At 69.0% G+C, this 56,381-nt stretch carries 49 protein-coding genes, 1 pseudogene and 1 riboswitch (2 of these 51 cut by a window edge); of the genes and pseudogenes, 29 read left to right on the plus strand and 21 right to left on the minus strand.

Annotated elements, in window-relative coordinates:
• A protein-coding gene (locus ACYVJH_RS10150) for a TonB-dependent receptor plug domain-containing protein (protein ID WP_460454530.1) crosses the window boundary here: on the minus strand, window positions 1-1,828 show its 5' portion. Its footprint begins 725 nt before the window's first position; the window shows 1,828 of its 2,553 coding nt (coding positions 1-1,828); its start codon is at window positions 1,826-1,828; its stop codon lies off the left edge, out of view.
• A gap of 206 nt (window positions 1,829-2,034) precedes the next feature.
• On the opposite strand from ACYVJH_RS10150, the gene ACYVJH_RS10155 reads away from it, so the two are divergent.
• Window positions 2,035-2,508 carry an OsmC family protein gene (locus ACYVJH_RS10155; RefSeq protein ID WP_460454531.1) on the plus strand — a complete coding sequence of 158 codons (474 nt, stop codon included), beginning with the start codon at window positions 2,035-2,037 and terminating at the stop codon, window positions 2,506-2,508.
• A 35-nt stretch (window positions 2,509-2,543) separates the two neighbouring features.
• Here the strand turns inward: ACYVJH_RS10155 and ACYVJH_RS10160 are convergent, their stop codons facing one another.
• The 3 genes from ACYVJH_RS10160 to ACYVJH_RS10170 form a co-directional block, all read right to left on the minus strand.
• A complete protein-coding gene (locus ACYVJH_RS10160) occupies window positions 2,544-3,305 on the minus strand; it encodes a hypothetical protein (RefSeq protein ID WP_460454532.1) in 762 nt (253 codons plus the stop codon).
• A gap of 36 nt (window positions 3,306-3,341) precedes the next feature.
• Window positions 3,342-4,712 (minus strand): esterase/lipase family protein, encoded by a 1,371-nt coding sequence (locus ACYVJH_RS10165; protein ID WP_460454533.1) that lies wholly within the window; start codon window positions 4,710-4,712, stop codon window positions 3,342-3,344.
• Window positions 4,713-4,774: 62 nt separating this feature from the next.
• Complete coding sequence (locus ACYVJH_RS10170; protein WP_460454534.1) at window positions 4,775-5,860, minus strand: alkene reductase; 1,086 nt, start codon at window positions 5,858-5,860, stop codon at window positions 4,775-4,777.
• Window positions 5,861-6,034: 174 nt separating this feature from the next.
• Here ACYVJH_RS10170 and ACYVJH_RS10175 point away from each other — a divergent pair, with 174 nt between their 5' ends.
• Window positions 6,035-6,406 (plus strand): I78 family peptidase inhibitor, encoded by a 372-nt coding sequence (locus ACYVJH_RS10175; protein WP_460454535.1) that lies wholly within the window; start codon window positions 6,035-6,037, stop codon window positions 6,404-6,406.
• A 4-nt stretch (window positions 6,407-6,410) separates the two neighbouring features.
• On the plus strand, window positions 6,411-8,279 hold the full coding sequence (locus ACYVJH_RS10180) for a sensor domain-containing diguanylate cyclase (RefSeq protein WP_460454536.1): 1,869 nt from the start codon (window positions 6,411-6,413) through the stop codon (window positions 8,277-8,279).
• Window positions 8,280-8,288: 9 nt separating this feature from the next.
• On the opposite strand, the gene ACYVJH_RS10185 is transcribed toward ACYVJH_RS10180, so the two are convergent.
• Window positions 8,289-9,128: a universal stress protein gene (locus tag ACYVJH_RS10185; protein ID WP_460454537.1), complete on the minus strand. Its 840-nt coding sequence runs from the start codon at window positions 9,126-9,128 to the stop codon at window positions 8,289-8,291.
• A gap of 155 nt (window positions 9,129-9,283) precedes the next feature.
• Here ACYVJH_RS10185 and ACYVJH_RS10190 point away from each other — a divergent pair, with 155 nt between their 5' ends.
• The 3 genes from ACYVJH_RS10190 to ACYVJH_RS10200 are packed head-to-tail and all read left to right on the plus strand — an operon-like array spanning window position 9,284 to window position 13,745.
• A complete protein-coding gene (locus tag ACYVJH_RS10190) occupies window positions 9,284-11,734 on the plus strand; it encodes a DEAD/DEAH box helicase (RefSeq protein WP_460454538.1) in 2,451 nt (816 codons plus the stop codon).
• Window positions 11,731-12,642 (plus strand): ribonuclease H-like domain-containing protein, encoded by a 912-nt coding sequence (locus ACYVJH_RS10195; RefSeq protein WP_460454539.1) that lies wholly within the window; start codon window positions 11,731-11,733, stop codon window positions 12,640-12,642. The genes ACYVJH_RS10190 and ACYVJH_RS10195 overlap by 4 nt, the downstream gene beginning before the upstream one ends.
• Window positions 12,618-13,745 carry a hypothetical protein gene (locus ACYVJH_RS10200; protein WP_460454540.1) on the plus strand — a complete coding sequence of 376 codons (1,128 nt, stop codon included), beginning with the start codon at window positions 12,618-12,620 and terminating at the stop codon, window positions 13,743-13,745. The genes ACYVJH_RS10195 and ACYVJH_RS10200 overlap by 25 nt, the downstream gene beginning before the upstream one ends.
• 68 nt (window positions 13,746-13,813) lie before the next feature.
• Here ACYVJH_RS10200 and ACYVJH_RS10205 read toward each other — a convergent pair whose 3' ends face one another.
• Window positions 13,814-15,481 (minus strand): endonuclease, encoded by a 1,668-nt coding sequence (locus tag ACYVJH_RS10205; RefSeq protein ID WP_460454541.1) that lies wholly within the window; start codon window positions 15,479-15,481, stop codon window positions 13,814-13,816.
• A 154-nt stretch (window positions 15,482-15,635) separates the two neighbouring features.
• Between ACYVJH_RS10205 and ACYVJH_RS10210 the strand changes: the two genes are divergently transcribed.
• A complete protein-coding gene (locus tag ACYVJH_RS10210; protein ID WP_460454542.1) occupies window positions 15,636-16,559 on the plus strand; it encodes an oxygenase MpaB family protein in 924 nt (307 codons plus the stop codon).
• Between the two features lie 31 nt (window positions 16,560-16,590).
• Window positions 16,591-17,142, plus strand: coding sequence for a phosphoribosyltransferase family protein (locus ACYVJH_RS10215; RefSeq protein ID WP_460454543.1), 552 nt, complete (start codon window positions 16,591-16,593; stop codon window positions 17,140-17,142).
• A 34-nt stretch (window positions 17,143-17,176) separates the two neighbouring features.
• Here ACYVJH_RS10215 and ACYVJH_RS10220 read toward each other — a convergent pair whose 3' ends face one another.
• The 4 genes from ACYVJH_RS10220 to ACYVJH_RS10235 form a co-directional block, all read right to left on the minus strand.
• Entirely contained in the window at window positions 17,177-17,983 is an 807-nt protein-coding gene (locus ACYVJH_RS10220) for an NYN domain-containing protein (protein ID WP_460454544.1), read from the minus strand.
• Between the two features lie 37 nt (window positions 17,984-18,020).
• On the minus strand, window positions 18,021-19,418 hold the full coding sequence (locus ACYVJH_RS10225) for an IgA Peptidase M64 (protein WP_460454545.1): 1,398 nt from the start codon (window positions 19,416-19,418) through the stop codon (window positions 18,021-18,023).
• Between the two features lie 53 nt (window positions 19,419-19,471).
• On the minus strand, window positions 19,472-19,936 hold the full coding sequence (locus ACYVJH_RS10230) for a hypothetical protein (RefSeq protein WP_460454546.1): 465 nt from the start codon (window positions 19,934-19,936) through the stop codon (window positions 19,472-19,474).
• Between the two features lie 87 nt (window positions 19,937-20,023).
• Complete coding sequence (locus ACYVJH_RS10235) at window positions 20,024-20,728, minus strand: BON domain-containing protein (RefSeq protein WP_460454547.1); 705 nt, start codon at window positions 20,726-20,728, stop codon at window positions 20,024-20,026.
• Window positions 20,729-21,035: 307 nt separating this feature from the next.
• On the opposite strand from ACYVJH_RS10235, the gene ACYVJH_RS10240 reads away from it, so the two are divergent.
• Both ACYVJH_RS10240 and ACYVJH_RS10245 read left to right on the plus strand, forming a co-directional pair.
• The gene (locus tag ACYVJH_RS10240) at window positions 21,036-21,440 is read left to right on the plus strand and encodes an MbcA/ParS/Xre antitoxin family protein (RefSeq protein ID WP_460454548.1); all 405 of its coding nucleotides are present in this window, start codon (window positions 21,036-21,038) and stop codon (window positions 21,438-21,440) included.
• Window positions 21,431-22,123 (plus strand): RES family NAD+ phosphorylase, encoded by a 693-nt coding sequence (locus tag ACYVJH_RS10245; RefSeq protein WP_460454864.1) that lies wholly within the window; start codon window positions 21,431-21,433, stop codon window positions 22,121-22,123. Before ACYVJH_RS10240 ends, ACYVJH_RS10245 begins: the two co-directional genes overlap by 10 nt.
• Window positions 22,124-22,162: 39 nt before the next feature.
• On the opposite strand, the gene ACYVJH_RS10250 is transcribed toward ACYVJH_RS10245, so the two are convergent.
• Together ACYVJH_RS10250 and ACYVJH_RS10255 are read right to left on the minus strand one after the other, a co-directional pair.
• A complete protein-coding gene (locus tag ACYVJH_RS10250) occupies window positions 22,163-22,681 on the minus strand; it encodes a hypothetical protein (protein ID WP_460454549.1) in 519 nt (172 codons plus the stop codon).
• A 49-nt stretch (window positions 22,682-22,730) separates the two neighbouring features.
• Window positions 22,731-24,329: an MASE1 domain-containing protein gene (locus ACYVJH_RS10255; protein WP_460454550.1), complete on the minus strand. Its 1,599-nt coding sequence runs from the start codon at window positions 24,327-24,329 to the stop codon at window positions 22,731-22,733.
• Between the two features lie 163 nt (window positions 24,330-24,492).
• Between ACYVJH_RS10255 and ACYVJH_RS10260 the strand changes: the two genes are divergently transcribed.
• The 12 genes and pseudogenes from ACYVJH_RS10260 (at window position 24,493) to ACYVJH_RS10315 (ending at window position 39,366) form a co-directional block, all read left to right on the plus strand.
• Complete coding sequence (locus tag ACYVJH_RS10260; RefSeq protein ID WP_460454551.1) at window positions 24,493-25,008, plus strand: c-type cytochrome; 516 nt, start codon at window positions 24,493-24,495, stop codon at window positions 25,006-25,008.
• 68 nt (window positions 25,009-25,076) lie between these two features.
• Window positions 25,077-26,858, plus strand: coding sequence for an ExeM/NucH family extracellular endonuclease (locus tag ACYVJH_RS10265; protein ID WP_460454552.1), 1,782 nt, complete (start codon window positions 25,077-25,079; stop codon window positions 26,856-26,858).
• Between the two features lie 16 nt (window positions 26,859-26,874).
• Window positions 26,875-27,546, plus strand: a complete 672-nt coding sequence (locus ACYVJH_RS10270) for an alpha/beta hydrolase (protein ID WP_460454553.1) — start codon at window positions 26,875-26,877, stop codon at window positions 27,544-27,546.
• On the plus strand, window positions 27,539-28,642 hold the full coding sequence (gene zapE / locus ACYVJH_RS10275) for a cell division protein ZapE (RefSeq protein WP_460454554.1): 1,104 nt from the start codon (window positions 27,539-27,541) through the stop codon (window positions 28,640-28,642). Before ACYVJH_RS10270 ends, zapE begins: the two co-directional genes overlap by 8 nt.
• The gene (locus ACYVJH_RS10280; RefSeq protein ID WP_460454555.1) at window positions 28,639-29,940 is read left to right on the plus strand and encodes a hypothetical protein; all 1,302 of its coding nucleotides are present in this window, start codon (window positions 28,639-28,641) and stop codon (window positions 29,938-29,940) included. Before zapE ends, ACYVJH_RS10280 begins: the two co-directional genes overlap by 4 nt.
• Window positions 29,941-30,017: 77 nt before the next feature.
• Window positions 30,018-31,319, plus strand: a complete 1,302-nt coding sequence (locus ACYVJH_RS10285) for an amidohydrolase (protein WP_460454556.1) — start codon at window positions 30,018-30,020, stop codon at window positions 31,317-31,319.
• Window positions 31,320-31,339: 20 nt separating this feature from the next.
• Window positions 31,340-31,549: riboswitch (cobalamin riboswitch) on the plus strand.
• A gap of 168 nt (window positions 31,550-31,717) precedes the next feature.
• Window positions 31,718-34,105 carry a ribonucleoside-diphosphate reductase subunit alpha gene (locus tag ACYVJH_RS10290; protein ID WP_460454557.1) on the plus strand — a complete coding sequence of 796 codons (2,388 nt, stop codon included), beginning with the start codon at window positions 31,718-31,720 and terminating at the stop codon, window positions 34,103-34,105.
• 44 nt (window positions 34,106-34,149) lie between these two features.
• Window positions 34,150-35,109, plus strand: a complete 960-nt coding sequence (locus ACYVJH_RS10295) for a ribonucleotide-diphosphate reductase subunit beta (protein WP_460454865.1) — start codon at window positions 34,150-34,152, stop codon at window positions 35,107-35,109.
• Window positions 35,110-35,201: 92 nt separating this feature from the next.
• Complete coding sequence (gene queF / locus ACYVJH_RS10300; protein ID WP_460454558.1) at window positions 35,202-36,029, plus strand: NADPH-dependent 7-cyano-7-deazaguanine reductase QueF; 828 nt, start codon at window positions 35,202-35,204, stop codon at window positions 36,027-36,029.
• A gap of 25 nt (window positions 36,030-36,054) precedes the next feature.
• On the plus strand, window positions 36,055-36,549 hold the full coding sequence (locus ACYVJH_RS10305; RefSeq protein ID WP_460454559.1) for a hypothetical protein: 495 nt from the start codon (window positions 36,055-36,057) through the stop codon (window positions 36,547-36,549).
• Between the two features lie 21 nt (window positions 36,550-36,570).
• Window positions 36,571-36,909: pseudogene (locus ACYVJH_RS10310) on the plus strand (YkgJ family cysteine cluster protein); the annotation flags it as partial.
• Window positions 36,910-37,140: 231 nt separating this feature from the next.
• Window positions 37,141-39,366 (plus strand): NADP-dependent isocitrate dehydrogenase, encoded by a 2,226-nt coding sequence (locus ACYVJH_RS10315; RefSeq protein WP_460454560.1) that lies wholly within the window; start codon window positions 37,141-37,143, stop codon window positions 39,364-39,366.
• On the opposite strand, the gene ACYVJH_RS10320 is transcribed toward ACYVJH_RS10315, so the two are convergent.
• Together ACYVJH_RS10320 and ACYVJH_RS10325 are read right to left on the minus strand one after the other, a co-directional pair.
• Window positions 39,341-39,760 (minus strand): hypothetical protein, encoded by a 420-nt coding sequence (locus tag ACYVJH_RS10320; protein WP_460454561.1) that lies wholly within the window; start codon window positions 39,758-39,760, stop codon window positions 39,341-39,343. The genes ACYVJH_RS10315 and ACYVJH_RS10320 overlap by 26 nt on opposite strands.
• On the minus strand, window positions 39,750-40,316 hold the full coding sequence (locus ACYVJH_RS10325) for an RNA polymerase sigma factor (protein WP_460454562.1): 567 nt from the start codon (window positions 40,314-40,316) through the stop codon (window positions 39,750-39,752). The genes ACYVJH_RS10320 and ACYVJH_RS10325 overlap by 11 nt, the downstream gene beginning before the upstream one ends.
• A 128-nt stretch (window positions 40,317-40,444) precedes the next feature.
• Here ACYVJH_RS10325 and ACYVJH_RS10330 point away from each other — a divergent pair, with 128 nt between their 5' ends.
• Both ACYVJH_RS10330 and ACYVJH_RS10335 read left to right on the plus strand, forming a co-directional pair.
• On the plus strand, window positions 40,445-40,783 hold the full coding sequence (locus tag ACYVJH_RS10330; protein ID WP_460454563.1) for a DUF6249 domain-containing protein: 339 nt from the start codon (window positions 40,445-40,447) through the stop codon (window positions 40,781-40,783).
• Window positions 40,784-40,895: 112 nt separating this feature from the next.
• Window positions 40,896-42,269, plus strand: coding sequence for a serine hydrolase domain-containing protein (locus ACYVJH_RS10335; RefSeq protein ID WP_460454564.1), 1,374 nt, complete (start codon window positions 40,896-40,898; stop codon window positions 42,267-42,269).
• Between the two features lie 101 nt (window positions 42,270-42,370).
• Here the strand turns inward: ACYVJH_RS10335 and katG are convergent, their stop codons facing one another.
• Window positions 42,371-44,584 (minus strand): catalase/peroxidase HPI, encoded by a 2,214-nt coding sequence (gene katG / locus ACYVJH_RS10340; RefSeq protein ID WP_460454565.1) that lies wholly within the window; start codon window positions 44,582-44,584, stop codon window positions 42,371-42,373.
• A 186-nt stretch (window positions 44,585-44,770) separates the two neighbouring features.
• On the opposite strand from katG, the gene ACYVJH_RS10345 reads away from it, so the two are divergent.
• On the plus strand, window positions 44,771-45,700 hold the full coding sequence (locus ACYVJH_RS10345) for a class I SAM-dependent methyltransferase (protein WP_460454566.1): 930 nt from the start codon (window positions 44,771-44,773) through the stop codon (window positions 45,698-45,700).
• Window positions 45,701-45,751: 51 nt separating this feature from the next.
• Here the strand turns inward: ACYVJH_RS10345 and ACYVJH_RS10350 are convergent, their stop codons facing one another.
• On the minus strand, window positions 45,752-47,518 hold the full coding sequence (locus ACYVJH_RS10350) for an ABC transporter ATP-binding protein (protein WP_460454567.1): 1,767 nt from the start codon (window positions 47,516-47,518) through the stop codon (window positions 45,752-45,754).
• 67 nt (window positions 47,519-47,585) lie between these two features.
• Between ACYVJH_RS10350 and ACYVJH_RS10355 the strand changes: the two genes are divergently transcribed.
• Window positions 47,586-48,131, plus strand: a complete 546-nt coding sequence (locus ACYVJH_RS10355; RefSeq protein ID WP_460454568.1) for a pseudouridine synthase — start codon at window positions 47,586-47,588, stop codon at window positions 48,129-48,131.
• 55 nt (window positions 48,132-48,186) lie between these two features.
• On the plus strand, window positions 48,187-48,945 hold the full coding sequence (locus ACYVJH_RS10360) for a class I SAM-dependent methyltransferase (RefSeq protein ID WP_460454569.1): 759 nt from the start codon (window positions 48,187-48,189) through the stop codon (window positions 48,943-48,945).
• A 46-nt stretch (window positions 48,946-48,991) separates the two neighbouring features.
• Here the strand turns inward: ACYVJH_RS10360 and ACYVJH_RS10365 are convergent, their stop codons facing one another.
• On the minus strand, window positions 48,992-49,483 hold the full coding sequence (locus tag ACYVJH_RS10365; RefSeq protein ID WP_460454570.1) for a hypothetical protein: 492 nt from the start codon (window positions 49,481-49,483) through the stop codon (window positions 48,992-48,994).
• A 95-nt stretch (window positions 49,484-49,578) separates the two neighbouring features.
• Complete coding sequence (gene hrpB, locus ACYVJH_RS10370) at window positions 49,579-52,071, minus strand: ATP-dependent helicase HrpB (protein ID WP_460454571.1); 2,493 nt, start codon at window positions 52,069-52,071, stop codon at window positions 49,579-49,581.
• 94 nt (window positions 52,072-52,165) lie between these two features.
• Between hrpB and ACYVJH_RS10375 the strand changes: the two genes are divergently transcribed.
• Complete coding sequence (locus ACYVJH_RS10375) at window positions 52,166-52,963, plus strand: TatD family hydrolase (protein ID WP_460454572.1); 798 nt, start codon at window positions 52,166-52,168, stop codon at window positions 52,961-52,963.
• A 20-nt stretch (window positions 52,964-52,983) separates the two neighbouring features.
• Here ACYVJH_RS10375 and ACYVJH_RS10380 read toward each other — a convergent pair whose 3' ends face one another.
• The 3 genes from ACYVJH_RS10380 to ACYVJH_RS10390 all read right to left on the minus strand — a co-directional run bounded on the left by ACYVJH_RS10380 (window position 52,984) and on the right by ACYVJH_RS10390 (window position 55,839).
• Window positions 52,984-54,012 (minus strand): hypothetical protein, encoded by a 1,029-nt coding sequence (locus ACYVJH_RS10380; protein ID WP_460454573.1) that lies wholly within the window; start codon window positions 54,010-54,012, stop codon window positions 52,984-52,986.
• A 76-nt stretch (window positions 54,013-54,088) separates the two neighbouring features.
• Window positions 54,089-54,859 (minus strand): ABC transporter permease, encoded by a 771-nt coding sequence (locus ACYVJH_RS10385; RefSeq protein WP_460454574.1) that lies wholly within the window; start codon window positions 54,857-54,859, stop codon window positions 54,089-54,091.
• A complete protein-coding gene (locus tag ACYVJH_RS10390) occupies window positions 54,856-55,839 on the minus strand; it encodes an ABC transporter ATP-binding protein (RefSeq protein WP_460454575.1) in 984 nt (327 codons plus the stop codon). The genes ACYVJH_RS10385 and ACYVJH_RS10390 overlap by 4 nt, the downstream gene beginning before the upstream one ends.
• A gap of 118 nt (window positions 55,840-55,957) precedes the next feature.
• Between ACYVJH_RS10390 and ACYVJH_RS10395 the strand changes: the two genes are divergently transcribed.
• Window positions 55,958-56,381, plus strand: the 5' portion of a protein-coding gene (locus tag ACYVJH_RS10395; RefSeq protein ID WP_460454576.1) for an FAD-binding oxidoreductase. Its footprint extends 329 nt past the window's final position; only the first 424 of its 753 coding nucleotides appear in the window; the start codon lies at window positions 55,958-55,960; the stop codon falls past the right edge of the window.

Below are 56,381 nucleotides of genomic sequence, written 5' to 3' on the forward strand. Positions count from 1 at the left end.
GGCAGTTGGCCGGCTGGCCGAGGGCGGCGCAGGACTGGGGGTCGTTGACCGGTTCGGCCGAGAAGGTGGTCTTCTGGGTCAGGATGTCCAGGCCCGGGGCACGGAAGCCCTGGCCGTAGGAACCACGAAGGGTCAGGTTTTCCAGCGGCTGCCAGCGCAGCGCGAGCTTCGGGGAGAAGTCGTTGCCGTAGTCGCTGTAGCTGTCCCAGCGGCCGGCCAGGGTCATGTCGAAGGTGCTCGAGAACGGCAGCAGCCACTCGAAGTACACGGCCTTGGCGTCGCGCGAACCAGCCGACGAGTTGCCCGACGAGCCCAGCACCAGGCCGGCTTCGGACAGCGAGTCGTACAGGTCGACCAGGGTGTCTTCGCGGTACTCGACGCCGAACACGCCGTTGGAGGTACCGCCGCCCATTTCGAACAGGTCGAAGCTGAGCAGCGCGTAGATCTCGTCGGTGGTCCAGCGCGAATCACGGCTGATGGTGGCCTGCATGCCCGACAGCACGTCCGGATCGGCACCGTAGGGGTCGCTCAGGTCGTAGTCGCCGTTGTTGGCGGCTTCGTTGGCCAGGGTGGCGACGATGTAGCCGCGGCCCAGTTCCGCGTACTTGTAGTCGGTGCGGCGCAGGCCGAAGTCCAGGCCGATGGTGTCGGTCAGCTGGCCCTGGAAACCGACCAGGTAGTCGGCATTGGTGGTGTCGGTCCAGTTGTCGCGGTTGCCCGCGGCGGCGAAGCGATGGAAGTAGTACGTCGGCAGGCCGTCGGTGGTGCCGGGTGCGCAGCCGCCCGGGCCGCAGGCAACGCCGCCGTTGATGTCGCTCTGGGTGCCGTCGTCGACAACCACCACGCCCGGCACGGGCGCGTAGCGGCCGAAGGTTTCGACCTTGGTCATCGTGGCGGCGCCGTAGACCGTCCAGTTGTCATTGATCTGGTGGTCGGCACGGATGAACACCGAGGTGTTGTCGACCTTGGCGTCGTTGGCGGCCACTTCCCGGAAGTTGAACGAGCACAGACCGTTGCTCAGCACGTAGAACGCACCCTGGGTGCAGTCGAAGCCGGGCACGGCCTCGATGGCCTGGGTGTCCCAGTTGTAATAGTTGTTGCCGTAGGTCGTGACGCCCGGGATCTGGCCACCGATCTGGTCGCGGGTGAAGACCATGCCGCGCTTGGACGAGGAGGCGCCGCCGATCACGCGGGTGCGGTCGGACGAGGAGCCGAAGACCACGGACATATCCTGCAGGTCGCCGCCGGTGACTTCGGTGGAGCCGACGCCATAGCGGATCTCGGCGCCGTTGAAGTCCTTGCGCAGGATGACGTTGACCACGCCGCCGATCGCGTCGGAGCCGTACACGGCGGACGCACCGTCGGACAGGATCTCGATGCGCTCGACCGCGGCCAGCGGGATGGCATTGAGGTCGGAGCCCGAAGACGCCGACATCGGGTTGGTCGGGGCGCGACGGCCGTCGATCAGCACCAGGGTACGGCCGGAGCCGACGCCGCGCAGGTCGATGGTGGCCAGCGACTGGGCCGAAGAGCCCGACTGCGGCTTGAAGTTGCCGAAGGAGGCGAAGGTCGAGTCGCGCAGCACATCGGCCACGGAAACGTCGCCGGAGGCGTCGATCTCGGCACGGTCGATGACGACCACCGGGACGGCGCCTTCGATGTCGGCGCGCTTGAGGCGCGAACCGGTGACCTCGATGGTGTCGAGGGTGGCGGCGGCGTCTTCCGACTCCTGCGCGATGGCGCTGGTCGTGGCCAGGGCGCCGGCCGAAACCGCCGCCATCGCCAGCAGCGCGCGCTGGATGGACGCGGAAAGCGTACGGGATTGCATCTTGTCTTACTCCACTGCTCAAGGCCGGAAGGCCGGAACGGTGATGTTTACAAGTGCTTAACAAGATGGCAGTAACGGTCCTGACCACGAACCGTGTGCGGAATTCGCAATTCGATGTGCCGGCATTGGGATTTGCGTTCAGCCCACCGCCGGCCGGGCGCCCGCGCGCGGCCGTATGCTTGGCTCACCGCCCACCGGAGATCGCCATGGAAACCAAGACCGTACAGGTGTTCCTGCGCCAGCAGTCCGGGTACGCCTTCACCATCGAGTTCGGCGAGGGCATCGCCGACCTGGCCACCGACGAACCGGCGCCCCTCGGCGAAGGCAAGGGGCCCAATCCCTCGCGGCTGCTGATGGCCGCCATCGCCAACTGCCTGGCCGCCAGCCTTACCTTCGCGCTGAGCAAGTTCGGCAACCAGCCGGGACCGATCACGGCCACCATCACCGGCGAGATGGCCCGCAACGACGGCGGCCGCTGGCGCATACCCAAGGCCGTGGCCGAATTGACACTTTCCGAGGGCCCGGGCGAACTCAAGCACCTCGAACGCATCCTGGCCCAGTTCGAGGAGTTCTGCGTGGTCACCCAGAGCGTGCGCCAGGGCATCGAAGTCGAACTGGTGATCCGCGACCACGATGGCCGGGTGCTGGTGGGCGACAAGTCCTTCGAAGCAGGCGCCTGACGCCCGCCGCGATCGGGGTTCTGCGCGGGGGCGGCTCAGCCGCCCTTGCGGGCATCGAGGATCAGGCGGGCCATGGCCGCGTCCCCTTTTTCGATCAGTTCGACCGGTGTGAACTGGAAGCCGGTGACCACCATGGCCTCGCCCACGCACCACTCGCGCTGCTCCTTGTTGAAGCTGGCGGCGCCGGCGGCCGCGGCCTTCAGCAGGTCGGTCGTGGGCACGGTGTCCTGGGGTTCGGGCGCGCGCTTGCCCGGCGCCGGGCCGCTGGCGGTCTTGCCGGCCTCGGTCTTGAGCCAGGCGACCCGGGCCAGGGCGACGGCGAGCCGGTCGCCACCGTCCTTGAGCCCCGGCGCGGCGTCGGCGAGCGCGCCAAGCAGGGCGTCCCGTTCGACTTCCATCGTGTCTTGGGCTTTTTCGAGCTGGGCGATGCGTGCCTCGGCGGCCCTGACCATGCCTTCGAGCTGGATGATTTCGGTGGCCGGGTCGGCCAGGGTCTTGGCGCCCAGCAGGCGCATCACCTTTTCGCCCATGCGGGCGTGGATGGCCGGGTCGGAGAACTTCAGGTCGCGGGCGGCGGTCTGCCAGGCCAGCGCGACCTGGCTGACGGTCTGGGTCTTTTCCGTCTGCGGGGCGTCGGTGGCCTGCGTGGAGACCTGGGATTTTGGCGCCAGGCTGGCGTTTGCGACCTGCTGGATGGCCAGGTCAAGGCGTTCGCAAAGCTCGGTTTTCTGGAAGTCGCGCGCGAGCTTTCGCAGCTCGATGCGGCAGTCGATCAGCAGGGCGCGCAGGTCTTTCATGCCGCCATTCTATGCCGGCCCGGGGCCGGGCGGGCATCAGCGCGACAGCAGGAAGTGCAGCAGGTTGTTCTGGAAGTAGGGGTTGACCGACAGCTGGTCGTGGCGTTCACACAGGAAGAAGGTCTGGGCGAAGGGGAAACTGTCGTAGGCCGCGCCCACGCCCGCCACGCGGCCGCGGCCCAGCTGCGAGTCGCGGGTGACCAGGCCGTCGCCGGGCTGCATCAGCAGGCGTTCGTAGTCCACGCCGTCGACCCGGGCCTGAACGTCCTCGGGCCGGACGACCAGGCTCCTCACCCCGTCCTTTTCGTCCAGCACGGCCCGGCCCGGGGTCAGGGTGCAATCACCGCCGAAGAGCGCCACTTCCACGCCGTTGCTCTGGATCGGTTCACCCAGGGCCAGGTGCAGCTTGCGGGCCCGTTCCAGGTGGCGCGCGAAGGTGGCATGCAGCGCGGCGAGTTGCAGCGCGCCGGTTTCCGGGCCGTGGGCCGAGGCCAGCACGCGGGCCTCGACGTCGGGCGAAAAAACGCCCCAGCGATGGCGGCGCCAGGTGTCCACGCTGTAGATGTCCAGGTCCACCAGCTGGCCGTCCGGCCCGTGGATGACCCTGGCGTCGGGATGCGGCAGCGTCTCGAAGGGCGTGGCGAAGGTGGCCAGCACTTCCACCGGCACGGTGCGGAAGGCGATCTTCACGCCCTTCTGCAGGCGCTCGAGGCTGATGACCGAGCCCAGGTTGGGCGTGCCCAGCAGCACCATGCGGCGGATGCGGTGCGCGCCCTCGTCCCAGGGCGTGAATTCGTTGCGGTCGAGGATGTCCTGAGGGCCATAGCGCAGGTAATAGCTGGCGATCAGGCCGCCGTTGCTGTGCGCCAGCACGTCCACCGGCAGGTCGGGGTCACCGTAGTCGCGGCGGATCTGTTCGACCATCTCGTGCAGCTGGCGCACGGCGTGGATGTTTTCCTTGCGCCAGTCGTACAGCAGCACGTAATAGCGCCGGCGGTCGTTCTGGCCGCGCACCGGCTCCCCGGGTTCGGCGCGGCGGAAACGGCCCACGTCCTCGAGTGCGGCGATCAGTGCTTCGTAGTAGTCGGTACGGGCGACGCCGTAGAACAGGTCGCCCGGCACCAGACCGCCGCCGCGCTGTTCGACGTCGCGCACGCGCGCCAGCTCGCGGTACTCACTGAAGGCCAGCGTGCCCAGGCCGCCCGGCCAGTACTCCTTGCCGGTGTCGCGCTCGACCAGGGTCGAACCCATCAGGCCATGGATGAGGATGACCGGCGGCTGGGCCTGGTTGCGGGTGTCTTCTTCGTAAAGGCGCGCCAGGTCCGGGCGCGTGGCCGCGCCGCTGCAGCCCGCCAGCACGAGGCTGGCGAGCAGCAGCCAGGGCAGCCGTCGCAGGAGGGTATTCATGAGGGCCGGGATTTTCACACGGCCCGCATGAACGCGGACACCGCCGGAAGTACCGGCCGGCCTCAGGCGGCGGCGGACGCCGACAGCGACGGGTAGTCGGAATAACCTTCCGGCCCCGGCGAATACAGCTTGTCGGCCTGCATTTCGGCCAGCGGCGCCTTCGTCGCCAGCCGGGCCGGCAGGTCCGGGTTGGCGATGAAGGGGCGGCCGAAGGCGACCAGGTCGGCGCGGCCGGCGGCCAGGTCGGTTTCGGCGCGCGTGGCGTCGTAGTCACCGGCCAGGATCAGCGTTCCGGGGAAACGACGGCGGGTTTCGTCCACCAGCTCGTCGGGCACGGCGCCCGGCGTGGCGATCAGGCTCAGGTAGGCCAGGCCGCGTTCGGCCAGGGCGTCGACCAGGGCCAGGTATTCCTCGCGCTCGCCTTCGAAACCGGCCGCCAGGTCGTTGAAGGCATTGAACGGCGAGACGCGCACGCCGACATGTCCCGCGCCGATGGCACCGACCACCGCATCCACGACTTCAAGCAGGAAGCGACGGCGGTTTTCGCCGCTGCCGCCGTAAGCGTCGCTGCGCTGGTTGGATTTGGGGTTGAGGAACTGGCCCGGCAGGTAGCCGTTGGCGGCATGCACCTCGACCAGATCCATCCCGGCTTCGCGCGCCAGCAGCGCCGCGCGCACGTATTCGTCGCGGGTGGCGGCGATGTCGGCGTCGCTCATTTCGCGCGGCACCGGGTGATCCTGCATGCCCTGGGTATCGGTCCAGATCTGCCCGGCCGCGGCAATGGCCGACGGGCCCAGCAGCTCGGCGCCTTCGGGCAGGTTGGCCGGGTGGCCGATGCGGCCGCTGTGCATCAGCTGGATGGAAATACGGCTGCCGCCGGCGTGCACGGCCTTGGCGACGCCGGCCCAGCCGCGGGCCTGTTCGGCGTTGAACAGGCCGGGGATGCGCGAGTAGCCCAGGCCGTTGGGCGAGGGCGAGGTGCCTTCGGTGATGATCAGACCGGCGCTGGCGCGCTGGCCGTAATAGGTCGCCATCAGGGCATTGGGAACGTTGCCGGGGGCGCGCGAGCGGGTCATCGGCGCCATCACGATGTGGTTGCGCAGGGTCAGGCCGGCAAGGGTGGTCGGTGAATAAAGGGTGGGCTTCATAAGGGGGTCTCCGGTGGGATGTCGCCAGCATGGAGGGGTTCGCTGGCGAAACAAAGCCCCTTATGTGGCACTTATTGTTGCACCTATGCGTTCATTCATCGGGGCGGGAGCAAGTCGGCAGACGCCCGCCCCGCCCTGCGCTACGCTCGGGTCACCCTGTCGCGGAGAGACCGAATGCGCCTGATCCGACCCTTGTCGCTTGCCCTGGCCGGCTTGTTCGCCCTTTCCGCCTGCGCCACCCCCTCCCAGGACCCACCGCCGGCCGGGGACAGCGCCGATGGATTCGCCGCCCCGCCGCCCCCGCCCGCGATGGACGAGGCCGGCACCAACGAGGACGCCGTCATGACCTGTGATGCCAAAGCCGGCCAGTGGGCCGTGGGCAATGTTGCCGACGAAGCCCTGGTGGCCAAGGTCAAGGCCGACACCCAATCGGATCGCGTGCGGGTCATCAAACCCGGGATGATGGTCACCATGGATTACCGCGAGGACCGGGTGAACCTGGACGTGGACGAGGACAACAAAGTCCTCACGGTGCGCTGCGGCTGAGTCCGTGCGCCTGCTGGCCCAACAGGTCCTGGGGCGCGTCGCCCTGTGGTCCACCCTGGCGGTGGTGGGTGGCACGGCCCTGGGCTATGCCTATGCCTGGCAGCTCTCGCGCGACCGCGCCCTGGACCAGCTGCGCCGCCACGCCGAACTGCAGGGCCTGCAGCAAGAGCAGGCTTTCCGCGACGCCCGTGGCCACCTTGATGTTTTCGGCGCGGAATTCCTGCGCCGCTACGAGGACACGGGTACCGACCCTGGCGCGCGCTTCGACGCCATATTCCTGCCCAATGCCGACCAGAGCATCCGGCTGCGCCCGGAATACTTCCGCGGCCACCGCAAGCCCGATGGCCGCTACGTCATCCACACCACCGGATTCATCAGCCCGACGCGTCCGGCGCTGGACGCGGATCTGCGCCGACGGCTGGTGATCGCCACCGACCTGGTGGCGGAGCTTGGTCCGGCCTGGCGCGAACCCTTCGCCAACCTTTATGTCTCGTTTCCGGAAAATGCCTCGGTGATCTACTGGCCGGGCAGGCCCTGGGGCCTGGACGCGGACCCGGGACTGGATGTCGCCGGCGACCCGCTCTTCCAGGCCACGCTGCCCGCCAACAACCCCGCCCGCGACCTGGTCTGGTCGGACCTGTACTTCGACACCACCGCCCGCCAGTGGGCGGTCACCGTGCAGCTGCCGATAGACGACTCCGCGGGCCGTCACCTGGCGAGCGCCAGCCAGGACATCCTGCTCGAGGAAATCATGGAGCGCCTGGGCCGCAGCCGCCTGGCCGGCTCGCGCACGCTGCTGCTGAGCGCCGATGGCCACCTGATCGCCGGCGTCGGGTCCTTTGCCGAAAACGACAAGGCGCGCGGCAAGGTGCACGTTGACGACGCCGACGATCCCTTCGCCGCCCGCATCCATCGTTTGGCCGAAGAACACTTCGAGCAGGGCCATTCCGCGCACATCATGCGGGAAGAACAAAGCGGCGCTTATATCGTCTTTTCGCGCGTCGACGGCCCGGACTGGCGGCTGGCAACCATATACCCCGCCGACCAGGTGGGTGGCGCGGCGTCCCGCGGCGCGGCCATCATGCTGGCGCTGGGCCTGGCGCTGCAGCTGATTCTGCTTCTGGTCGTGGGCACGGTGCTCAGCCGGCGCGTCAGCCAGCCGGTGCGACGCCTGCGCGACGCGGCGGATCGTTTCGCCCGGGGCGACCAGATCGAGGCCGCGGTTGCCGACCTGCCGCTGGGCGAGGAAAACGAGATCGGCAGCCTGTCACGCAGCTTCCATGAACTTGCCCGCCAGGTGGAACAGCGCCAGGTCGAACTCGAAGGCACCGTCGAAGACCGCACCCGCGAACTGGCCACGGCCAACCGCCGGCTTGAACAGCTGACCCGCACCGACAGCCTGACCGATCTTCCCAACCGGCGCGCCTTCGACGAGGACCTGGCGCAGCTGCTGGCGCATCCCGAGCCACTGTCGGGTCTGGCCCTGGGCATGCTCGACGTCGACTATTTCAAACCCTACAACGACAGCCTGGGCCACGAAGCCGGCGACCAGGCACTGCGCAAGGTCGCCGACGTGCTGGCCGGCCAGATCCGCCGCGACGTGCGCTGCTACCGCTACGGCGGCGAGGAGTTCGCGCTGGTGTTCACCTCGATCGCGGTGCCGCACGCCGAGCGCATCCTCCGGCGCATCCTCGAGGACATCGTCGCCGCGGCCATCGAACACCCGGCCAGCCCGTTGGGGGTGGTGACCGTCAGCGCCGGCCTGGCCAAGAGCTACGACCCGGACGTGGACGCCGCGTCACTGGTGCGCGCGGCCGACCGCCAGCTTTACGCGGCCAAGGCCAGCGGCAGGAACCGGGTCGCCGCGGGCTGATTCCGCGGCTCAGTGCGAAAACAGCACCGGCGTGCGCGTGCCCTCGAGCACCGTGCGGGTGACGCCGCCGAAAACCTGTTCGCGCCAGCGCGAGTGGCTGAAGCCGCCCATCACCACCAGGTCGGCGACGCTGGCCCGGGCGTGTTCAAGGATGGCCTCGCCGGTGCTGTGGCCGCCGCGTTCGACTTCCACCACCTTGGCCTGGCAACCGTGCCGCGCCAGGTGGCGGGCGATGTCCGAGCCCGGCGCTTCGCCATAACCCAGGGCCGTGGTCTGCGGGTTGACCACCAGCACGTCCACCTGGGCGTCCCGCGGCAGCCAGGGCAGGGCATCGTGCACGGCGCGGCTGGCTTCGCGACGCGGCTGCCAGGCGATAACCACGCGGCGCGGCGGCACCATCAGCGCCACGCCGTCCGGCACCAGCAGCACCGGCCGGCCCGAATGCATCAGCAGGGCGTCGAAACTGGTGCCAAAACGCGAGCCCGGCGCGCCGGGCGCCGGCCCGCCGAACACGCACAGGTCGGCGTGGCGGGCATGCAAGGCGGCCACTTCCTCGGGCCAGGCCAGGGGCGAGTCGGCCACCCGCACCTCGTGGGCAATGCCGGCGGCAGCGAGCTTCTTGCGGGCCCCGGCGGCAGCGTCTTCGGCCGCTTTGCGCAGCGCCTCGAAGCCGGCCTGGTCCAGGCCGACGGCGGTGACCCCCCACTCGCTGGCGAACGGTACCGGCGCATGCGCCACGGCCAGGGCCGCGACATGGGCGTCATGGGCCTGGGCCAGGGCGATGGCGGCATCCAGGGCGGCGGCATCGGCCGCCGTGCCCTGCAGGAAGACGAACAGGTCGCGAATCATGGCCAGGCTCCTCGTAGGTCGGCAGGGGATGAAACCACCCTACGCCCGCGGCGCACGGTGGCGTTGACGTGAGTCAAGCCTACGCCGGTGACTTGTCTCACGTAATGAGACGGCCCAAGCGGCTAATGAAGGCCCCTTGCCACGCCGACACGCCCATGCCCGCCAATGCCCTCGCCCGCCGTGACGCCCGCGACCTCGCCCTCGGCGCCCCGGCGCCGGCTGATTCGCCGCTGGCGCCGCGGGTGCGCGACCCGCGGCAGCTGGCCAGCCGGCTCCAGGCCAAGTACGCCGACCGGGTGACCGGCCACTTCGTCCAGCCGACACGGGAAGGACGCTATGCACCGCTGCCGGACGAGCTGCCGCCGGCGCTGGCGGCGGCACTGCGCGCCCGCGGCATCGGCCAGCTCTACAGCCACCAGGCCCAGGCCTGGGACGCCGCCCGGGCCGGCAGGCACTTCGTGGTGGTCACGCCGACCGCCTCGGGCAAGAGCCTGTGTTACACGCTGCCGGTGGTCGCGGCGGCGATGCAGCAGCAGGCCAAGGCGCTATTCCTGTTCCCGACCAAGGCGCTGTCGCAGGACCAGGTGGCCGACCTGCTGGAACTCAACCGCGCCGGCGACCTGGGCCTGCGCTGCCACACCTTCGACGGCGACACGCCCGGCGACGCCCGCCAGGCCATCCGACTGCACGCCGACCTGGTGGTGTCCAACCCGGACATGCTGCACCAGGCGATCCTGCCGCATCACACCAAATGGGCGCAGTTCTTCGAAAACCTGCGCTACGTGGTGATCGACGAAGTGCACACCTACCGCGGCGTGTTCGGCTCGCACCTGGCCAACGTGGTGCGGCGGCTCAAGCGCGTGTGTGCGTTCTACGGTGCCAACCCGCAGTTCATCCTGTGCTCGGCGACGATAGGCAACCCGCAGCAGCATGCCGAGGCGCTGGTGGAGGCACCGGTCGAAGCCATCACCGAATCGGGCGCCCCGGTGGGCGAAAAGCACCTGCTGCTGTGGAACCCGCCGGTGGTGAACCCCGACCTGGGCCTGCGTGCCTCCGCACGTTCGCAGTCCAACCGCATCGCCCGCCTGGCGATCCGCGCGGGCCTCAAGACCCTGGTGTTCGCGCAGTTGCGCACGATGGTCGAGGTGCTCACCAAATACCTCAAGGACGTCTTCGACCACGACCCGCGCAAGCCGCCGCGCATCCGCGCCTACCGCGGCGGCTATTTGCCCAATGAGCGCCGCGAGGCCGAACGCGCGATGCGCGCCGGCAACGTGGATGGCATCGTCAGCACCTCGGCGCTGGAACTGGGCGTGGATATCGGCGCGCTCGACGTCGTCGTGCTCAACGGCTACCCGGGTTCGGTCGCGGCCACCTGGCAGCGCGTGGGCCGCGCCGGCCGGCGGCAACAGCCGTCGCTGGGCGTGCTGGTGGCCTCGTCCGATCCACTCGACCAATACCTCGTGCGGCACCCCGGCTTCTTCGAACAGGCCAACCCCGAACACGCGCGCATCGCGCCCGACCAGCCGCTGATCCTGCTCGACCACCTGCGCTGCGCCGCCTTCGAGCTGCCCTTCCTGCGCGGCGAATCCTACGGTCCGATGGATCCGGCGCCCTGGCTGGATGTGCTCGCCGAAACCGGCGTGCTGCATTCCGAGGGCGAACGCTGGGACTGGATCGCCGACAGCTACCCGGCCAATGCGGTGTCGCTGCGCTCGGTGGCCGACGGCAACTTCGTGGTGGTGGACCGCACCGATGGCCGCCAGAAGATCATCGCCGAAGTCGACTACTCCGCCGCCGCGCTCACCCTGTACGAAGGCGCCATCCACATGATCCAGTCGGTGCCCTTCCAGGTCGAACGCCTGGACTGGGAAGGCCGCAAGGCCTATGTCACCCGCACCCACGTCGACTACTACACCGACGCCATCGACTACACCAAGCTCAAGGTGCTGGAGCGTTTCGACGGCGTGCGCGCCGGCGGCGGCAGCGCCCAGCACGGCGAAGTGCACGTGGTGCGGCGCGTACCCGGCTACAAGAAGATCCGCTACTACACCCACGAGAACATCGGCTACGGCCCGGTGAACCTGCCCGACCAGGAAATGCACACCACGTCGCTGTGGTGGCAGCTGCCGCAGGACGCGCTGGAGCAGGCCTTCGTTTCGCGCCAGGACGCGCTCGATGGCTTCCTGGGTGCGGCCCATGCGCTGCACGTGGTCGCCACGGTGGCCGTGATGGCCGAAGGCCGCGACCTGCGCCAGGCCGTGGGCAGCGGCGACGGCGCCTGGTTCGCGCACACCGATGGCCGTGGCCGCGGCCAGCTGCGCGGCGCCGATGGCCAGCCCGGCAGCCCCGATGCCGCCGAACGCTTCACGCCCACGGTGTACCTCTACGACAACTACCCCGGCGGCATCGGGCTGAGCGAACCGCTATGGCGCCGCCAGGCCGAACTGGTGCAGCGTGCGCGCGAACTGGTGGCGGCCTGCGACTGCGCCGCCGGCTGCCCGGCTTGCGTCGGCCCGGTGCTCGCCGCCGACGAAGGCAAGACCGGCAATACGCCGCGCGCGCTGGCATCGCAGGTGCTGGACCTTCTGGGGACCGCGGCGTGAGCGCGGGGCTGGCACAGAAGCTGCGCTTGCTTCAGGGGGAGGCCGGTAAAGCGCCGCCTCTCTCCCACCCCGCGGCGGCCAGGGGAGAAGCGCTGGGGATTCACCCGTCTCCCTCCACCCGCCCCCGCCCCGAAGTCCCCGAAAACATCCGCCGCCTGCTCGGCCTGCGGGCGCGCGCAAGCAGTCGACCCATCACGCCCCTGCGCCCGCCCGACCGTTATCTCCCCGGCGACGAAATCGCGCCCGGCCTGCGCTACTACGAATCCCGCCATGAAGCGCCGCCGCTGCCGCCGAGTGTCGATGTTTCCTTCGCAAAAGATTTCGACACCGTGGCGCCGGGCCAGCTGCTGTGCTTCGACACCGAAACCACCGGACTGGCCGGTGGCACCGGCACCCGCGCCTTCATGATCGGCTGCGCCGACCGGGTGGACGGCCAGCTGCGCATCCGCCAACTGATGACCACCACGATGGCGGCCGAGCGCGCCATGCTGGAAACCTTCGCCCGCTGGCTGGAGCCACGCACGGTGCTGGTCAGCTACAACGGCCGAAGCTACGACGCGCCTTTGCTGAAGACGCGCTACCGCCTGGCACGTTTGCCCTGCCCGATAACGCCGCTGGCCCACCTGGACCTGCTGCACCCGGTACGCCGCCGCTACCGCGGGCTGTGGGAAAACTGCCGCCTGGCCACCGTCGAACGGCAGCTGCTGAAGGTGCTGCGCGAAGACGACCTGCCCGGCAGCGAGGCCCCCCGCGCCTGGCGCGACTACCTCGGCGGCGGCCCCGCCACCGACCTTCGCCGCGTCCTGGCCCACAACCACACCGACGTGCGCAGCCTGATGCAGCTGCTGGCCCGCCTGGCCGGAGACACTCCTACAATCCCTCCATGCCCGAACCCTTCAAGAACCTGATCAACGCCGGCCTGGTGCGCGCCTGCGGCGAGCACCTGCAGCGCCACTGGCGCGACTTCGATCGCCGCGGCTTCGAGAAACACGCGCTCGACGGCCTGGACGCGCTGGAGATGAAGGCCCGCGCGATGCAGATCGCCGACGCGCTGGAAGCGACGCTGCCCGACGATTTCGACCATGCCGCAGGCATCATCGAAGCGGCGCTGGCGCCGCCGGCGACCACCGACGAGCTGGCCTTCCGCATCTCCGACGCCGGCCTGGCCGGCTGGATCGGCTGGCCCCTGGGCGAGTACATCGCCCGCCGCGGACAGGCCGAGCCCGAACGCGGGTTGCTCGCCCTGCATGCGCTGACCCAGCGCTTCACCAGCGAATTCGCGGTGCGGCCGTTCCTGTTGAACCATTTCGCACCGACCATGGCGCAGCTGCAGCGCTGGAGCAGCGACCCCAGCCCGCACGTGCGTCGCTGGACCAGCGAAGGCAGCCGTCCGCGCCTGCCCTGGGGGCTGCAGATCAAGTCGCTGATCGCCGACCCGACGCCCACGCTGCCGCTTCTGCGCGCCCTGCAGGACGACCCCAGCCCCTACGTACGTCGCAGCGTCGCCAATCATCTGAACGACATCGCCAAGGACCATCCCGGTGTCATCGCCGATTGGCTGGAGACCCAACTTCCCCAGGCCAGCGCCGAACGCAGGGCCTTGCTGCGCCACGCCAGCCGCAGCCTGGTCAAACGCGGCGACCGCCGTGTCCTGAAAGCCTGGGGCCTGGGCGCCACGTTCCGCGGCGAGGCGACGCTGTCGCTGTCGGCAAGGCGCGCGTCCGTGGGCGACTCGCTGCAGCTGGTGGCGACGCTGGCCTCGGCCGCGCGCAGCAAACAGACCCTGGCCGTGGATTACGTGGTGCATCACGTCAGGGCCAACGGCGACACGTCGGCCAAGGTGTTCAAGGGCTGGGCCCTGGAGATGGCGCCCGGTGAAACCCGGCGGCTGGAGAAAAAACACTCGCTGCGTGCGATCACCACCCGCCGCTACTACCCCGGCAAACACCGGGTGCAACTGCAGGTCAACGGCAACGTCGTCGCCGAAACTGCGTTCACCCTGTTGGCCTGACGGCGCCCCGGCAAACAAACGGGCCCGCCGAAGCGGGCCCGTCCGTATTCAAGCGGAGCAGCGTGTAGTCAGTTGCACTGGTTCTGGAACACGCAGGCCGCCCATTCCGGGTGGTCGATGAACGGGTTGCGGTTGCCCTGGTAGGAATACACCGCCTCGTTGCGCAGCTGCTCCTTGGCGTCGACCGGATCCTCGGCGTGCCAGCGCAGCAGGTCGGCCAGGCGACCCATGTAGGCAACGCCCAGGTTGGCGCTCGAGGACTGGATCAGGCCCGGATCGTCGGTGAGGATCAGGTTCGGCTCGGCGGCGCCGGTGACGCCGTGCGTGCCGCCTTCGTAGCGAACGTCCATGTACAGCAGCGCGCGCGCGACGTCGCCCTTGCGGTCGCCCCAGGTCTGCCAATAGCTGGTGTCGTACCAGTTGGAATTGCCCGGGAACACGCCGCTGCCGCCACCTTCGCCGTTGTGGGCGACGGTGGTGCGCTCGGTGCAGCCCGACAGGCAATCGGCGTAGGGCTTGTTGCCGCGCGAGCTGTTGTAGCCCGAATCCGACAGGAACAGCATGTGGGTGTCGGTATACGGGTAGTTCGTGCTGCTGTCGTTGGTGAAGCCGTAGCTCTTGGGCCAGGTGTGTTCGCGGTTGTACTCGGTGTTGCCGGCGCCGTACTTCTGGTAGCTGGCGTTGCGGTACACGTCGAGGATGCGGCCCGGGTTGAGCGGGTCCTCGTCGGCGAACTCGAGCACGTCCCAGGTATCGGTGGCCGTAGAGCTGTACGGGAAGCGCTGGTGGTCGTCGATGATCGCGTGCAGGCTGGCGCGCAGGGCGCTGGCGCTGCTGGTGTTCACCCCCGAGTAGTAGTCGTTGCCGGGCACCGAGGCGGTGGTGAACATGAAGCCGTAGTCGGCGGCCATCGGCGTGGCGACGCCGTCGAGGTCGCTGACCTTGCTGGCCAGCACGTCCACCAGGCAGTCCTCCAGCCCGGCCAGGGTGGCCTGCGGATTGGCGGTGAAGGTGCTCGGGCCGCCGCTGACCGTGACCGGCACGTTGCCGCTGGTGTCGCAGCCCAGCACGATGGCGCCGGCCTGCAGGCTGACGGGTTCGGAGAAGCTGATGCTGATGTCGGCATCCAGCGGCACGGCCGAACTGCCGTTCGCCGGCGACGTGTTGGTGACGGTGGGCGCCGCATCCGGAACCGGGAAGACCTGGCCCGCGTTGCAGGTGCCGGGACTGGCGGTGGACGGCGCCTGCCAGTTGAAATCGGCATAGGCGGTGCCGTTGCCCTTGAGCTGCAGCGACTGGCCGACGGGCGTGGAAGTGGTTTCGGACACGCCGATGTCGACCGAGGTCTTGTTGCGCGCCGGGCCGTTCGCGGCCTTGAAGCGACCCTCGTAACTCAGGAACTGCACGGTGGTGCCGGACGCGTTGACCAGGGCAACGCCGTCGGGCGCACCGTTCTGCAGTCCCGCCGCGGCGACCGAAACGAAACCGTAGGCGCCGCACTGGCTGCCCAGCGTGCCCGACAGCGAACGCGTGGCGTAAACGCGGCGGTCGGAACCGTTGTAGAAGTGCAGGGACCAGCCGGACAGCGACGTCCCCGCGTCGCCGGCGACCTCGACGAACTCGTCGACATCCGTGCCATCGTTGTCGTAATGGATTTCATTGATCCACACCCCGGCGTTGGCAAACGCAGGGCACAGCAACAGCGCGGACAGAAGCCCGACCTTTCCCATTTTCATGTACGAAATCTCCCCGAAGTTTCGTCAGATATTCCCCTGTGCGGGTGACAGTATCTTTGCCGCCGGCCCGGCGCCACGACCGGTGAGCCCTTTTCCGACCAACGGCACCGGCAGCCCGCACCCGCCCTTCACGGCCGGTGCCTAGACTGGTGGCATGCCTTCGCCCCTCGCCCAACCGCTGCGCACCTGGGTCCTGCGCGCTTTCCCGCGCGGGGAAAGCGGTCTTGACTACGACAGTCCTGCTGACGACCCCGGCCTGTTCGACCCCGCGAGCGCGACCTGGCGGATACACGCCGACTTCGCCGGCATGCTTTCGGGCGGCCTGTGCGCGCTGGTGCTGCAGACCCTGCACCCCGCGGCGCTGGCCGGGGTGTGGGACCACAGCAACTTCCGGACCGACCTGGTGGGCCGGCTGCGGCGCACCACGCACTTCGTCGCCGGCACCAGCTATGCCCCGCGGGCCCAGGCGGAAAAACTGATTGCCCGCGTGCGCCGCATCCACGACCGCGTGCAGGGCGTGACCGAAACCGGCGAACCGTACTCGGCCAATCACCCGGCCCTGCTTACCTGGGTGCACGTGACCGAGGCCTACGGCTTCCTGCAGGGCTACCGGCGTTTCGCCGGGCCGGTGCCCGGCGCCGACGCCGACCGCTACTACGACGAAACCCGCTGCATCGCCGAGGCCCTGGGCGCCACCGACGTGCCGCGCAGCGAAGCGGAGGTGGCGCATTACTTCGAGGCCGTGCAGGCCCAGCTGGCCTTCACCGACCGGTCGCGCGAGGTGCTGCGGGTGCTGGACACGATGCGCCTGCCGGTGCCGATGGCCGGGCTGTCGCGCAAGGTGTTCCTGGGCGCGGGCATGGCGCTGCTGCCGGACTGGGCCCGGACCCTGTTGCAGCAAGGTCGACGCGAACGGTCCGGCGCCGAGCTGGCCGCGCGCCTGCTGTCCGCCGCCGCTCCCCTGTTCCGCGCCGGCCTCAACGACGGCCCGGCCCAGCACGCCTGCCGGCGCATGGGCCTGGACCCGGCCTGGGTGCGGCGCGGCTTCGCGGATGGAAACCAGGCGCGAAACCGCTAGGCTAGGCCGGCCCCCGACGCCGGAGACCCGCATGCCCGCCGACCGCTTCCGCCTTTATTCCGACGTGGACCTGGAGATCGTGGTCGACGACATGGCGCGCCAGGCGGCGGCGCTGCTCGACGCCACGCCGACGGTGCTGCTGGGCGTGCTGCGCCGCGGCGCACCGCTGGCCGACCGCCTGCTGGCCCGGATCCGCGTGCACGCGCCCTGGGCCGAGATCGAGCGCATCGACCTGAAGGTCAAGCGCTACGCCGACAATCTTGAGCTGCTGCACCCCGACACCGCGCTCGAGGCGCCGCGCGGCGCCGACCTGATGAACCGCCGCGTCATCGTGGTGGACGACGTGCTCTACCAGGGTTATTCGCTGATGCGCGTGTTCGAGTGGCTGGCGACGCAAAAGCCGGCGCACGTGCACGCGGCGGTGCTGGTCGACCGGCAGCGCCATCGCATGCCGGTGCGTGCCGACATCGTCGGCCTCACCCTGAAGATCGCGCCCGAAGACGTGATCGAGTGCAACGTGCCGCCCTACGAGTCCGACTTCGCCGTCGACCTGTGGCGCCCCGCCGAAGCCCCGAAGGGCTGACGATCGCCCGGCGTGGCTTCAGCCGCGAGCGGCGTCAGCCCTTGGCGCGAACGTACAGATCCTTGCCGCCGGCCGGGCTCGCCAGTTCCTTGAACTCGAACCACTTCGGGTAGGCCTTGAACAGGTCGCTCAGCTTGCGGTGGCCGTAAAGCCGCGGGTCGAAATCCGAGCGCAGCTTGTTGAGGTAACTGCCGACCGCGCCGAGCTGGGCCCAGCCTTCTTCGTCGCTGGCTTCTTCAATGGCCTGGTTGAGCAGATTGCGCGGCGCCTGCTGCGGCTGCTTGGGCTTTTCGACGCTGGCGGTCTTGGTCGCCTTCTTCGCGACGCGACCATTGGCTTTGGCCGGCTCGGGTTTTTCAGCCTCGGCCGCATCCTGGCGCAGCACCTCGGTGTAGGTGAACTTGTCGCAGGCCTGCACGAAGGGGTCGGGCGTCTTGCGTTCGCCGAAGCCGTAGACCGTGAGGCCGGCTTCGCGCAGGCGCTGGGCCAGGCGGGTGAAGTCGCTGTCGCTCGACACCAGGCAGAAGCCGTCGAAGCGCCCGGTGTACATCAGGTCCATCGCGTCGATGATCAGCGAACTGTCGGTGGCGTTCTTGCCGCTGGTGTAGGCGAACTGCTGCACCGGGTGGATGGAGTGCTTGAGCAGCGCCTGTTTCCAGCCCTGCAGCCGCTGCGAGGTGAAATCACCGTAGATGCGCTTGACGCTGGCGACGCCGAACTTGGCCACTTCGGCCAGCAGGCCTTCGATGACCGAGGGCTGGGCGTTGTCGGCGTCGATCAGCACGGCCAGGTGCTTGGCGTCTTCGGCCGAGGTGGGGGTGTTGCCGTTGCGCGATGGCATGGGGTCTCCTTTCTGGGCTGCAGTTGCTCCCACAGGTTCAGTTGTTCGGCGCGGGGCGGGCGTAGAGGTCGATGATGGCTTCGACCGCGTCCGCGCACACGTCGCAGAAATGGTCGGTGCGGGTGAACATCAGGCAGTTGAGCTGGGGGCGGTAGTAACCGGTGGCCTGGTAGTTGGCGCCCTCGAAGGCGCCGACGGCGCCGGCGTGGGCATGGCCGGCGAACAGTTCGGTCACGTAGGCCTGCTCGTCGTGGAAGAGCTGGCTCATTTCCGATTCCGGGCGCTGGTCGGCGCGCAGCTGCGCGCGGCGTGCCTGGTTTTCGCGCTGGAAGGCTTCGAACTGCGATTTTGGCCAGGGCGTGGGCAAGGGCGTGTCCGGGCTGACCAGGTGTTTCCACTTGCCGGCCTGCGGGTCGGCGGTGGCGTTGGGCTCCCAGGGTTCCGGGCGTTCGCCGCCGCTCTGGTAGGCCACGGACGAGGTGTAGTACTCGTCGGCCAGGCCGGCGAAGTGGTGGCCGAATTCGTGCACGAACAGGTAGTCGGCCCAGTCATTGCCCGCCGCGGCGGTGCTGAACTGCCCGAAGATGCCGCCGCCGCCGTAGGTCTCGCTGTTGAAGATGATCTCGACCACGTCGTAGGGCGCGTGCTGGGCCAGGTCGCGCCAGGCGCGGTTGTCCACGCTCAGCGCATAACGTTCCGAGCCGAAGATGTCGTAGCGCAGGCCGGTGGCGCTGGCCCTGTGCACGCCGGTGGACGGGCGCGAAACGCCGCTCTCGGGCAGCGGCACCGTCAGGGCCCAGACGTTGAAGTCGCCTTCGCGTTCCTTGAACGGCGAAACGCTGAACAGGTGGTCGGCCAGGCGGCGCGCATCGGCTTCGAACTTCGCCAGTTCGTGTGCGGCGTAACCGTCTCCCAGGATCAGCAGGTCGACCTTGCCGGCCGGGTCGCCGTTGTCGCGGATGGCGATGGGTCGGGCCGGCGCCCTGGCCGGCGCGCGCTCGATGTCGAGCGAGGCCGGGTCGATGCGCACCTGCCAGGCCGGCACGAAGTTGTTTTCGGCATCGCGCTTGAGCACCTGCACGGTGACGGGCTTTTCCGGCATCGGGAAACGCAGTGATTCCTGGAAGCTGCGCTGCAGGCCCTCTGCTTCGACCGTGGACTGCCATTCGCCGAAGATCGTGCTGTAGCCGCGCGAGTACAGCGGCTCGCCGGTCTCGGCGTCGAGCACGCGGACCTGGTTCATGCCGCGATTGCTGTCGTCGATCGGGCGTGCCGGGTTGCCGGGCCAGGGCAGCGGCTCCACGACCAGGCGTTCGAGCGCGAAGTGTTCGGTGCTGGCGTCACCGCCGTGCTGGATGTCCACGCGCAGGGTCGCGGGCGGCTTGGCGGCGACGGGCAGGGCCAGCAGCAGGCTGGCAAGAAGGGCGGCGCGCATGCGGTGGTCCCCGGTATTGGCCGGGGCCAGTGTCGCATGCGGGGCGATCGGCTTCAGGGCTGGCCGTCGTCCAGCGGCCGGGCGCCAGCGGCGACGATGGCGGCATGCGCGGCGGCGTGCCGTTCGGCCGAATCCGATTGCACCACCACCAGCAACACGCCCGATTCCACCAGGGCCCGGTAGCGTTCGCGCACGTCGTCGTTGGCATGGTCGCCAGCCGCGTGGCCGGTCCAGCCGGCGAGGTTGCTGCCCAGCAGGTTGAGCATGCCGGCGCCGGCCAGGCTGACGCCCAGCGTGGGCACGGCGACGGCGCTCAGGCCGGCCAGCAGGCCGCGGGCCCTGCCGTGTTCGTCGGGCTCGGGGGCTTCGGGGTCGAGCTCGAGTTCGATGTCGTGCCGCGCGACCAGGGCGATGTCTTCATCGGCAATGCCGGCGTCGCGCGCCGCGGTGAGCGCGTCTTCCAGCCGGGCCAGATCGTCGACGGCGAAGACGCTGCGGTTTTCATTCTTTTGGTTCATGGCGGACTCCAGGACCTGCGTTCCAAACGGAAACGGCCGGGCGTCCTGCCCGGCCGCTGCCGTCCACTCTGACATGGATGGGCTTGTTTAGTCGTGCATGTCTGCCACGTCGTCCTCGTCCATGGCCGCGTCCGGGCCGACGATCAGGTGGGTGGCGACGACGCTGCGCACGCCCTTGGTGCCCTGGGCGATTTCAACCGCCTTGGTGCGGGCCGCCAGGGTTGGCGCGGTGCCGGTCAGGGTGACCACGTTGCCTTTGGTATCGACGTTGATCTCGGTGCCATGCACCTGCTCGTCGGCCAGCAGCTGGGTCTTCACCTTGGAGGTGATCCAGGCATCGTCGATGCTGTCGCCGGCTTCGTCCATGGCCTCACGCACCTCGCCCGAGGCGGTGGCGGTGTTGGCGTCCTGGCGGGCTTCGGTGCCTTCGCCGGCAATGGTCAGCTTGTTTTCGACGCGCACGACATCCTCTACCTGGGCGACCACTTCGGTGGCGGCTATCTTGTCGGCCATCGAATCGGCGCCACCGGTCAGGCTGACCACGCCGTTGTAGGTGTCGACATTGATGTCGAAGCCCTGGGTGCGCTCGTCGGCCAGCAGGCGGGTCTTCACCGAGGCGGTGATCGCGGCGTCGGTGGTGGCCTGGGCGGCGGTGCGCGCAGGCTTGGCGTCGTTCACGGCCTTGACCATGTCGGCATGATCTTCGCCGGTGTGGTGCTCGGCGTTGGCGGCAGTGGCGCCGAACGACAGGGCAATGGCGGAGGCGATCAGGGAAGACTTGATGGCATTCATGGCGTTTCTCCTTGCGAACTTATTTGTAGGCGGCCCGGAGGGCCTGGCCCGCGGTGGGGATCGGGGGATCCCTGCAGCACGTCCGTGAGCGTGGAGCCGAGGTTGGCGGCCGGCGAAGCAATCGAAACTGAAGCAGTTGTTCGACGCTTGTTAAATCAGGCCGTTCTTTTTCGCTTTGTTCCATTTGAATCAATGGCTTGGCCAACCTGAACGGCCCGCTTTCCCCATGCGGACAGGCCCCTGCAGCCACCTGCAATGACTCCCGACAAGGAGTATTATCTTTATCAACTCCACAGGGAGAGTCCCCATGGTCAGCCACCGCGCCCAGCACGTCCCGGCAACCGCCCTCCCCGAACTCGGCGGGCCGGCCCTGCGCGCCTACTTCGCCATCGCCCGGGCTTGGGGCCTCAAGAACGCCGAGGCCCGGCGCCTGCTCGGCGACCCGCCGGAGTCCACCTGGTACAAGTGGAAGAAGCAGCAGGACGGCAACCCGGGCCGCGACGTGCTCGAGCGCATCAGCTACGTGCTGGGCATCTTCAAGGCGCTGCAGGTGCTGTTCCCCGACCCGACCCGCGCCGACGCCTGGCTGCGCAAGCCCAACGCCGCGCTGCCCTTCGGCGGCGGCTCGGCGCTCGATCGCATGCTGTCGGGCAACGTCGCCGACCTGTACGTCGTGCGCAGCTACCTCGACGCGCAGCGCGGCTGGCAGTGAGCGCGCCGCGCCTCACCCGGGTCAGCTGGGCCGAAGCCTGGCGGCTGGTGCCCAGCCGGTTCCCGCCGCAGGGCGTGTTCGACCGCATCGCCCGGCCCGACGACCTCGAAGCGCTGTACGCGCTGGAATCACTGACCAACCCACGCCTGCGCGAAGAACTCGGCCAGCTGCAGCTGGTGCCACGCGAACGGCGCATCAGCGGGCCGGGCACGCAGCCGGTGATGGCCGCCTTCACCCACCTCAACCCGGCCGGCAGCCGTTTCAGTGACGGCAGCTACGGCGTGTTTTACGCGGCGCGCGCGCTGGAAACCGCCGTGGCCGAAACCATGCACCACCGCGCCCGCTTCATGGCCGCCACCGCCGAACCGGCGATGCGCATCGAAATGCGCTGCTACCGCACCGCCATCCGCGGCCGCCTGCACGACCTGCGCCGCGGCTGGCCGCAGATGCTGCAGCCGGACGACTACGGCCCGCCGCAGGCCCTGGCCCGGCAGCTGCGTGCCGACGGCTCCGACGGCGTGGTCTATCCCAGCGTGCGCCACGCCGGCGGCGAATGCGTGGGCGTCTTCCACCCCGACCGCGTGGCGCCCTGCGTGCAGGCCCACCACCTGATCTACACCTGGGACGGGCAGCAGATCCTGCCGGACTATGCGCGGGCAGCGTTGCAAACATCCGGGCCATGAATGTTTATCACTAGCCGCCTGCGAATTCTGTTCCGGTGATCACTTTGGACCGACTGGAAATCCGGATGCGCCCTGGATCCAGTACATGTGCGACTTCTTGTCGGGCGTCGGGACGGTGAAGCCGACAAGCCCCACCGCGCGCGAGTAGACGAACGAACGGCATCCTCCCTCCGCGCTGCATGAGCTGATGACTACAGCCGAGGCGGTTCTTCCTGGCAGCCTCACTTCTTGAGTCGACACGACGCTGTATGTCAGCCCGTCGTGCGTCCAAGTATTGCCAACGGCAAGCTCTGCTGTCTTCGGGACCGCGAAGCTGAAGGGCAAGCTCTTTACGCAGATAACGTCTTCATCTTTTCCGCACAGCGTCGCAGCTCTTCCAGCGTGCCCGATGAATACCGCAGGCGGCTTCGTCCCTATCGAAATCTTCCTTACAGTTCCATCCGCTTCATATGCCGCGTACACGAAGTCCGGACTTTCCCGCTGACCGGCAGAGACAATGCCCGCCGCCAAGAGCAGCAGGAGCAGCAGGGGCAGAACTGCTGGGATCCTGGACTTCAATTCATGCTTCCTCGTTTCCGTTTCGCTCAGGGATAGTCGGCAGGTCGTCTCAGGAGTCGCCCCGGATGCCCGCCACGAACCGCACCGAATGCCGGTGCCCATGCACCAGCGGTTCGAGCAGGTAGTCGCCCTGCACGGCCAGCACGCGGTCCTTGATGGCCGGCACCACCTGCAGGACCGGCAGGTGCTGGACGTAGGCCGAAAACTCCAGGTCCATCGCCAGGCCGACGATGTGCCCGCCACCGTCCTGGGGCACTACTTCGAGCCGCATGCCGAAGCGGCGTACCATTTCCAGCCGCACCGCCTCGCGTACGGCGGCCTGGCAGATGCGGTAGACGGTGGTGCGGGCGTCTTCGCCCAGGGCGTCCACCGGGCCTTCGAACACCGACTCGAACACCACGCCGCTGTCGTCGAGCATTTCGTGCAGCGGGCCGGTTTCCAGCGCCTGCTTCAGGCCGTGGGTGTCGAGCTGCGGCGGCCGTAGCTGGCGCAGCGCGCGGCGCAGGCTGTCCTGGATCTCGCGCACCTGCTCGCGAAGTGACTCCAGCAGGCGCGTGCCCTGTTCATCGCGCACGTCGCGGAAGGCCAGGCTTATGCGCGTGCCCAGCGCGTGGATGGCGTGGCCAAGTTCGTATTCGAGTTCGCTGGCCAGTTCGCGCTGGCCCTGTTCTTCCAGCCGGGCCAGGCGCTGGCCGACCTGGGCCAGCTCGGCGGCCAGCGTTTCGAGCTCGGTGGTTTGCGCCGCCAGCTCCAGGTGGCGCTGGGCCAGGATTTCGTGGCTGCGCCGCAGCGCCGTGCTGGCCGCGCCCAGCACCAGCGCGCCGCCGCCGACCACCGCCAGCACCAGCTGCAGCATGGTGACGTTGACGGTGAGGAAGCCAAGCTGGACAAGCCCCTGCATGACACCGCCAAGCAGGGTCGTGGCCAGCGCACCGCCCTCCCAGCCGTGGCGGAAGCCCAGGAAGAAGAGCGGGGCGAACGCCAGCAGCAACACGTACATGGCCAGGTCGGCGTAGGCCTGCAGCACCAGGAACACCGCCACTGCCCCGAAAAGCACCAGGGCCAGGTCACGGACCAGCACGCTGCGCACCGACCAGCGCAGGCCGCCGTACACGAAGGCAACAAGAAGCGGCGCCAGCACGATCTGGCCGATCAGGTCGCCGTACATGAAGGCGAACATGCTGGCCAGCGAGTCGGCCGTGGTCATCGGATAGGTGACCAGGAACATCCACAGCAGCGGCGACACGCCGGCCGCGCCCAGCAGGCCGGCCAACAGCAGCAACAGCATGCGCGTGGGCGAATCGGGCGGCGGCGCCGGCTGGGAGCCGCGCAGCAGGTAGACCACCGCGGCGTAGATCAGCCAGGGCGCCACGCACACCGCCAGGAAGGTGGTGGTGAACAAGGGATAGCCCAACACCGCTGACTTGGTGGCCTGGGCCAGCACCTCGGAGGCACCCAGCCAGCCCCAGCGCCGGGTCGGGGTAAGCCACAGCATCGCCAGGCGCAGGCCGGCCGGAAGGAACCACAGCTGGGCGGAAAGCTGCTCCAGCGCCAGCCAGGCAAGCAGCACGGCCAGCGCAAGCAGGGCCCAGCGGCCATTGCGGCCCGGCCCGGCGTCCCGCAGCAGCGCCAGCGCGCGTCCTGCCATGCCCGGTGGATTCCCCTGTTCGCCGGCTTTCCGGCTCCCCGCCATGCTAACCGAGCAGGACGCTCCTGCCGTATACGTATATCCGCCTTCCTTGCGCGGGACAGGGCCGATATAATCGCGGCCTTCTTATCCACAGGGCTCCGGCCCCTTGTCAGGACACCCCGTGCGCAATCACGATCTGGTCTTCCTCAAGCACTTCTCGATGGTCATCGTTTTCCTGATGGCGGTCACCGGCGTGCTTATCCTCATGGGCCTGTACTTCAACACCCAGCAGGAACCCGAACCCAATCCCGTCGCCGAAGCCGCCATGGCCAAGCGCCTGCAGCCCGCGGGCGGCGTTTATGCCGGCTCCACCGGCGCCGCGGCCCAGGCCGCCGCCGCTGCGGCCGCTGCGGCGGCGTCCGCCGGCCAGGTGGCCTACGACGGCACGCTCGACGGCCAGGTCATCTACAACAACCTGTGCGGCGCCTGCCACACCTCGGGCGCCGGCGGCGCGCCGAAGCTGCTCAGCGCCGAGTGGACCGCGCGCATCGCCCAGGGCATGGACACGCTGAACACGCACGCCATCGCCGGTTACCAGGGCTCGGCGGGCATCATGCCGGCCAAGGGCGGCAACCCGAACCTCACCGACGAGCAGGTCATCGTCACGGTGCAGTGGATGGTCGACAACCTGCAGTAAGCTTGCTTGCCACGCCCTTTCGCGACGACGCCGCCTCCGGGCGGCGTCTTTGTTTCCGGAGTCCCCGCATGGTCCGTCGCCCCTCCCCGCTGGTGATCCTGTCCGCCTCGCTGCTGCTGGTCGCCTGCACGCCACCCGGCCCCGCGCCGCTCGACACCGTGGTCGCCGAGGAAGGCGGCCTGGTCACGGTGGCGCGCATCCAGGGCAGCGGCGAGCGCAGCCCGCTCGAGGGCCGGCAGGTGGTGGTCGACGCCGTGGTCGTGGCGCCGTTCGGCGGCCTGGGCGGCGTCTTCGTGCAATCGCTGGTGCCCGACGACGACCCGGCCACGTCCGAGGGCCTGTTCCTGCCACGCCGCCGCGACGCCCAGCCCAGGCTCAAGACGGGCGACCACGTGCGCATCACCGGCACGGTGGTCGAAACCGGCGACGACGGCGCCACCCTGACCGCCGTCGAGGCCGGCACGGTCGAACGGCTGGGCCAGGCCCCGGTAACACCGCTGGAGGTGGCGACCGCGCCCACCAGCGCCGGCGACTGGGAGCGTTACGAAGGCATGCTGCTGAAGCTGACGGGGCCACTGACGGTCACCGACAACCAGGCGCTGACCCGCTACGGCGAACTGCGCGTCAGCTTCGACGGCCGCCTGTTCGCGCCCACCGAGCTGGCCCCGCCCGGCACCGCCGCGCAGGTCATCGCCGCGGAAAACACCCGCCTGAGCCTGCGCCTGGACGACGGCCGCAGCGCCCGCGACCCCGACCGCCTGTGGTTCCTGCCCGGGGAACGCCTGGATGCGGCGCGGCCACTTCGCGTGGGCAGCGTGCTGCACGACGTCACCGGCGTGCTTGACCAGCGTTTCGGCAGCCACCGGCTGCAGCTCACCGCCCCGCTCACCCGGATTGAACAGGCGCCGCGCCCGCCGGTGCCGGACGTCGCCGGCGACCGCCGCATCGCCGGCTTCAACCTGCTCAACCTGTTCAACGGCGACGGCCGCGGCGGCGGTTTCCCGACCTCGCGCGGCGCCGCCACGCCGGCCGATTTCGCGCGCCAGCAGGCCAAGCTGGTGGCCACCGTGCAGGCCATGGCCCCGGACCTGGCGGCGCTGATGGAGCTGGAAAACGACGGTTTCGGGCCTGAGTCGTCCTTGGCCGGCTTCGTTGACGCGCTCAACGCCGCCGGCCCGCATGACGACTGGCGGTTCGTGGATACCGGCCAGGGCCCGGGCGACAACCCCATCCGCGTCGGCATGATCTACCGGGCCAGCCGCGTGGCGCCGGTGGGCAAACCGGCGGTGCTCGTCGAAGGCCCGTTCCGGGACCGCAGCCGGGTGCCGCTGGCCCAGGCCTTCCGCGCCGGCCGCGGGCCGGTGTTCGTGGTGGTGGCGAACCACTTCAAGTCCAAGGGCGGCTGCGGCGAGGCCCGGGGCGGCGACGCCGACCGTCGCGATGGGCAGGCCTGCTTCAACGCCACCCGGGTCGAATCGGCCCGCCTGCTCAACGCCTGGCTGGCCAGGGACCCCACCGGCACCCGGCCGGCCGGCCACCTGCTGGTGGGCGACTTCAACGCCTACAACCAGGAAGACCCGATGCGCCTGCTGCGCTCGCAGGGCTGGCAGGACGCGCTGGCCCGGATGAAGCTCGAGCGGCCCTATTCCTTCGTCTACGAGGGCCTGTCCGGGCGGCTCGACCACGCCCTGGTCGACCCCGGCCTGGCCGCGCGCCTGCGCGGCGCCGCCGAATGGCACGCCAATGCCGACGAAGCCCCGGCCTTCGACTACCGGCAGGGCGCGGCCGCCGACCCCTGGCGGGCCTCCGACCACGACCCGCTGCTGCTGGGCTTCGACCTGGCCCGCTAGGGGCTATCATCCGCGCATGGACGCCCTGCCCGACTTCCCGACCGAATCCGGCCCGCTGCTGGTCCCAGGCCCCGCCGGCCAGATCGAGCTGATGGTGGACCTGCCCGAAGACGGGCAGGAGCGGGCAGGCGTGGCGATCATCTGCCATCCCAATCCGCCGGAAGGCGGCACCCTGCACAACAAGGTGGTCACCATGACCGCCCGCGCCCTGAGCGAACTGGGCCTGGCGGCGGTGCGCTTCAACTTCCGCGGCGTCGGCAAGTCCGATGGTGAATGGGACGAGGGCCGCGGCGAGATCCTGGACCTGCTGGCAGTGGCTGACTGGGTGCGCAAGTCGCGCCCGGACGACGTGCTGTGGCTGGCCGGCTTTTCCTTCGGCAGCTGGGTGGCCCTGCAGGGCGCGCGCCAGCTCCCGGTGAAGCAGATGATCTCGCTGGCGCCGCCGGTGGGCTTCCGCGATTTCTCCGGCGTGCAGCCGCCGGCCTGCCCCTGGCTGGTGGTCATGCCCGATGCCGACGAGGTGGTCGACCCGCAGAAGGTCTACGAGTGGATCGACGGCCTGGATGAAAAACCGACGCTGGTGAAAATGCCCGATACCAGCCACTTCTTCCATCGCCGGCTGATGGACCTGCGCGGCGCGGTCAAGAACGGCGTGCGCAAGAACCTGCCGCCGCCGCGCCATGGCTGAACCCACGGCGGCCCGCCCGCCGTCGGTCGCTTATGCCGCCGGCGTCGCCAATGGCCGCTGGCAGGACGACCCGGCGCAGCGCCCGGCGCTGGCCCAGCTCGACCGCATCCATGCCGGCCTGCTGGCGCGCGAAGCCGCGCCCGCCTGGAAACGCTGGCTGGGCCGCGCCGGCGAGCCGGTGCAGGGCCTGTACCTGTGGGGCGGCGTCGGCCGCGGCAAGACCTTCCTCAACGACCTGCTGTTCGACCAGCTGGGCGACCTGCCGCGCCGCCGCTGGCACTTCCACCGCTTCATGGTCGAAATGCACGCGCGCATCCAGGCCCTGCCCAGGGACACCGCCGACACCGTGGCGGTGGTCGCCGATGCGCTGGCCGAAGAACTGCGGCTTCTGGTGCTCGACGAATTCATCGTTTCCGACATCGCCGACGCGATGATCCTGGGCCGGCTGCTCGACCGCCTGTTCGAACGTGGCGTCGTGCTGGTCACCACGTCCAACACCGAACCGAAGAACCTCTACCGCGACGGCCTGCAGCGCGCGCGCTTCCTGCCGGCGATCGCGCTGCTGGAAAAACACTGCGTCGTCCACCACCTCGACAGCCAGCTTGATTACCGCCTGCGCCAGCTCACCAGCGCCGAAACCTATCTGGTCCCGCTGGGCAAGGACGCCGATGCGGCGCTGGCCGCCCACTACGAGCGCCTGGCCGCCGACGCCCCGCGCGAGGAGGGCCCGCTGGCCGTCAACGGCCGCCTGATCCCGGTGCGGGCGTTGGCCGAAGGTATTGCCTGGTTCGACTTCCATGCACTGTGCGAGGGCCCGCGCGCCGCCGCCGACTACATCGAAGTGGCGCGCGACTTCCACACCGTGCTGCTTTCGAACGTCCCGGTGATGGACGCCTCGAGCGAAAACGCCGCGCGCCGCTTTGTGCACCTGGTCGACGAACTCTACGACCGCAACGTCAACCTGGTGCTCAGCGCCGCCGCCGAACCGATGTGGCTCTACACCGGCGAGAAGCTGCGCGGTGACTTCGAGCGCACCGCCTCGCGCCTGGTCGAAATGCGCAGCGCGCACTTCATGGCCCGCGAACACCGCCCGTGAGGCGCGCCGCGCCCTGGCTGGCGGCGGCGCTGGGCCTGGGCCTGGTGCTGGCCGCGTTCTGGCCCGGCTACCTGAGCTGGGACTCCGCCTGGCAGTGGTGGCAGGCCCGTCACGGCGAACTCGATCCCGGCCACCCGCCGGTCATGGTGCGGGTCTGGCAGGCGGTGCGCCTGGTCTTGCCCGACCCCGGCGGTATGTTGCTGGTGCAGGCGCTGGCCTGGTGGGCGGCCATGGCGGGCTTCGCCCATGCGCTGGGCGGCGGCGCCTGGCGGCGCGTGCTGTGCGTGTGGCTGCTGGGCGCCTGGCCACCGCTGCTGGCGCTGCTGCCGCACCTTTGGAAGGACGTGTGGATGATGGCGCTGTTCGCGGGCGCCGTGGCCTGCCTGGCGGCCGACCTGACGGCGCCGCGTCGCGGCTGGCGCCTGGGCGCACTGGCGCTGCTGGTGGCCGGCTGCGCCTTCCGTCACAACGCGCTGCCGGCGGCCTTGCCTTTGCTGGCCTGGATCGCCTGGCGCGAGTGGCCTGGCAAACGGTGGCGGGTCGGCCTGGCCACGGTCGCGCTGACGGTGTTCCTGCACCTGGCCGCGGGACTGGCCAACCTGGCGCCAGGCGCGCGTGATACGCCCGTGTGGCCGGTGATCGCGATGTGGGACATCGCCGCGGTGTCGATCGCCGAGGACCGCGTGCTGTTCCCACCCGACTGGGTCGAGCCCGGGCTGACGGTCGACGACCTGCGCCGCGACTTCTCGCCCTTCGTCAACGTGCCCAGCTTCGAATCCGGGCAGCTGCGCCTGAACTTCTATTACGACTACACGCCGGCGCAGTACGCCGACCTTCGCCGCGCCTGGCTTTCACTGCCGCTGGAGCATCCGCGCGCCTACTTCGGCCACCGTGCCGAGGTCTCGGCCTACCTGCTGGGCTTCCGCCAGGAACAACAGCCCGATTTCCAGGTGCTGCAGCCGGCCATCGTGCCGCTGCGCGACAACCCCGCCGTGTCGCCGCCTTCGGGCCCGCTGCATCATGCGCTGCAGTCGCGCCTGGGCGCGCTGGTGGATACGCCGCTTTTCGCGGGCTGGCTTTACGTGGCACTCGCTGCGGGCATCCTTGTGGTCACCACCTTGCGCCGGCGCGGACCGGGCGACGGTCTGGCCGCGGCCGTCGCCGCATCGGGCCTGCTGCTGGCACTGCCGCTGCTGCCGTTGGCGCCATCGGCGGATTTCCGTTACCTGGCGTGGACGGTCGCGGCCAGCGTGATGGCCTTCTTGCTCACGGCGTTGCCCCGAGAAGAACGCCTTTAAGGACGCCTCCGGCTGCCGCGCAGGTCCCTGCGCAACTGCGTGCTAGCATCCTTGGAAGGCTAACCAGGGGAATCGCCATGCGCCGTTTGCTGCTTGTTTCCGCCCTCGCCGCCGCGCTTTGCGGCCCCGCCTTCGCCCAGCCGCCCGACGTCGAGGCGCTGGCCGCTTCGGTGGACGCGAAGGTGCAGGCCTGGCGCCGCGACATCCACCAGAATCCGGAGCTCGGAAACCGCGAAACGCGCACCGCCGCGCTGGTCGCCGACCATCTGCGCGCGCTTGGCTTCGAGGACGTACGCACCGGCATCGCCACCACCGGCGTGACCGGCGTATTGCGCGGCGGCAAACCCGGCCCGCGCATCGCGCTGCGCGCCGACATGGACGCGCTGCCGGTGACCGAACGCAGCGGCCTGCCGTTTGAATCCAAGGTCACCACCACCTTCCGCGGCGAAACCACCGGCGTGATGCACGCCTGCGGCCACGACGCGCACACCGGCATCCTGATGGGCGTGGCCCAAGCGCTGGCATCGGTGAAGGACGACCTGGCCGGCGAAGTGCTCTTCATCTTCCAGCCAGCCGAAGAAGGCCCGCCGGACGGCGAGGAGGGTGGTGCCGAGGAAATGCTCAAGCAGGGCATCTTCGAACGCTTCAAGCCCGAGGCGGTGTTCGGCCTGCACGTGTTCAGCACGCTCAACGCCGGCAAGGTGGGGTACCGCAGCGGCCCGACGATGGCGGCCTCGGACCGCTTCAACATCGTCATCAAGGGCCGGCAGACGCACGGCTCTCGGCCCTGGGGCGGCGTTGATCCGATCGTGGCCGCGGCCGACGTCATCGGCACCACGCAGACCATCGTCAGCCGGCGCCAGAACATCTCCAAGCTGCCGGTGGTGGTGAGCTTTGGCGCCATCAAGGGCGGCATCCGCTACAACATCATTCCCGACGAAGTCGAACTGGTGGGCACCATCCGCACCTTCGACGAGGACATGCGCCAGCAGGTGTTCGCCGACCTGATCAACGTCTCCGAATCCGTGGCGCACGCGCACGGCGCCACCGCCGTCGCCCAGGTGCCCGACACCAAGGGCAACCCGGTCACCGTCAACCACCCGGCGCTGACGATGCGCATGGTGCCCAGCCTGGAAAAGGTGGTCGGCGCCGAGAGCGTCGTCGAGATGGACCTGACCATGGGCGCCGAGGATTTCAGCTATTACGCCAACCAGGTCCCGGGCTTCTTCTACTTCGTCGGCGCCACCCCGCCCGACCAGGACCCGCTGAAGGCACCGTCGAACCACTCGCCCGAGTTTTTCCTGGACGAGCAGGCGCTGAAGGTCGGCACCCGGACGATGCTGCAGGTGGCGCTGGATTACCTGCACGAAGTGGACTGATTGACCAGCGACCCCGGCCACACTATCTTGTGGCCGTCGGTCCCGGGTGCCACAAGCGCTTGGGTTAATAGGGAAGCCGGTGTGACTCCGGCACTGCCCCGCAGCGGTATGTGGAAACGACCGCCGTCATCAAGCACTGGGACCTCGGGTCCCGGGAAGCGACGGCCAGTAGGAGAGGCGCCCGCCTCGCGTCCACGAGTCCGAAGACCTGCCGACAGCCGCGCGAAGCACGACGCGCGGTGACCGGCCCAGAGGTCTCCGGGGGGAGACGGCGCCGGTGTCGTGGCGGCGCGTCTCGGTCCCTGCGACACCCGTATTCCATCCTCCCGGTGCCTTGAACGCCCGCGTCGTCCTCCGAGGGAAGGGCGGCGGCCGTGCGCCATGCACCGGAGACCACCATGAACCACGAGATCCTCGACGCCCCCGCCGACGCCGACGCGCCGCAGTTCGCCCTCACCCCGCCCGCCGCCGCGCTGGGCATGACCGTCACCAAGCGCAACGGCCGGCGCGAGCCGGTGGACCTGAACAAGATCGTGCGCGCGGTCATGCGCCAGTGCGACGACCTGTATGCCGTCGATCCCATGCGCGTGGCCACACGCACCATCTCGGGCCTGTACGACGGCGCCAGCACCCGCGAACTCGACGAACTCTCCATCCGCACCGCCGCCCTGCTCACCGCCGAAGAGCCCGAGTACGGCCGCCTCGCCGCCCGCCTGCTGGCCGAATGCATCACCAAGGAAGTCACCGGGCAGGAAATCCACGCCTTCTCGCAGTCGGTGGCGCGCGGCCACGAACTGGGCCTGGTCAATGCGCGGCTGCTGGCGTTCGTGCAGGCCAATGCCCGCAAGCTCAACGACGCGTTGGACGCTTCGCTGGACCGGCGCTTCGACTACTTCGGCCTGCGCACGCTCTACGACCGTTACCTGCTGCGCCACCCGACCGCGCGCACGGTCATCGAAACCCCGCAGCAGTTTTTCCTGCGCATCGCCTGCGCGCTGAGCCAGGACGTGCCCGAGGCACTGGCGCTGTACCAGCGCATGGCCCACCTGGACTACCTGCCGAGCTCGCCGACACTGTTCAACGCCGGCACCACGCATGAGCAACTTTCGAGTTGTTTCCTGCTCGATTCGCCCGACGACACGCTCGATGCCATCTACCGGCGATACAGCGACGTGGCGATGCTGAGCAAGTTCAGCGGTGGCATCGGCCTGTCCTACAGCCGCGTGCGTTCGCGCGGTTCGCTCATCCGCAGCACCAATGGCCACAGCAACGGCATCGTGCCCTGGCTCAAGACGCTCGACTCGTCGGTGGCGGCGGTGAACCAGGGCGGCCGCCGCAAGGGCGCGGCCTGCGTCTACCTCGAACCCTGGCACGCCGATGTCGAGGAGTTCCTGGAGCTGCGCGACAACACCGGCGACGACGCCCGGCGCACGCACAACCTCAACCTGGCGAACTGGATCCCCGACCTGTTCATGCGCCGCGTCGAGGCCGACGGGCCCTGGTCGCTGTTCGATCCCAAGGCCGTGCCGGCGCTGGTCGACCTCTTCGGCGAGGCCTTCGACGCCGCCTACGAGCAGGCCGAGCGTTCCGGCCTGGCCGTACGCACGATCAAGGCCCGCGAGCTGTACGCGAAGATGATGCGCACCCTGGCCCAGACCGGCAACGGCTGGATGACCTTCAAGGACAAGTGCAACCGGGCCAGCAACCAGACCGCGAAAGCGGGCAACGTCATCCACCTGTCGAACCTGTGCACCGAGATCCTGGAGGTCACCAACGCCGAGGAAACCGCGGTCTGCAACCTTGGTTCGATCAACCTGGGCCAGCACCTGGGCGAGCACGGTTTCGATTTCGAGAAGCTGGCCGATACCGTGCGCCTGGCGGTGCGGCAGCTCGACCGCGTGATCGACCTGAATTTTTATCCGATCGAAGCCGCCCGTCGCGGGAACCTGCGCTGGCGGCCGGTGGGCCTGGGCTGCATGGGGCTGCAGGACGTGTTCTTCCGGCTGCGCTTGCCCTTCGACAGCGCCCAGGCCCGCGCGCTTTCGGCGCGCATCGCCGAGGACATCTATTTCCACGCGCTCGACGCCAGCTGCGAGCTGGCACAGGAGCGTGGCCGCCACCCGAACTTCGAGGACACCCGTGCGGCGAGCGGTGAACTGCAGTTCGACGCCTGGGGCGTGACCCCCTCCGACGCATCGCGCTGGGACGCCCTGCGCGAGCGCATCCGTGAACATGGCCTGCGCAATTCGCTGCTGGTGGCGATCGCGCCCACCGCCACCATCGCCTCCATTGCCGGCTGCTACGAGTGCATCGAGCCGCAGGTGAGCAACCTGTTCAAGCGTGAAACCCTGTCGGGCGACTTCCTGCAGGTGAACAAGCACCTGGTCACCGAGCTCAAGCAGCTGGGCCTGTGGACGCCGGAGCTTCGCGACCGCATCAAGCTGGCCGAAGGCTCGGTGCAGGGCATCGCCGAGATCCCGCCCGAACTGCGTGCGGTGTATCGCACGGTCTGGGAAATCCCCATGCGTTCGCTGATCGACATGGCGGCCGAACGCGGCGCCTTCATCGACCAGAGCCAGTCGCTGAACCTGTTCATGGAGAGCCCGAACATCGGCGCGCTTTCCTCGATGTACATGCACGCCTGGAAGCAGGGCATCAAGACCACCTACTACCTGCGCTCGCGACCTGCCACGCGTATCGCCAAGGCCACCGTGGACGCGCCCTCGGCGTCCGCCGCGGTGATGTGTTCGCTCGAGAACCCGGAATCCTGCGAGGCCTGCCAGTGACCGCCCGCCTGCTCGACCCCGGCTTCGACCTGACGCTCCGGCCCATGCGTTACCCGAAGTTCTACGAGATGTACCGCGACGCGATCCGCAACACCTGGACGGTGGAGGAGGTCGACTTCTCGCTCGACACCAACGACCTCAAGAACAAGCTCGGGCCCGCCGAACGGCACCTGATCGAGCGCCTGGTGGCGTTTTTCGCCACCGGCGACTCGATCGTCTCCAACAACCTGGTGCTCAACCTCTACCAGCACATCAATGCGCCCGAGGCGCGCATGTTCCTTTCGCGCCAGCTGTACGAGGAGGCGCTGCACGTGCAGTTCTACCTGACCCTGCTCGACACCTACCTGCCGGATCCGGACGCCCGGGCGCGCGCGTTCGCCGCGGTCGAGAACATTCCTTCCATCCGCAAGAAGGCCGAGTTCTGCTTCCGCTGGATGGACAGCGTGCAGGACCTGCAGCGCCTGGAGACAAAGGCCCAACGCCGGCAGTTCCTGCTCAACCTGGTCTGCTTCGCGGCCTGCATCGAGGGCCTGTTCTTCTTCGGTGCCTTCGCCTACGTGTACTACCTGCGTTCGCGCGGCCTGCTGCACGGCCTGGCGGGTGGCACGAACTGGGTGTTCCGCGATGAAAGCGGGCACATGGCCTTTGCCTTCGAGGTCATCCGCACGGTGCGTGAAGAAGAGCCGGACCTGTTCGACGACGAGCTCAAGGCCCGGATCGTGCAGATGCTGACCGAGGCCGTGGACTGCGAGTGTGCGTTTTCCGAGGACGTGTTATCCGGCGGGGTTGCCGGCCTGTCGCCGCGGGACATGCGCCAGTACCTGGAGTACTGCGCCGACCAGAGGCTGGCGCAGCTGGGCCTGCCCAAGCACTTCGGTGCCCGCAATCCGTTTCCGTTCATGGACCTGCAGGACGTCCAGGAGTTGACGAACTTCTTCGAACGCCGTGTGTCCGCCTACCAGGTGGGCGTGCAGGGCGAGGTGGCGTTTGATGCGTCGTTTTGAACCTGAACCGGCGGCCGGATCGTCACGGCCGCCGGTCGCCCCGGCTCGCGTTGTATACGCTCAATGCGTTCTTGCGTGAGACAATGCGACCCATGACGTCACCTGAACTGAGCCCCCTGGGCAAAGCCGTCGAATACGGCGGCGACTACGATCCTTCCCTGCTGTTCCCGATCGCCCGCGCCCAGTCGCGGGCCGCGCTGGGCCTGGGCGACGACCTGCCCTTCGGCGGCGTCGATTTCTGGAATGCCTACGAGCTGAGCTGGCTGGACGGGCGCGGCAAGCCGCGCGTGGCCCTGGCCGAACTGCGCGTGCCGGCGACGTCGCCGAACATCATCGAATCCAAGAGCCTCAAGCTGTACCTGGGCAGCTACGCCATGGCGCGTTTCGCCGACACCGACGCCCTGCGCGCCCAGCTGGTGTCCGACCTGTCGGCCGGCGCCGGTGCGCCGGTCAGCGTGGTGTTGACGCCGGCCGGTTCCAACAACGTGGCGCTCATCGAGAACCTCGAAGGCGACCTCATCGACGACCTGCCCATCGAGATCAGCCATTACGGCCCGCCGCGCCCGGACTTCCTGTCGTCCGATGCCGAAACCCGGGCCGACGAAATCCTGGTTTCCCACCTGCTCAAGTCCAATTGCCCGGTCACCGGCCAGCCGGACTGGGCCAGCGTGCAGATCCGCTATGCCGGCCCGCGCATCGCCCGCGACGGCCTGCTGCGCTATCTGGTGTCCTACCGCCAGCACAGCGACTTCCACGAAAGCTGCGTCGAGCGCATCTTCATTGACCTCATGCAGCATTGCGCGCCTACCCGCCTGGCGGTGTACGCTCGTTACACGCGCCGTGGCGGCCTGGATATCAACCCCTTCCGGGCCACCCCGGGCCTGCCCCTGCCGGGCAACCCGCGCACCAACCGCCAGTAACCACCGCCGCCGACCCGAGCCGCCCATGCGCCCGATCCTGACGAGCCTTGCCCTGTCGCTGTCCCTGCTGCTGCTCGCCTGCGGCGGCGAGCAAGACGCCGCGCCCGCGGACGCGTCCGCCGCCGCGGAGCAAGGTGCGGCAGGTGCCGACGCCGACGCCGCCCTGCCCGAAGAAGCGCCCATGCCGGGCGGTGATTTCCGCGTGGTCGCCGTCGAGCTGGGCACCGAGCTGGACGAGGAAGGTCGCGTGCCCCGCCCGCAGGACGTCTTCACCACGGTGGACACCATCCATGCCGCCGTCGTCGGCGTGGGCAGCAGCCCTGGCCTGACGCTGTCGGCCCGCTGGCTGCTCGAGGATGGCACCCAGGTCGCCAAGGCCGGGCAAAGCATGGTGCCCGAAGCCCCGACCGTCACCACCTTCAGCATCACCCAGCCCGAACCGTGGCCGACGGGCACCTACCGGGTGGAGATCGCGATCAACGACCGCGTTATCGAGACCCGCAGCTTCACCATCGAATAATCCTTCGAGCCTTCGTGGCCCATGAGCCATCCCTGCCTGCGCTGCGGCGCCTGCTGCGCCACCTTCCGCGTGTCTTTCCACTGGTCGGAAGCCCAACCTGACAACCCCGACGGCCCGCCGCCCGAGCTGGTGATGCCGCTGCGCCGGCACGAGCTGGCCATGCGCGGCACCGAAGGCAGCCATCCGCGCTGCGCGGGCCTGCGCGGCACGATCGGCGTGGACGGCCACTGCGGCATCTACCCGCAGCGGCCCTCGGCGTGCCGCGAGGTGGAGCCTTCCTGGGAATTCGGCCGGCACAGCCCCCAGTGCGACAAAGCCCGCGCGGCCCATGGACTGAAGCTGCTGACGCCCGAAGACTGGGCCATGCAGCCGGTGCTGCTGCCCGGGGTCGACCAGGTGCCGCTGGCAGCGGCGGCCCTGCACGAAGTGGACGACCTGCCGCCGGGTTACGGGGCTGAACCGCCGCCGTCGCCGGACGCGGGCTCACCCCTGTCCTGACCCGCTCGCGTACACCCCCGTAGGGGCGCCGCGCTTTCCCCGGCCCCGCGTAACCGCGACAATGCGGGGCTGACTTCACGGGATCAAACCACCATGTCCGATTCGCCCAAGATCATCTACACGCTGACCGACGAAGCCCCGTTCCTGGCGACCCAGTCGCTGCTGCCGGTCGTGCAGGCCTTCGCGGGCGCCGCCGGCATCACCGTCGAAACGCGCGATATCTCGCTGTCGGGCCGCATCCTGGCGCAGTTCCCCGACCGCCTTCGCGAAGACCAGCGCATCGGCGACCACCTGGCCGAACTGGGTGAACTGGCCACCAAACCCGAAGCCAACATCATCAAGCTGCCCAACATCAGCGCCTCGGTGCCGCAGCTCAAGGCCGCCATCACCGAACTGCAGTCCCAGGGCTACGCCCTGCCCGATTACCCGGACGAACCCAAGACGGATGCCGAGAAGGACATCAAGGCCCGCTACGACCGCACCAAGGGCAGCGCCGTGAACCCGGTGCTGCGCGAGGGCAACTCCGACCGCCGTGCACCGAAGTCGGTGAAGGCCTTCGCCCGCAAGCACCCGCACCGCATGGGCAAGTGGAGCGCAAGCTCGAAGTCGCACGTGGCGCACATGGACGGCGGTGATTTCTACGGCAGCGAAAAGTCGGCGCTCATCGGCGAAGCCGGCAGCCTGAAGATCGAACTGCTGCGCACCGATGGCGTCACGACCGTGCTCAAGGAAAGCGTGCCGGTGCAGTTCGGCGAAATCGTCGATGCCTCGGTGATGAACCGACAGCGCCTGGCGGCCTTCATCGCCGAGCAGATCACCGACGCGCGTGCCAAGGGCGTGCTGTTCTCGCTGCACCTCAAGGCCACCATGATGAAGGTCTCCGACCCGATCATGTTCGGCATCGCCGTCGGCGAGTTCTACAAGGACGTGCTCGACCGCCACGCCGAGGCCCTGGCCGCGGCCGGCTTTGATCGCAACAACGGCATCGGCGACCTTTATGCCCGCCTGGGCAGCCTGCCCGAGGCCACCCAGGCGGCGATCAAGGCCGAGCTCGAAGCGCTGTACGCCGCGCGCCCGGGCCTGGCCATGGTCAACTCCGACAAGGGCATCACCAACCTGCACGTGCCCAGCGACGTCATCGTGGACGCCTCGATGCCGGCGATGATCCGCGACTCGGGCTGCATGTGGAACGCGCAAGGCGAATTGCAGGACACCAAGGCCGTCATCCCCGACCGCTGCTACGCCGGCATCTACCAGGCGGTGATCGAGGACTGCAAGGCCAACGGCGCCTTCGACCCGGCCACCATGGGCAGCGTGCCCAACGTCGGCCTGATGGCGCAGAAGGCCGAGGAATACGGCTCGCACGACAAGACCTTCCAGATCCCCGGCGACGGCATCGTGCGCGTCAGCGACGAGGCTGGCCGCACGATCTTCGAACACCCGGTGATGGCCGGCGACATCTGGCGCATGTGCCAGACCAAGGACGCGCCGGTGCGCGACTGGGTGAAGCTGGCCGTCGACCGCGCCCGCCTGAGCGACACGCCGGCGATCTTCTGGCTTGACAAGCACCGCGCCCACGACGCCCAGCTGATCACCCGCGTCGAAGGCTACCTGCAGGACTACGACACCGATGGCCTGGACATCCGGATCCTCGCGCCGGTCGATGCAATGAAGATCTCCCTCGAGCGCATCCGCGCCGGCAAGGACACCATTTCGGTCACCGGCAACGTGCTGCGCGACTACCTGACCGACCTGTTCCCGATCATGGAGCTGGGCACCAGCGCCAAGATGCTGTCGATCGTGCCGCTGATGGCCGGCGGCGGACTGTTCGAGACCGGCGCCGGCGGTTCGGCGCCCAAGCACGTGCAGCAGTTCACCGCCGAGAACTACCTGCGCTGGGATTCGCTCGGTGAATTCCTGGCCCTGGCCGCCTCGCTCGACCACGTCAGCGAACGCTGGCTCAATTCGCAGGCGCCCGTGCTGGCCAAGACCCTGGACGAAGCCAACGCCCGCATCCTGGACGAAAACCGCTCGCCGGCCCGCAAGGTCGGCCAGCTCGACAACCGTGGCACCCACTTCTACCTGGCGCAGTACTGGGCCAAGGCCCTGGCCGACCAGGACGAGGACGCCGCGCTGAAGGCGAAGTTCGCGCCGCTGGCCAAGCGCCTGCTGGACGAGGAGGCGACGATCCTGGCCGAGCTGCTGGCGGTCCAGGGCAAGCCGGTGGACATCGGCGGCTATTACCGCCCGGACCTTGCCAAGGCCAGCGAGGCGATGCGGCCCAGCGCCACCTTCAACGCGGCGCTTGCTTCGCTGTAAGCGGCAGGCACAGCCGGTCGATGGCCCAGGCCACCGCCCCGGCGGTGGCGATGGCCGCGACCAGGGTCCAGGGAAGCGGACCCAGGCGCTCGACCAGCGCCGACGGCAGCAAGGCAGCCATCGGCGCGGCGGCGACGCCAAGCACCACCGGCGCCAGCAGCGCCGCGGCGCGCACGAAGCCGGTTTCCAGGCCCGCCTGCTCGTCGTAGTCGCGGGTGAGTGCTTCAAGACGAGCCGCAAACCCCTCGGGAGCCGCGGGCATCGGCGCCTCGCGTACCGCCCGGTAGACGCGCCGGTAAGCCTGCACCGCGTCCGGCGGCAGGCCCGGCGTATCGCCTTCCTGTTCCGCCGCTTGCTGCAGGCGCACTTCCAGCCGGTTCGGATCACTGTGCATGGCTGACCTCCCTGGGGTCCTGGAGCTGTTGCCGGAGCTTTAGCCGCGCCCGGAACAAATGGCTTTTGACCGTGCCTTCGGCCATGCCAGTGATGGCAGCGATGTCGGCGATGGGCAATTCGTCGAGGTGGTAGAGCGTGACGACGGTGCGCTGCAGGGGCGACAGGCCTTCGATCGCCCGGGACAGGTGGCCGATTTCATCGCGCTGCGCATGGCTCGCCTGCAGGTCGAAATCGTCTGCCACGCGCGCCACCGGATCCTCGTCCTCGTCGCCGGCATGCACCAGCGGCAGCTGCTTGCGGCGCAGGTGCCGGCAGGCAACGCCGTAGGCCACCCGGCCGATCCACGTTGCCAGGCTCGACTCGAAGCGGAACTGGTGCAGGCGCTGGAACACGCGCAGGTAGACCTCCTGGCAAAGCTCGCGGGTGTCTTCCGGGTGCCCCACCACCCGGAAGACCAGGTGCCAGACCAGCTTCTCGTGGCGGCGCACGAGTTCTTCAAAGGCCCCGGGCGCGCGCGCCAGCACCGCCGAGACCAGGGCCTGATCCTGCATCATCCAGGGACGGACGCCACAAGGGCGGCCGCGGTTGCAGCCGGATTCAGGCGGCCGGCACTGCAACCGCGGCCGCCCTGGTGGACTCCATCGCTCCGAATCCGGAATCCGGTCGCCAAGGGACCCGCCCCATGTTCGACATCCTCGCCATCTTGCTGCCGTTTTTCCTGGCGCTTTGCATCGTCGCCGTCATCCGCATGGTGGTCGATGCCCGGCTGCGTCGTCGCCTTGCCGAAACCCACGCCGGCGAAGACATGGTCTCCGCGCTGGTGAAGGCCGACGAGGAAGCCCGGCGGCAGTCCTCGCTCAAGTGGGGCCTGGTGCTGACCGCGATGGGCGGCGCCCTTTGCCTGATCGATGCTTTCGACCTGAGCGTCGAAGACCCCACCGCCTTCGGCCTGCTGATCGGCTTCGCCGGACTCGGCATGTTGGCCTACCACGCCCTGCGCCGTCCGGCGCCGCGCGACTAGTTCCCACCTTCCCCGCTTCCCCCTCCGGTGGGCGCCCCGCGGCGCCCGCCACGACCCCGGCTTGCCTGTCTCCCGCAGAGGGAGGCGCACCGACATCCCCAAGGAGACACCCATGAAACCACTCATCCTCGGCACGGCCCTGCTTACCCTCGGCTTGGCGGCATGCAGCAGTCTAGCCACGTCACCCGCGCTTCCCCAGGCCGCCGCGCTTGAAGCGCGGCTCGAGCCTGCCCGCCGCGAGGCCCATGTGCCGCTGATCGCCGTGGCCTACATCCGCGACGGCCAGGTCCGCTGGACCCGGCTGCTCGGCGACGCCGACACCCTGGCCGCGGCCGGTGATTCGCCCTTGTTCAACCAGGCGTCCCTGACCAAACCCGCCTTTGCCCTGATGGTGCTGCACCAGGTCGAGACGGGTGAAATCACCCTGGACACACCGCTGTGGCAGGACTGGGTGGATCCGGACCTGGCCGACGATCCGCGTCACCGCCAGCTGACACCTCGCCTGGCGCTGAGCCACCAGACCGGTCTTCCGAACTGGCGCGGCCGCGGCGATCTTGCCTTTATCTTCGATCCCGGCAGCCGGCACGAATATTCCGGCGAAGGCTTCGAATACCTGCGTCGCGCCCTGGAAAAGAGGACGGGCCGGTCGATGGCGGCGCTGATGGAGGCGTCGGTGCTGGCGCCGGCCGGCATGACCGACACCCATTTCGGCTGGCAGGACAGCCTGGGCGCGCGGTTCGTGCCCGGTGATGCCGGAACGGGCCTTGAGTCCGTGAGCGAACGAACCCCCAATGCCGCCGCGAACAGCTTCGGGACCATCGATGACTACGGTCGGTTCATCGCCTGGGTGTCGCGCGGCGCCGGCATGGACGCGACGCTCTTCGCGCAGATGCAGGTGTCGCAGGCCCGTCACCCGGACCCGGCGGAGCAGTTCGGCCTCGGCTGGAAACTGCTGCCCGGTGGCGATGAAACCATGCTCTGGCATGATGGCCGCGAGGCCGGCCTGTACAACTTCGCGCTGGCGTTGCCGGATCGTCGCGAGGGCCTGGTGATGCTGGGCAAGGGCCAGCACGGCGAACTGCTGGTGCGCCCGCTGGTGAAAACGCTGCTGGCCGATGGCGACGACTGGCTGGCGCGCATGGACCGGCAGATCTGGAACTACATCGGCAGCGTGCCCCGCGAACAGCTGGGTCCGATGATGCAGTTCCTCGCCGGCCAGCCGTCGTTTACCGCCAAGCTGCTGCATGCCGCGCACACGTCGCTTCTCGAGCCGCTGGCGCTCGATGCCACGCAGGAAGCCGCCGCCCGCGACGCCATCGACGCCCTGGCCTTCGCGATGATCGATGGCAGGGTGACGCCCGAACAGGTGCAGCCGCTGCTGGCGATGCTGGTGGAAGACCACGCGGGCCAGCCCCGCCGCATCGAAGCCATGTCGCCCCACCAGGCCCGCACCTGGCTCGGCGCCATCGCCGCCGCCACGGACTGAAGCTGCCGTTTGGCAGAAGGAATTCTCGCGGCGGGTTTACCCGGCCGATAAAAAACCACCCGGCTTCGCAACCGGGTGGTTTTCCTTGGGCGGGCAGGACCTCAGCCGTGCAGGTCGAAGCGGTCGGCCTCCATGACCTTGGTCCAGGCGGCGACGAAGTCGTCCACGAACTTCCGGCCGGCATCGCTGGCCGCATACACCTCGGCCAGGGCGCGCAGCTGCGCATTCGAGCCGAACACCAGGTCGGACACCGTGCCGGTCCACTTGAGGTCGCCGGTCTTGCGGTCGCGGCCCTCGAGGATGTCGCGGTTGCCTTCCGAGCGCTTCCACTTGGTGCGCATGTCGAGCAGGTTGGTGAAGAAATCGCTGCTCAGCGTGCCCGGGTTCCTGGTGAACACGCCGTGCTTGCTGCCCTTGTAGTTGGCGCCCAGGGAACGCAGGCCTCCGACCAGCACCGTCATCTCCGGGGCGCTCAGCCGCAGCAGCGCGGCGCTGTCGACCAGCATTTCGGCCTCGGAGCCTTCGAACCCCTTGGCGACGTAGTTGCGGAAACCGTCCACCTTGGGCTCGAGCGGCGCGAACGACTCGGCGTCGGTCATCTCGTCGGTGGCGTCGGTGCGGCCCGCATGGAAGGGCACGGTGACGTCGAAGCCGCCCTTCTTCGCCGCTGATTCGATCGCCGCATTGCCGGCCAGCACGATCAGGTCGGCCATCGAGATCTTCTTGCCGCCGCTGGCGGAGGCGTTGAAGTCCTTCTGGATGCCCTCGAGCGTGGACAGCACCTTGGCCAGCTGCTCGGGCTGGTTCACCTCCCAGTCCTTCTGCGGCGCAAGGCGGATGCGGGCGCCGTTGGCGCCGCCGCGCTTGTCGCTGCCGCGGTAGGTCGAGGCCGAGGACCAGGCGGTGTAGACCAGCTGCTGGGTGGTCAGGCCCGAATCGAGCACCTTCTTCTTCAGCGCGGCCACGTCCTTGTCATCGACCAGCGGATGGTCGACATCGGGCACCGGGTCCTGCCAGATCAGCACTTCCTTGGGCACGTACTTGCCCAGGTAGCGATTGCGCGGTCCCATGTCGCGGTGGGTCAGCTTGAACCAGGCCCGCGCGAAGGCGTCGGCGAATTCGTCCGGGTTGTCCTTGAAGTGGCGCGAGATCTTTTCGTAGGCCGGGTCCATGCGCATGGCCATGTCGGCCGTGCTCATCATCAGCTTTTCCTTGCGGCCCGGATCGTGCGCGGCCGGGGCCATGTCTTCTTCCTTCAGGCCTTTTGCCTGCCACTGCTGCGCGCCGGCGGGGCTCTTGGTCAGCTCCCAGTCGTACTTGAACAGCACGTCGAAGTAGCTCATGTCCCACTTGGTCGGGGTCGGCGTCCACGCGCCTTCCAGGCCACTGGTGGTGGTGTGGCCGGCCATGCCCGACTCGTAGCCATTGATCCAGCCGAAGCCCTGGTTCTCGATGTCGGCGCCTTCGGGTTCGACCTGCACCAGCGACGCGTCCCCGGCGCCGTGCGCCTTGCCGAAGGTGTGGCCGCCGGCGGTCAGGGCGACGGTCTCGTAGTCGTTCATGGCCATGCGCGCGAAGGTGTCGCGGATGTCGCGGGCCGAAAGCAGTGGGTCCGGATTGCCGTCCGGGCCTTCCGGGTTCACGTAGATCAGGCCCATCTGCACCGCGGCCAGCGGATTGGCCAGGTCGCGCTCGCCGGAGTAGCGGCTGTTTTCCTTGTCGCTGGTGGACAGCCATTCCTGCTCCGGACCCCAGAACACGTCGGCCATCGGCTCCCAGATGTCGCTGCGGCCGCCGCCGAAACCGAAGGTCTTGAAGCCCATCGATTCAAGCGCGACGTTGCCGGTAAGGATGAACAGGTCGGCCCAGGACAGCTGCTTGCCGTACTTCTGCTTGATCGGCCACAGCAGGCGGCGCGCCTTGTCGAGGTTGCCGTTGTCGGGCCAGCTGTTGAGCGGCGCGAAACGCTGGTCACCGGTGCCACCACCGCCGCGTCCGTCCTGGATGCGATAGGTGCCGGCGGCATGCCAGGCCATGCGGATGAAGAAGGGACCGTAGTGGCCGTAGTCGGCCGGCCACCAGTCCTGGGAATCGGTCATCAGGGCGTGCAGGTCCTTGATGACGGCGTCGAGGTCGAGCTTCTTGAACTCTTCGCGGTAGTCGTAGTCCTCGCCCATCGGGTTGGCCCGCGGCGAATGGCCGTGGAGGATGCCGAGGTTGAGCTGGTTCGGCCACCAGTCCGCGTTGGTCCAGGCACCGGTGATGGCCTGGCTGCGGCTTCCGCCCGAGAAGGGGCATTTTGCTTCGTTGGACATGGCGTTCTCTCCTGGATCCGCGGATGGTCAGGACAGAGTGGCCCTCCCGTTCCGATAGGTGAAGTTCTTTTTTCCAATGGCTGTCATAGGGATTGACTATCGAAGTGGCCCCACCTCGCCGTTGCGGGGGCTTAACAGGCCCGCGTGATAGCCTCCGGGCTCGTTTTCATGCCCCGGAGCCTCTCCATGCGAACCACTCGCACCCCGCTTGCCCTCGCTTTCGCCCTTTCCCTGGGCCTGGCCGCCTGCAGTCCGGCTTCCGAGGAGCCCGCCGCCGCGCCGGAAGCCGCCGCGGAAGCCATGGCCGCCGACGACGCCGAAACCGCCGATCGCGACGCCCAGACCGACCCGATGGACGCCGTCCTTGCCGGTAACTGGCGCGACGCCGACAACATGGCCCGCGACACCTGGCGCCACCCGCGTGAAACCCTGGCCTTCTTCGGCGTCGGCCCCAGCCAGACCATCGTCGAGATCTCCCCGGGCGGCGGCTGGTACACCGAAATCCTGGCCGCGCTGCCGGGCGAGAAGGGCAGCTACATCGGCGTGATCAACGACCCGGCGAAGTCGGGCAACGAACGCGCCCAGACCTACTACACCGAAGCCAACACCAAGCTGCGCGACAAGCTGGCGGCGCGCCCGGACGTTTACGGCGATGCGACCCTGGTCGAGATCGACCCGAAGGCGCCCGCGTTCGGCGAGCCCGGCTCGGCCGACGTGGTGCTGACCTTCCGCAACGTGCACAACTGGGTGATGGCCGGCAACGAAGCCGAGATGTTCCAGTCCTTTTACGACGTGCTGGTGCCGGGCGGCGTGCTGGGCGTGGTCGAACACCGCGCCGCGGCGGGCAAGACCCTGGCCGAGGTGAAGACCTCCGGCTACCTGCCCGAGGACTACGTGATCGGGCTGGCCGAAGCGGCGGGTTTCGTTCTCGAGGAAAAGAGCGAGATCAACGCCAACCCGGCCGACACCAAGGACCACCCCAACGGCGTCTGGACGCTGCCGCCGGGCAATAACCACGAAGAAGCCGACGGCGCCAAGTACGCCGCCATCGGTGAAAGCGACCGCATGACCCTGCGCTTCGTGAAGCCCCAGCCCGAGTCTGCCCCGGCCGAATAAGCCGCCGGCCACGCTGTTCCGGAAGCCCTCCGCAAGGAGGGCTTCTTCGTTTCAGGCCTGCACCGCCTCGCCGGTCTGCAGGCGCCAGAGGGCGGCGTAGGGGCCGTCCCGGGTCAGCAGGTCGTCATGGCTGCCCGATTCGACGATGCGGCCGGCGTCCATCACGTGGATCACGTCGGCATGGCGCACGGTGCTCAGCCGATGCGCCACCACCAGGGTGGTGCGACCCCGCGCGGCGCGGGCCAGCGAACGCTGGATCGCGGCTTCGGTTTCGTTGTCCACCGCCGACGTGGCTTCGTCGAGCACCAGGACCTTCGGGTCGCGGTAGAGCGCGCGCGCCAGGGCGATACGCTGGCGCTGGCCGCCGCTGAGGTTGCCGCCGCGTTCGCCGACCTCGCTGTCGTAGCCCAGCGGCAGTGCGTCGATGAAACCGTGGGCCTCGGCGGCGCGCGCCGCCGCCTCCACGCGGGCGCGGTCGGGCTGGCGTTCGCCGTAGGCGATATTGTCGGCGACGGTGCCGTCGGTCAGGAAGGGTTCCTGGGCGACGTAACCCACGGCACGGCGCAGCGACGCCGGCGCGATATCCGCGACGTCGCTGCCATCGAGCAGCAGGCGACCCTGCTTCGGGTCCAGGAAACGCAGCAGCAGCTTGAGCAGCGTCGACTTGCCGGCACCGGTGCCGCCGACCAGGGCGACGGTGGCGCCGGCAGGGATGTGCAGGTTGATGGCCTGCACCGCCATGCGCCCGTCGTAGTCGAAACCAACGTCTTCGAAGCGCAGGTCTCCGCGGGCGTCCGCCGGCACGTCGCCGGTGCCGCGCACCGGCACCGGCATGTCCAGCAGGTCCATCACCCGGTTCACCGACGCCATGGCGCGCTGGTACAGGTCGACCATGTCGGCCAGGCGCGTCAGCGGCCACAAAAGCCGCTGCGTCAGGTAGACCAGGGCCGAATAGCTGCCCACGCCGAGGTCGCCACGCAGGGTCAGCACGCCGCCGTAAAGCAGCGTGGCCACGAAGCCGGCCAGGATCGCCATGCGGATGACCGGCGTGATCGCCGCCGAAAAACGGATGGCGTCGGCATTGCGCGCCCGGAAGCCGTCCGAGGCCTGTCGCAGGTGTTCGGCTTCGAAGTCTTCGGCGGTATAGGCCTGGATGGTGGCCATGCCGGCCAGGTTGTTGTTGAGCCGCGCCGATACCGTGGCCGCGGCTTCGCGCGCCGCGGCATAACGCGGGGCCAGGCGCCGCTGGAACCAGAAGGCGCCGATCAGGATCAGCGGGATCGGCAGCATCGCCAGCGCCGCCAGGCTGGCCGTGAGCACGAAGAAGACGGCGCCGACCAGCAGCGAGGAAACCACCACCTGGATCAGGTCGTTGGCGCCGGTGTTGAGGAAACGTTCGATCTGGTTGACGTCTTCGTTCATCAGCGCCATCAGCCGTCCGCTGCGCTCGCGTTCGATCACCGCCGGCGGCAGCCGCTGCAGGTGGCCGTAGGCGGCCTGGCGCAGGGCGTGCTGCAGCTCCTGGGCCAGCCCGCGCCACTTCACCGCCAGCAGGTATTCGAACAGCGATTCGAGCACCCAGACCCCGATCGACAGCGCCACCAGCAGGTACAGCTGGTGCAGGGGGTCGGGCACGCCCAGCCCGGCCAGGAAGGAGTCCTGCTGGTTCACCACCACGTCCACGGCCACGCCGATCAGCAGCTCGGGCAGCACGTCGAAGAACTTGTTGAGCACCGAATAGACCGCGGCGGCCACGGCGGTGCCGCGGTGGGGGCGGGCGAAGCCGGCAAGCCGGCGCAGCGGGTGTTCGCGGGTCATGGGGGTTCCCTGTGCGGGGCCGGTCCTGGCCCCGGCAGCATTTTCCCATGCGGCGTAGAATAGGCGGATGCTGATCGCCTTCAATAAGCCCTACGGTGTACTGAGCCAGTTCACGGACAAGACGGTGCCGCCGCGACCGACGCTGGCGGGCTTCGACCTGCCGGAAGGCGTCTACGCCGCCGGCCGGCTCGACCAGGACTCCGAAGGCCTGCTCCTGCTCTCGGACGACGGCCCGCTGATCGCCCGCATCAGCTCGCCCAAGTTCCACTGGCCCAAGACCTACCTGGCCCAGGTCGAAGGCGATGCCACCGAGGAACAGCTCACCGCGCTGCGCCAGGGCGTCGAGCTCAAGGACGGCACTACCCGCCCGGCCAAGGCCCAGAAGCTGGTCGGCGCGCCCGACTGGCTGTGGCCGCGCAGCCCGCCGGTGCGCCAGCGCAAGACCGTGGCCGACAGCTGGATCGAGCTGACCATCACCGAGGGCCGCAACCGCCAGGTTCGGCGCATGACCGCCGCCATTGGCCTGCCGACGCTGCGCCTGCTGCGCATCGCCGTCGGCCCGCACCGGCTCGAAGGCCTGCGTCCGGGCCTGTGGCGCGAAGAACCCTTGTAGCCGCCCGTCTGCGGGAGTGAAATGGGGCCAGGCTCCACTTCCGGCGGGAGGGTGCGTGGATTTCAAGGACCATTTCTCGGGACACGCGGCCGACTATGCCGCGGCGCGCCCCACTTACCCGCATGCGCTCTTCCAGTGGCTGGCCGACCAGTGCCGGCACCACGACCTGGTGTGGGACGTGGGCTGCGGCAACGGCCAGGCCAGCCTGGCGCTGGCGCACTGGTTCAACCGCATCCACGCCAGCGACGCCAGCCAGGCGCAGATAGACAGCGCGCCCGAACACCCGCGCGTGACCTGGCGCGTCGAGACCGCCGAACACTGCACGCTGCGCACCGACACCGTCGACCTGGTCACTGCGGCGCAGTGTTACCACTGGTTCGACCAGGAACGTTTCTGCCATGAAGCCCTGCGGGTGCTCAAACCCGACGGCCTCTGCGCCGTGTGGTGTTACGGCAGGTCGCGGGTAAGCCGCGACGTCGATGCGGTTTTCCACGAACTCTACGAAGACCGGCTGGGACCCTACTGGCCGCCCGAACGCCGCCATGTCGAAGACGGCTACCGGCACCTGCCGTTCCAGTTCGAGGCCCTGGGCGAAATACCACGCCTGGAAATGACCCAGGCCTGGACGCTGGCCCAGTACCTGGCCTATTTGCGCAGTTGGTCAGCCAGCCAGCGTTACCTGGCCGAAACCGGCCGCGACGCGGTGACCGAGCTGGCAACGAAGTTTGCCGAAGCCTGGGGTGACCCGGACGCCACGCGCGAAGTGGACTGGCCGTTGAGCATCCGCGCGGGACGGTCGCCGCCGGCGGACTGACGGCATCGTGCCGGGCCCATCGGACCCGGCACGATGTCGCTGCTTCTCAGCGCGCGGACTTCTTCGCCGCCGACTTGCGGGCAGCGGTCTTGCGGGTCGAAGCCTTCTTGGCCGGCGCCTTCTTGGCGGCGGACTTGCGCGCCGTCGACTTGCCGGTGGCCTTCTTCGCGGGCGCCTTCTTCGCGGGCGCCTTCTTGGCAGCAGCCTTTTTCGCCGTGGCTTTCTTGGCGGCCACCTGGGTGGACTTCTTGGCAGTGGCACCGGCTGCGGCGGCCTTCTTGCGCTTGTTCACCGCGTAAACGGCGGCGCCCACGGCAGCCAGTGCGGCGGCGCCGACGGCGGTGCCGACCGGGTGCTTGCGCACGGCCTTGATCGCGGCGCTGGAGCCACGCTTGACGGCGGCGGCGCCGGCACCGGCGCTGACCAGCGCGCCAGCCTTCTTGGCCAGGTCGGCCTTGTTCCAGGATTTTTTCGCCTTGGCGCCGGCATCACCCAGCTTGGCCATGGCGGTCGAAACGATCTTGTTCGTCTTGCTCATGTCGGGTCTCCGGAAATCATTGGGTGGTGCGAGGGACTTGCCGATACAGCCTAACCCGAAAGACATGAACGCAGCGCAGCAGGACGCCCGGCCGTCTAGGTGCCACGCGGCTTGGCGCGGTGGGTGGCCGTGGCGGTCCAGGGGTCATCCGGCCAGGGATGGCGTGGATAGCGGCCCTTCATTTCCTTGCGCACTTCCGGGTAGGTGTTGTGCCAGAAGCTGCGCAGGTCCTGGGTGACCTGCAGGGGTTTGCCGCCCGGCGAGAGCAGGTGCAGCAGCACCGGCACGCGGCCGTCGGCCACCCTCGGTGTGTCGGCCAGGCCGAACAGTTCCTGCAGTTTCACCGCCAGCACCGGCGCGCTGCCCAGGGCATAGGTCACCGGGCGATCCTGGCCCGAAGGCACGCAGATCCGCCGCGGCGCCAACGTATCGATGCGCTGGCGAAGCGACCAGTCCAGGCCGGACTTGAGGGCTTCGCCCAGGGATTGCTCGTCGAGTGCGTCCAGCCGGGTCTTGCCGGTGAAGGCCGGCAACAGCCACTGCTCTCGGGAGGCCAGCAGCGCCTCGTCCGACAGGTCGGGCAGGCCCAGCTCGGGCAGCCATTCGCGCAGGCAGCGCACGCGTTCGCGCCACTGCCTCAGGGCGTCGGTCCAGGGCAGCGCGTCCAGGCCCAGTTCGCCGACGGCGTCGGTCAGGGCCTGTGCGGCCAGCGCCGGGTCGGGCCGGCCGGCCGGTTTGGATTCGAGCGTGATGCGGTCGAAGCGGCGCTCGCGGCGGCTGACCAGGGCGCGCGCATCGGCGTCCCAGCGCACCACGTCGCCTTCGAAAAACCGCTCGGGGAAGTCGCGTTGCAGCCTCGCCTCGTCCACCGGCGCGGCGCGCAGCACCAGCGAATCGCGCGATTCGAAGCGCAATTCGCTGGCGACCAGCCAGGGTTCGCCGAACACCGCGCTGTCGTCGAACAGGCGTGCCATGCGGCCATTGGCCAGCTGGTAGCGGCGCGGGTCGGCGGGATGCTGGCGCGCGATGCGGTCGGGGAAAGCGTGTGCCAGCAGGTCGCCCAGGCGGTGTGCCGGCGCGTCCGCGGGCGGCGCTGCCTCGCAGCGAAGACGTCGGCGCCACTGCCGGGCGGCGGCGTCGATGGCGGCCAGGGCGCCACGGTTGGCCTGCCCCGGCGCGCGACCGGCCCGGAACGCGGCCAGCGCCTGCCAGCGTGCCGCCAGGGCGTCGCTGCGTTCGCGCAGCGGGTCGCGGGCTTCGACCAGGGCGGCGAGGTCGCAGGCCAGGGCGGTGTCTTCGGGCACGGTCGGGGCGTGCAGCATCGCGGCCAGGCGCGGGTGGGTGCCCAGCGCCAGCAGCCGGCGGCCGAAGTCGGTGATGCGCGCGTCGGCGTCGAGCGCGCCCAGCCGCTGCAGCAGTTCACGCGCGGCGGCCATCGCGCCGGACGGCGGCGGGTCGGGGAAGCGCAGCGCGTCGCTGCCCCAGGCCGCCAGCTCCAGCGCCAGGCCGGCGAGTTCGACCTGGGCGATCTCCGCCGTACGCATCGGTTCCAGGCGCTGCGACTGCGGCCACAGGCGGTAGGCCCAGCCTTCGGCAACGCGGCCGGCGCGACCGGCGCGCTGGTCGGCCGAGGCCTGGGAAATCGCCACGGTTTCGAGCCGGGAAAACCCCGAGTTGGGGTCGTAGCGTGGCTCGCGCGCCTGGCCCAGGTCGATCACCACGCGCACGCCGGGCAGGGTCACCGAACTTTCGGCGACGTTGGTGGCCAGCACGATCCGGCGGCGCCCCTGCGGGTCGGGGCTTAGCGCCGCGGACTGCTGGTCCACCGACAGGTCGCCGTGCAAGGGCAGCACCTGGATGTCACCGGCGATTGCCGCTTCTGCGCCGAGCGCCGCCAGCGCCTGCGCGATTTCCCGCTGCCCCGGCAGGAACACCAGCAGGTCGCCGGGATGTTTTTCCAGGGCTTCGGCAACGCAGCGCCGCAGCTGCGCCGTCGTGCTTTCTTCGCGGCGCGCGGGGAAGTGCGCCACCGTCACCGGGAAACTGCGGCCGGCGCTGGTCAGCCGCGGGGCGTCGAGGAAACGCGCCAGCGCCTCACCGTCGAGCGTGGCCGACATGACGACGATGCGCAGGTCGGGGCGCAGCTGGGACTGCACGTCCAGGGCCAGGGCCAGGCCCAGGTCGCCGGCGAGATGGCGTTCGTGGAACTCGTCGAAGATGATCGTCGCCACGCCTTCCAGGGTCGGATCGTCCTGCACCATCCGGGTCAGGATGCCTTCGGTGACCACTTCGATGCGGGTGCGCGCGGAGACCTTCGATTCGAAGCGGATGCGGTAGCCCACCGTCTCGCCCGGCGCTTCGCCACGTTGGCGGGCCATGAAGCCGGCGGCGGCGCGGGCAGCCACGCGTCGCGGTTCGAGCATCAGGATGCGGCCGTCGCCACGCCAGGGCGCGTCGAGCAGCGCCAGCGGCACCTGGGTGGTCTTGCCGGCGCCGGGCGGCGCCTCGAGCACCAGGCGCGGATGCCCGGCGAGGCTGCTCAGCAGCTCCGGCAACAGTTCGGAAATGGGGAAGTCAGGCCCGGCCACGGCGCGCAGTGTAGCCGCCCGGCCCGAACGGGGTCAGGGACCATTTATGTTTCAATGGCGCGCTTTGGACAGACACGTTCCCTGACCCGATCCTATGGACCTGATCGACATCGGCGCCAACCTGGGCCACGAAAGTTTCGACCACGATCTCGACGCTGTCCTGGCGCGTGCCCGCGCCGCCGGCGTACACAGGATGGTGGTCACCGGTGCCAGCCGGGCCGGCTCGGTGCGGGCGCTGGAGCTGGCGCGCGCGCACCCCGGCCTGCTGTGGGCCACGGCGGGCATCCACCCGCACCACGCCGTTGAATGCACGGCCGAGGCCATCGCCGAGCTGCGTGCACTGCAGGCCGCGCCTGAGATCGTCGCCGCCGGCGAGTGTGGGCTCGACTACCACCGCGATTTTTCGCCGCGCCCGGCGCAGCGGCTGGCTTTCGAACGCCAGCTGGAGCTGGCCGCCGAAACCGGCCTGCCGCTGTTCCTGCACCAGCGGGACGCCCAAGACGACTTGATGGCCATCATGAAGGGCTTCGAAGGCAAGCTCGGCCCGGTCGTCGTGCACTGTTTCACCGGCACGCGCGAGGAATGTTTCGACTGTCTCGACCAGGACTGGTACGTCGGCATCACCGGCTGGCTGTGCGACGAACGCCGCGGCCGCCACCTGCGCGAGTTCGTCAAGGACATCCCGGCCCGGCGCCTGATGGTGGAAACCGACGCTCCCTACCTGTTGCCGCGCACCGTCCGGCCGATGCCGAGCCATCGCCGCAACGAGCCCATGTACCTGGCGCACATCGTCGAGGAGCTGGCGCGCGATCGCGGCGAGGACCTGGCCACGACGGCGGCGGCGACCACGGCCGCCGCCGCGACGTTCTTCGGCCTGCCCGACCCCGCCTGAGCCCCGCGCGGCGATGCGCTTCAGTCGTCGACCGGCAGGCCGTGGCGACGACCGTAATCGAGCGCCTGCTGGCGGAACTGGTCTTCCAGGGCCTTCATGCGGGCACGCTCGCGTTCGCGGCAGACCCGGCCGTCCGGGCCTTTCGGACAGGCGTCCAGCGCCTCCTGGATACCGCGAGCCTGCGCCTGCAGCGACAGCCCCTGCTGGCCGATCTGCACGGCTTCATCCACGCCCTGGGCGGTGAAGGCCGTGACGAAGCGGTACAGCGAGGTGTCCTGGCTGGCGCGGGCGGGAACCAGATCGACGAGATCCATCACCAGGTCGCCGCCGTCCGCGTCCATGCCCTCCACGCGCAGGCGCTTGACGGTGCGGTTGCTGCGCACGCGGAAGTCCTTCATCACGCCCACGCCCAGGCCCAGGAAAGGCATCTGGGTAGCCACCGTGCTGGTGCCGCGGTCGAACCACATCTGCAGGTTGGCGTCCTGGCCGCGGCCACGCAGGCCCTGGGCACCACCGCCGGGGCCTTCGCCCAGGGTCTGCGGGGTGCTGGCGATCGACGCCAGGAATTCCCGGTGCCAGCCCATGTCACGCAGCCATCCGAAGGCCGCGCCGAGGTTTTCGCCCAGCAGCAGGCAGGCAGGCCCCAGGTCCTGGTGTTGGCCACAGGCCATGAAGTCGCCGTCCGCCTGCCGGATGACGAACTCCAGCCGGCCCTGTGCGAACTCGCCGCCCGGCCACCACGCGCCCAGGCCCGATGCCGGGATCATCATGCTGTTGTCGGCCGAGTTCACGTAGTAGCTGATCGTGCCGATGCCCTCGGATGAATCGATGCGCTGGCGGATGCGCAGGTCGAATCGGTACAGGCCCAGCTCGCTTTCGGGGTTGGCCGGAAAGCGGCTGTTGGCGCTGAAATCCGCGCCCTCTGCGACAGGCGGCGCACTGGCAAGGACCAGGGCTGCGGCCAGTGAGAGGCCCAGCCACCCCTTGCGTGGGTGGGCAGCGGCCGCGACCCTTGAACGCATCGGGAAGAAGCAGCGACGAAAGCGCATGGGGAACTCCTGCGGTGGTTTCCGGGGGACTCCAAGCAATACGCTAACCGAAGGCCCGCCGTGCCACTAGCCGATGTCAGGTGCGCAGCCCGACCCCGCGCTTGAGCAACCACAGGGCCAGCGTACCCAGGCCGAACACGAAGGCCAGCATCAGCGCGAAGGCCACGGCCATGGACACGTCCGACTGGCCCAGCAGGCCATAGCGGAAGGCATTGACCATGTAGAAGATCGGGTTGAGGTGGGTGGCCGTCTCGGCCCAGGCCGGCAGCAGCTTCACCGAATAGAACACGCCGCCCAGGTAGGTCAGCGGGGTCAGGATGAAGGTCGGCACGATGGCCACGTCATCGAACTTCTTGGCGTACACGGCGTTGACGAAACCCGCCAGGGAAAAGATCACCGCACCCAGCACGACCGTCGCCAGCGTCACCAGCGGATGCGGGATGCGCACCGTGGTGAACAGCATCGCGATGCACAGCACGATCGCCCCGACCATGAGCCCGCGCAGCACGCCGCCGGCGACGTAACCGCCGAGGATCACCCAGTTGGGCATCGGGCTGACCAGCAGTTCCTCGACGTGGCGGCCGAACTTGGCGCCGAAGAAGCTCGAGCTGATGTTGCCGTAGGCGTTCTGGATGATCGACATCATCACCAGGCCCGGCACGATGAAGTCCATGTAGCTGATGCCGTCCATCGTCCCGATGCGCGAGCCGATCAGGTTGCCGAAGATCAGGAAATACAGCGTCATCGTGATCGCCGGCGGCACCAGGGTCTGGCCCCAGATGCGCAGGATGCGCGCGACTTCGCGGCGGGCGATGGTGAACAGCGCCACCAGGTTCGGGTTGCTCATGGCCGCCGCTCCTGCGCAGCCTGCAGCGGCGGCATCGGGGCGTCCGCGTCCGGCAGCTCCGGGTTGCCGGTCAGGCGCACGAACAGTTCCTCGAGCCGGTTGGACTTGGTGCGCATCGAGCGGACCCGGATGCCGGCGCCGTCCAGCGCGGCGAACACGCGGTTGAGGTCCATGTCGCGCGGCATCTCCAGGTCGATCGTGTGGTCGTCTTCGGCCAGCAGGGTGGCCCGTTCGATGTGCGGCAGCGAGGCCGGCAGCGCACCCATCACGTCGATGAGGAAACCTTCGACGTCGAGTTTGGCCAGCAGCGTCTTCATCGGGCCTTCCTCGATGATGCGGCCGTGGTCGATGATCGCCAGGTTGCGGCACAGGCTTTCGGCTTCCTCGAGGTAGTGCGTGGTGAGGATGACCGTGGTGCCGGCGGCGTTGACCTCCTTGAGCGTCTTCCACATGCCGCGGCGGATCTCGATATCGACGCCGGCGGTGGGTTCGTCGAGGATCAGCAGCTTCGGCCGCGTCATCATGGCGCGCGCGATCATCAGGCGGCGCTTCATGCCGCCCGACAGCGTGCGCGACATCTTGCGCGCCTTGTCCCACAGCTGTGCCTTCCTGAGCTCTTCCTCGGCGCGAACCAGGGCCTCGTCGCGCGGGATGCCATAGAACCCGGCGTAGTTGACCAGGATGTCGAGCGGCTGCTCGAACATGTTGAAGTTGATCTCCTGCGGCACCAGCCCGACCAGGCGCATGGCCTGCGACCGGTCGGCGTGGAGGTCGACGCCGAACACGCGGACTTCACCCGCGCTCTTGTTCACGAGCGAGCTGACGATGCCGATAAGGGTGGACTTTCCGGCGCCATTGGGGCCGAGCAGGGCGTAGAAATCGCCTTCCTCGACGCGCATTGACACGCCCTTGAGGGCTTCGACGCCATTGTCATAGGTCTTGCGGAGATCCCTGATCTCCAGCGCGGGTTGCTTCTGCATGGGGCTCCTGGGCCGGCCGGCGCTGCGCCGGTGGGCTATGGGGCCTTATTATAGGCGCCTTGCCGCCTTGGCCCCCCGGGCCCCGGCGGCACACTGTTTCCCATTCCCGGAGTCCGTATTGGCCATCGTGCATTTCCCGCTTCGCGTGGTCGGCAGCCGCATGCTCGCCCCCAGCGTGCGCCACCTCGAATTTGCCCGTGACGACGGCCAGCCGCTCGATTTCATCCCCGGCCAGTTCATCCAGGTGCATTTCAACTACGCCGACGGCACGCCGACCAAACGCAGCTATTCCCTGGCGACCATGCACGACCACGCCCTGGGCCCGGGCGAAGCGGTGGAGATCGCGGTCAGCTACGTCGCCGGCGGCGCCGCCACGGCGCTGTTCGAGGCGCTCGACGAAGGCCAGCAGATCCAGGCTTCCGGCCCCTACGGCCGCTTCTGCCTGATGCCCGGCGACAGCAACCGCCGCTACCTGCTTATCGGTACCGGCACCGGCGTCACGCCCTATCGCGCCATGCTGCCGCGGCTGGCCGAGCTCATCC

This window comes from Arenimonas aestuarii (assembly GCF_054781715.1).

Coding starts and splice junctions, on each gene's coding strand:
- katG (WP_460454565.1), bottom strand. CDS start 44,584: ATGTCCAACGAAGCAAAATGCCCCTTCTCGGGCGGAAGCCGCAGCCAG.
- zapE (WP_460454554.1), top strand. CDS start 27,539: ATGGCTGAACCCACGGCGGCCCGCCCGCCGTCGGTCGCTTATGCCGCC.
- ACYVJH_RS10270 (WP_460454553.1), top strand. CDS start 26,875: ATGGACGCCCTGCCCGACTTCCCGACCGAATCCGGCCCGCTGCTGGTC.
- ACYVJH_RS10215 (WP_460454543.1), top strand. CDS start 16,591: ATGCCCGCCGACCGCTTCCGCCTTTATTCCGACGTGGACCTGGAGATC.
- ACYVJH_RS10175 (WP_460454535.1), top strand. CDS start 6,035: ATGCGCCTGATCCGACCCTTGTCGCTTGCCCTGGCCGGCTTGTTCGCC.
- ACYVJH_RS10355 (WP_460454568.1), top strand. CDS start 47,586: ATGCTGATCGCCTTCAATAAGCCCTACGGTGTACTGAGCCAGTTCACG.
- ACYVJH_RS10155 (WP_460454531.1), top strand. CDS start 2,035: ATGGAAACCAAGACCGTACAGGTGTTCCTGCGCCAGCAGTCCGGGTAC.
- ACYVJH_RS10295 (WP_460454865.1), top strand. CDS start 34,150: ATGCGTTACCCGAAGTTCTACGAGATGTACCGCGACGCGATCCGCAAC.
- ACYVJH_RS10165 (WP_460454533.1), bottom strand. CDS start 4,712: ATGAATACCCTCCTGCGACGGCTGCCCTGGCTGCTGCTCGCCAGCCTC.
- ACYVJH_RS10290 (WP_460454557.1), top strand. CDS start 31,718: ATGAACCACGAGATCCTCGACGCCCCCGCCGACGCCGACGCGCCGCAG.
- ACYVJH_RS10225 (WP_460454545.1), bottom strand. CDS start 19,418: ATGCGCGCCGCCCTTCTTGCCAGCCTGCTGCTGGCCCTGCCCGTCGCC.
- ACYVJH_RS10325 (WP_460454562.1), bottom strand. CDS start 40,316: ATGATGCAGGATCAGGCCCTGGTCTCGGCGGTGCTGGCGCGCGCGCCC.
- ACYVJH_RS10365 (WP_460454570.1), bottom strand. CDS start 49,483: ATGAGCAAGACGAACAAGATCGTTTCGACCGCCATGGCCAAGCTGGGT.
- ACYVJH_RS10190 (WP_460454538.1), top strand. CDS start 9,284: ATGCCCGCCAATGCCCTCGCCCGCCGTGACGCCCGCGACCTCGCCCTC.
- ACYVJH_RS10265 (WP_460454552.1), top strand. CDS start 25,077: ATGGTCCGTCGCCCCTCCCCGCTGGTGATCCTGTCCGCCTCGCTGCTG.
- ACYVJH_RS10345 (WP_460454566.1), top strand. CDS start 44,771: ATGCGAACCACTCGCACCCCGCTTGCCCTCGCTTTCGCCCTTTCCCTG.
- ACYVJH_RS10235 (WP_460454547.1), bottom strand. CDS start 20,728: ATGAATGCCATCAAGTCTTCCCTGATCGCCTCCGCCATTGCCCTGTCG.
- ACYVJH_RS10255 (WP_460454550.1), bottom strand. CDS start 24,329: ATGGCAGGACGCGCGCTGGCGCTGCTGCGGGACGCCGGGCCGGGCCGC.
- ACYVJH_RS10285 (WP_460454556.1), top strand. CDS start 30,018: ATGCGCCGTTTGCTGCTTGTTTCCGCCCTCGCCGCCGCGCTTTGCGGC.
- ACYVJH_RS10390 (WP_460454575.1), bottom strand. CDS start 55,839: ATGCAGAAGCAACCCGCGCTGGAGATCAGGGATCTCCGCAAGACCTAT.
- ACYVJH_RS10200 (WP_460454540.1), top strand. CDS start 12,618: ATGCCCGAACCCTTCAAGAACCTGATCAACGCCGGCCTGGTGCGCGCC.
- ACYVJH_RS10335 (WP_460454564.1), top strand. CDS start 40,896: ATGAAACCACTCATCCTCGGCACGGCCCTGCTTACCCTCGGCTTGGCG.
- ACYVJH_RS10330 (WP_460454563.1), top strand. CDS start 40,445: ATGTTCGACATCCTCGCCATCTTGCTGCCGTTTTTCCTGGCGCTTTGC.
- ACYVJH_RS10350 (WP_460454567.1), bottom strand. CDS start 47,518: ATGACCCGCGAACACCCGCTGCGCCGGCTTGCCGGCTTCGCCCGCCCC.
- ACYVJH_RS10315 (WP_460454560.1), top strand. CDS start 37,141: ATGTCCGATTCGCCCAAGATCATCTACACGCTGACCGACGAAGCCCCG.
- ACYVJH_RS10210 (WP_460454542.1), top strand. CDS start 15,636: ATGCCTTCGCCCCTCGCCCAACCGCTGCGCACCTGGGTCCTGCGCGCT.
- ACYVJH_RS10170 (WP_460454534.1), bottom strand. CDS start 5,860: ATGAAGCCCACCCTTTATTCACCGACCACCCTTGCCGGCCTGACCCTG.
- ACYVJH_RS10205 (WP_460454541.1), bottom strand. CDS start 15,481: ATGAAAATGGGAAAGGTCGGGCTTCTGTCCGCGCTGTTGCTGTGCCCT.
- ACYVJH_RS10375 (WP_460454572.1), top strand. CDS start 52,166: ATGGACCTGATCGACATCGGCGCCAACCTGGGCCACGAAAGTTTCGAC.
- ACYVJH_RS10320 (WP_460454561.1), bottom strand. CDS start 39,760: ATGCACAGTGATCCGAACCGGCTGGAAGTGCGCCTGCAGCAAGCGGCG.
- ACYVJH_RS10240 (WP_460454548.1), top strand. CDS start 21,036: ATGGTCAGCCACCGCGCCCAGCACGTCCCGGCAACCGCCCTCCCCGAA.
- queF (WP_460454558.1), top strand. CDS start 35,202: ATGACGTCACCTGAACTGAGCCCCCTGGGCAAAGCCGTCGAATACGGC.
- ACYVJH_RS10380 (WP_460454573.1), bottom strand. CDS start 54,012: ATGCGCTTTCGTCGCTGCTTCTTCCCGATGCGTTCAAGGGTCGCGGCC.
- ACYVJH_RS10160 (WP_460454532.1), bottom strand. CDS start 3,305: ATGAAAGACCTGCGCGCCCTGCTGATCGACTGCCGCATCGAGCTGCGA.
- ACYVJH_RS10305 (WP_460454559.1), top strand. CDS start 36,055: ATGCGCCCGATCCTGACGAGCCTTGCCCTGTCGCTGTCCCTGCTGCTG.
- ACYVJH_RS10230 (WP_460454546.1), bottom strand. CDS start 19,936: ATGAACCAAAAGAATGAAAACCGCAGCGTCTTCGCCGTCGACGATCTG.
- ACYVJH_RS10385 (WP_460454574.1), bottom strand. CDS start 54,859: ATGAGCAACCCGAACCTGGTGGCGCTGTTCACCATCGCCCGCCGCGAA.
- ACYVJH_RS10220 (WP_460454544.1), bottom strand. CDS start 17,983: ATGCCATCGCGCAACGGCAACACCCCCACCTCGGCCGAAGACGCCAAG.
- ACYVJH_RS10185 (WP_460454537.1), bottom strand. CDS start 9,128: ATGATTCGCGACCTGTTCGTCTTCCTGCAGGGCACGGCGGCCGATGCC.